General features: G+C 35.6%; 50 protein-coding genes and 1 tRNA gene (1 of these 51 running past the window's edge). 33 read left to right on the forward strand and 18 right to left on the reverse strand.

Annotation, left to right across the window (positions count from 1 at the left end):
* Positions 1-235 precede the first annotated feature (235 nt).
* The 25 genes from I5M32_RS14035 to I5M32_RS14155 all read left to right on the forward strand — a co-directional run bounded on the left by I5M32_RS14035 (position 236) and on the right by I5M32_RS14155 (position 27,574).
* The gene (locus I5M32_RS14035; protein WP_200587463.1) at positions 236-832 is read left to right on the forward strand and encodes a ribonuclease HII; all 597 of its coding nucleotides are present in this window, start codon (positions 236-238) and stop codon (positions 830-832) included.
* A gap of 13 nt (positions 833-845) precedes the next feature.
* Positions 846-2,054: a glycosyltransferase family 4 protein gene (locus I5M32_RS14040; protein WP_200587465.1), complete on the forward strand. Its 1,209-nt coding sequence runs from the start codon at positions 846-848 to the stop codon at positions 2,052-2,054.
* Between the two features lie 94 nt (positions 2,055-2,148).
* Positions 2,149-3,231 carry a glycine cleavage system aminomethyltransferase GcvT gene (gcvT, locus tag I5M32_RS14045; RefSeq protein WP_200587467.1) on the forward strand — a complete coding sequence of 361 codons (1,083 nt, stop codon included), beginning with the start codon at positions 2,149-2,151 and terminating at the stop codon, positions 3,229-3,231.
* 146 nt (positions 3,232-3,377) lie between these two features.
* Positions 3,378-4,091 carry a 2-phosphosulfolactate phosphatase gene (locus I5M32_RS14050; protein WP_200587469.1) on the forward strand — a complete coding sequence of 238 codons (714 nt, stop codon included), beginning with the start codon at positions 3,378-3,380 and terminating at the stop codon, positions 4,089-4,091.
* Positions 4,092-4,421: 330 nt separating this feature from the next.
* A complete protein-coding gene (locus I5M32_RS14055; protein ID WP_200587475.1) occupies positions 4,422-5,696 on the forward strand; it encodes a nucleotide sugar dehydrogenase in 1,275 nt (424 codons plus the stop codon).
* Entirely contained in the window at positions 5,693-6,817 is a 1,125-nt protein-coding gene (locus I5M32_RS14060; RefSeq protein WP_200587476.1) for a DegT/DnrJ/EryC1/StrS family aminotransferase, read from the forward strand. The genes I5M32_RS14055 and I5M32_RS14060 overlap by 4 nt, the downstream gene beginning before the upstream one ends.
* Entirely contained in the window at positions 6,807-7,310 is a 504-nt protein-coding gene (locus tag I5M32_RS14065) for an acyltransferase (protein ID WP_200587477.1), read from the forward strand. Before I5M32_RS14060 ends, I5M32_RS14065 begins: the two co-directional genes overlap by 11 nt.
* A gap of 215 nt (positions 7,311-7,525) precedes the next feature.
* On the forward strand, positions 7,526-8,098 hold the full coding sequence (locus I5M32_RS14070) for a DUF3109 family protein (protein WP_200587558.1): 573 nt from the start codon (positions 7,526-7,528) through the stop codon (positions 8,096-8,098).
* A 52-nt stretch (positions 8,099-8,150) separates the two neighbouring features.
* Positions 8,151-9,023, forward strand: a complete 873-nt coding sequence (gene rfbA, locus I5M32_RS14075; RefSeq protein ID WP_200587478.1) for a glucose-1-phosphate thymidylyltransferase RfbA — start codon at positions 8,151-8,153, stop codon at positions 9,021-9,023.
* Positions 9,024-9,309: 286 nt separating this feature from the next.
* Positions 9,310-10,449: a GDP-mannose 4,6-dehydratase gene (gene gmd, locus I5M32_RS14080; RefSeq protein ID WP_200587479.1), complete on the forward strand. Its 1,140-nt coding sequence runs from the start codon at positions 9,310-9,312 to the stop codon at positions 10,447-10,449.
* 369 nt (positions 10,450-10,818) lie between these two features.
* The gene (locus I5M32_RS14085) at positions 10,819-13,317 is read left to right on the forward strand and encodes an SLBB domain-containing protein (protein ID WP_200587480.1); all 2,499 of its coding nucleotides are present in this window, start codon (positions 10,819-10,821) and stop codon (positions 13,315-13,317) included.
* A gap of 15 nt (positions 13,318-13,332) precedes the next feature.
* On the forward strand, positions 13,333-14,460 hold the full coding sequence (locus tag I5M32_RS14090) for a Wzz/FepE/Etk N-terminal domain-containing protein (RefSeq protein ID WP_200587482.1): 1,128 nt from the start codon (positions 13,333-13,335) through the stop codon (positions 14,458-14,460).
* Between the two features lie 15 nt (positions 14,461-14,475).
* Positions 14,476-15,813: a lipopolysaccharide biosynthesis protein gene (locus tag I5M32_RS14095; protein WP_200587484.1), complete on the forward strand. Its 1,338-nt coding sequence runs from the start codon at positions 14,476-14,478 to the stop codon at positions 15,811-15,813.
* Between the two features lie 23 nt (positions 15,814-15,836).
* Positions 15,837-17,075: a protoporphyrinogen/coproporphyrinogen oxidase gene (locus I5M32_RS14100; RefSeq protein WP_200587486.1), complete on the forward strand. Its 1,239-nt coding sequence runs from the start codon at positions 15,837-15,839 to the stop codon at positions 17,073-17,075.
* Entirely contained in the window at positions 17,075-18,211 is a 1,137-nt protein-coding gene (locus I5M32_RS14105) for a glycosyltransferase family 4 protein (protein WP_200587488.1), read from the forward strand. Before I5M32_RS14100 ends, I5M32_RS14105 begins: the two co-directional genes overlap by 1 nt.
* Positions 18,212-18,237: 26 nt before the next feature.
* Positions 18,238-18,984 carry a glycosyltransferase family 2 protein gene (locus I5M32_RS14110; RefSeq protein ID WP_200587491.1) on the forward strand — a complete coding sequence of 249 codons (747 nt, stop codon included), beginning with the start codon at positions 18,238-18,240 and terminating at the stop codon, positions 18,982-18,984.
* The gene (locus I5M32_RS14115; protein ID WP_200587493.1) at positions 18,985-20,313 is read left to right on the forward strand and encodes an O-antigen polymerase; all 1,329 of its coding nucleotides are present in this window, start codon (positions 18,985-18,987) and stop codon (positions 20,311-20,313) included.
* Positions 20,307-21,146: a glycosyltransferase family 2 protein gene (locus I5M32_RS14120; protein WP_200587495.1), complete on the forward strand. Its 840-nt coding sequence runs from the start codon at positions 20,307-20,309 to the stop codon at positions 21,144-21,146. The genes I5M32_RS14115 and I5M32_RS14120 overlap by 7 nt, the downstream gene beginning before the upstream one ends.
* A gap of 128 nt (positions 21,147-21,274) precedes the next feature.
* Complete coding sequence (locus I5M32_RS14125) at positions 21,275-22,303, forward strand: glycosyltransferase family 9 protein (RefSeq protein ID WP_200587497.1); 1,029 nt, start codon at positions 21,275-21,277, stop codon at positions 22,301-22,303.
* A 97-nt stretch (positions 22,304-22,400) separates the two neighbouring features.
* On the forward strand, positions 22,401-22,901 hold the full coding sequence (locus I5M32_RS14130) for an LbetaH domain-containing protein (protein ID WP_200587498.1): 501 nt from the start codon (positions 22,401-22,403) through the stop codon (positions 22,899-22,901).
* A complete protein-coding gene (locus tag I5M32_RS14135; RefSeq protein ID WP_234461966.1) occupies positions 22,898-24,037 on the forward strand; it encodes an NAD-dependent epimerase/dehydratase family protein in 1,140 nt (379 codons plus the stop codon). The genes I5M32_RS14130 and I5M32_RS14135 overlap by 4 nt, the downstream gene beginning before the upstream one ends.
* 7 nt (positions 24,038-24,044) lie before the next feature.
* Complete coding sequence (locus tag I5M32_RS14140; protein WP_200587499.1) at positions 24,045-25,019, forward strand: bifunctional heptose 7-phosphate kinase/heptose 1-phosphate adenyltransferase; 975 nt, start codon at positions 24,045-24,047, stop codon at positions 25,017-25,019.
* Positions 25,020-25,021: 2 nt separating this feature from the next.
* On the forward strand, positions 25,022-26,017 hold the full coding sequence (rfaD, locus tag I5M32_RS14145) for an ADP-glyceromanno-heptose 6-epimerase (RefSeq protein WP_234461967.1): 996 nt from the start codon (positions 25,022-25,024) through the stop codon (positions 26,015-26,017).
* Positions 26,017-26,583, forward strand: a complete 567-nt coding sequence (locus tag I5M32_RS14150) for a D-sedoheptulose 7-phosphate isomerase (protein WP_200587501.1) — start codon at positions 26,017-26,019, stop codon at positions 26,581-26,583. Before rfaD ends, I5M32_RS14150 begins: the two co-directional genes overlap by 1 nt.
* Positions 26,584-26,872: 289 nt before the next feature.
* Positions 26,873-27,574 (forward strand): hypothetical protein, encoded by a 702-nt coding sequence (locus I5M32_RS14155; RefSeq protein ID WP_200587503.1) that lies wholly within the window; start codon positions 26,873-26,875, stop codon positions 27,572-27,574.
* 269 nt (positions 27,575-27,843) lie between these two features.
* Here the strand turns inward: I5M32_RS14155 and I5M32_RS14160 are convergent, their stop codons facing one another.
* Positions 27,844-29,025, reverse strand: a complete 1,182-nt coding sequence (locus I5M32_RS14160; protein ID WP_200587505.1) for a glycosyltransferase family 4 protein — start codon at positions 29,023-29,025, stop codon at positions 27,844-27,846.
* 86 nt (positions 29,026-29,111) lie between these two features.
* Here I5M32_RS14160 and I5M32_RS14165 point away from each other — a divergent pair, with 86 nt between their 5' ends.
* The 3 genes from I5M32_RS14165 (at position 29,112) to I5M32_RS14175 (ending at position 33,188) form a co-directional block, all read left to right on the forward strand.
* Positions 29,112-30,545: an oligosaccharide flippase family protein gene (locus I5M32_RS14165; protein WP_200587507.1), complete on the forward strand. Its 1,434-nt coding sequence runs from the start codon at positions 29,112-29,114 to the stop codon at positions 30,543-30,545.
* Positions 30,546-30,662: 117 nt separating this feature from the next.
* Positions 30,663-31,754: a Wzz/FepE/Etk N-terminal domain-containing protein gene (locus I5M32_RS14170; RefSeq protein ID WP_200587509.1), complete on the forward strand. Its 1,092-nt coding sequence runs from the start codon at positions 30,663-30,665 to the stop codon at positions 31,752-31,754.
* A gap of 3 nt (positions 31,755-31,757) precedes the next feature.
* Positions 31,758-33,188, forward strand: coding sequence for an O-antigen ligase family protein (locus I5M32_RS14175; RefSeq protein ID WP_200587511.1), 1,431 nt, complete (start codon positions 31,758-31,760; stop codon positions 33,186-33,188).
* Here the strand turns inward: I5M32_RS14175 and I5M32_RS14180 are convergent.
* The 4 genes from I5M32_RS14180 to I5M32_RS14195 all read right to left on the reverse strand — a co-directional run bounded on the left by I5M32_RS14180 (position 33,160) and on the right by I5M32_RS14195 (position 37,896).
* A complete protein-coding gene (locus I5M32_RS14180) occupies positions 33,160-34,410 on the reverse strand; it encodes a PP2C family protein-serine/threonine phosphatase (RefSeq protein ID WP_200587513.1) in 1,251 nt (416 codons plus the stop codon). The two genes, I5M32_RS14175 and I5M32_RS14180, sit on opposite strands and share 29 nt — an antisense overlap.
* Positions 34,411-34,462: 52 nt before the next feature.
* Positions 34,463-35,572 carry an ABC transporter permease gene (locus I5M32_RS14185; RefSeq protein ID WP_200587515.1) on the reverse strand — a complete coding sequence of 370 codons (1,110 nt, stop codon included), beginning with the start codon at positions 35,570-35,572 and terminating at the stop codon, positions 34,463-34,465.
* 235 nt (positions 35,573-35,807) lie between these two features.
* Positions 35,808-36,941 carry a glycosyltransferase family 2 protein gene (locus I5M32_RS14190; RefSeq protein ID WP_234461968.1) on the reverse strand — a complete coding sequence of 378 codons (1,134 nt, stop codon included), beginning with the start codon at positions 36,939-36,941 and terminating at the stop codon, positions 35,808-35,810.
* Positions 36,922-37,896, reverse strand: a complete 975-nt coding sequence (locus I5M32_RS14195) for a lysylphosphatidylglycerol synthase domain-containing protein (protein ID WP_200587524.1) — start codon at positions 37,894-37,896, stop codon at positions 36,922-36,924. The genes I5M32_RS14190 and I5M32_RS14195 overlap by 20 nt, the downstream gene beginning before the upstream one ends.
* A gap of 51 nt (positions 37,897-37,947) precedes the next feature.
* Here I5M32_RS14195 and ruvC point away from each other — a divergent pair, with 51 nt between their 5' ends.
* On the forward strand, positions 37,948-38,514 hold the full coding sequence (gene ruvC, locus I5M32_RS14200; RefSeq protein WP_200587566.1) for a crossover junction endodeoxyribonuclease RuvC: 567 nt from the start codon (positions 37,948-37,950) through the stop codon (positions 38,512-38,514).
* Positions 38,515-38,534: 20 nt separating this feature from the next.
* Here ruvC and obgE read toward each other — a convergent pair whose 3' ends face one another.
* The 3 genes from obgE to I5M32_RS14215 form a co-directional block, all read right to left on the reverse strand.
* Positions 38,535-39,533 (reverse strand): GTPase ObgE, encoded by a 999-nt coding sequence (gene obgE, locus I5M32_RS14205; protein ID WP_200587526.1) that lies wholly within the window; start codon positions 39,531-39,533, stop codon positions 38,535-38,537.
* 81 nt (positions 39,534-39,614) lie between these two features.
* A complete protein-coding gene (locus I5M32_RS14210; RefSeq protein WP_200587528.1) occupies positions 39,615-40,187 on the reverse strand; it encodes an adenylate kinase in 573 nt (190 codons plus the stop codon).
* Between the two features lie 66 nt (positions 40,188-40,253).
* Positions 40,254-40,327, reverse strand: a tRNA-Arg gene (locus I5M32_RS14215).
* A 420-nt stretch (positions 40,328-40,747) separates the two neighbouring features.
* On the opposite strand from I5M32_RS14215, the gene I5M32_RS14220 reads away from it, so the two are divergent.
* Positions 40,748-41,074 (forward strand): BamA/TamA family outer membrane protein, encoded by a 327-nt coding sequence (locus I5M32_RS14220; protein ID WP_317193140.1) that lies wholly within the window; start codon positions 40,748-40,750, stop codon positions 41,072-41,074.
* Positions 41,075-41,348: 274 nt separating this feature from the next.
* On the opposite strand, the gene I5M32_RS14225 is transcribed toward I5M32_RS14220, so the two are convergent.
* Both I5M32_RS14225 and I5M32_RS14230 read right to left on the reverse strand, forming a co-directional pair.
* Entirely contained in the window at positions 41,349-42,656 is a 1,308-nt protein-coding gene (locus tag I5M32_RS14225; RefSeq protein ID WP_200587532.1) for a cryptochrome/photolyase family protein, read from the reverse strand.
* Complete coding sequence (locus tag I5M32_RS14230; protein WP_200587534.1) at positions 42,649-43,554, reverse strand: TIGR01777 family oxidoreductase; 906 nt, start codon at positions 43,552-43,554, stop codon at positions 42,649-42,651. The genes I5M32_RS14225 and I5M32_RS14230 overlap by 8 nt, the downstream gene beginning before the upstream one ends.
* Before the next feature lie 403 nt (positions 43,555-43,957).
* Between I5M32_RS14230 and I5M32_RS14235 the strand changes: the two genes are divergently transcribed.
* The gene (locus tag I5M32_RS14235) at positions 43,958-44,878 is read left to right on the forward strand and encodes a PorP/SprF family type IX secretion system membrane protein (RefSeq protein ID WP_200587536.1); all 921 of its coding nucleotides are present in this window, start codon (positions 43,958-43,960) and stop codon (positions 44,876-44,878) included.
* A gap of 197 nt (positions 44,879-45,075) precedes the next feature.
* On the opposite strand, the gene I5M32_RS14240 is transcribed toward I5M32_RS14235, so the two are convergent.
* Positions 45,076-47,487 (reverse strand): outer membrane beta-barrel family protein, encoded by a 2,412-nt coding sequence (locus I5M32_RS14240; RefSeq protein WP_200587537.1) that lies wholly within the window; start codon positions 47,485-47,487, stop codon positions 45,076-45,078.
* Between the two features lie 61 nt (positions 47,488-47,548).
* Positions 47,549-50,017 carry a TonB-dependent receptor domain-containing protein gene (locus I5M32_RS14245; RefSeq protein WP_200587538.1) on the reverse strand — a complete coding sequence of 823 codons (2,469 nt, stop codon included), beginning with the start codon at positions 50,015-50,017 and terminating at the stop codon, positions 47,549-47,551.
* Positions 50,018-50,114: 97 nt separating this feature from the next.
* On the opposite strand from I5M32_RS14245, the gene I5M32_RS14250 reads away from it, so the two are divergent.
* Positions 50,115-50,711: a thioredoxin family protein gene (locus I5M32_RS14250; RefSeq protein WP_200587539.1), complete on the forward strand. Its 597-nt coding sequence runs from the start codon at positions 50,115-50,117 to the stop codon at positions 50,709-50,711.
* A gap of 149 nt (positions 50,712-50,860) precedes the next feature.
* Here the strand turns inward: I5M32_RS14250 and I5M32_RS14255 are convergent, their stop codons facing one another.
* On the reverse strand, positions 50,861-52,000 hold the full coding sequence (locus tag I5M32_RS14255; RefSeq protein ID WP_234461969.1) for a putative sensor domain DACNV-containing protein: 1,140 nt from the start codon (positions 51,998-52,000) through the stop codon (positions 50,861-50,863).
* A gap of 260 nt (positions 52,001-52,260) precedes the next feature.
* Here I5M32_RS14255 and argH point away from each other — a divergent pair, with 260 nt between their 5' ends.
* Positions 52,261-53,592, forward strand: coding sequence for an argininosuccinate lyase (argH, locus tag I5M32_RS14260; RefSeq protein WP_200587540.1), 1,332 nt, complete (start codon positions 52,261-52,263; stop codon positions 53,590-53,592).
* Positions 53,593-53,787: 195 nt separating this feature from the next.
* On the opposite strand, the gene I5M32_RS14265 is transcribed toward argH, so the two are convergent.
* From I5M32_RS14265 to uvrA, 5 genes are all read right to left on the reverse strand, one after another.
* Positions 53,788-54,228, reverse strand: coding sequence for an RrF2 family transcriptional regulator (locus I5M32_RS14265; RefSeq protein WP_200587541.1), 441 nt, complete (start codon positions 54,226-54,228; stop codon positions 53,788-53,790).
* Between the two features lie 93 nt (positions 54,229-54,321).
* Complete coding sequence (locus tag I5M32_RS14270) at positions 54,322-54,735, reverse strand: OsmC family protein (RefSeq protein WP_200587542.1); 414 nt, start codon at positions 54,733-54,735, stop codon at positions 54,322-54,324.
* A 125-nt stretch (positions 54,736-54,860) separates the two neighbouring features.
* Positions 54,861-56,030: a trans-sulfuration enzyme family protein gene (locus I5M32_RS14275; protein ID WP_200587543.1), complete on the reverse strand. Its 1,170-nt coding sequence runs from the start codon at positions 56,028-56,030 to the stop codon at positions 54,861-54,863.
* 165 nt (positions 56,031-56,195) lie between these two features.
* Complete coding sequence (locus tag I5M32_RS14280; protein ID WP_200587544.1) at positions 56,196-56,573, reverse strand: four helix bundle protein; 378 nt, start codon at positions 56,571-56,573, stop codon at positions 56,196-56,198.
* 459 nt (positions 56,574-57,032) lie between these two features.
* Positions 57,033-57,671: the 3' portion of an excinuclease ABC subunit UvrA gene (gene uvrA / locus I5M32_RS14285; protein ID WP_394370322.1), read on the reverse strand. It continues 2,160 nt past the right edge of the window; 639 of the gene's 2,799 nt are visible here — the last part of the coding sequence; its start codon lies off the right edge, out of view; its stop codon occupies positions 57,033-57,035.

Genomic DNA, 57,671 nt, shown 5'->3' on the forward strand with positions numbered 1-57,671 from the left:
CATCGCCTTTATCAGGCTTAACATATTTGTGAAGATAAACCTGCAGAACTGGCTCGATCGGCCTTTTGAAGAACCCGGCGAGCTGAAAGACAAACAGGTTGTTCAGGGGGTTCTTTTCTGAAATGTCATAATTGCAACCATATAATCATCAACAACACGTATTTTTACTCTATTCCTAAACGTTTAGGACACCATTGGTTTAAAACCTGATCTTAATTTTTATAAATTAGCAATTATGCTACTCCCTTTTTACCAAAACCAGTTGATAGAAGCAGGCTGTGACGAAGCCGGAAGAGGGTGTTTGGCAGGGCCGGTTTTTGCCGCTGCCGTTATTTTACCACAAGACTTTGCGCATCCTTTGTTAAACGACTCTAAGCAGATCAAAGAAAAAGACCGATTTCAATTAAGGAAAGAAATAGAAGAATGTGCGCTTTCTTTTGCCGTGGCGATGGTAGATCATCAAGAAATTGATAAAATAAACATCTTGAACGCTTCTTTTTTGGCCATGCACAGGGCAATAGGGAAATTAAAATTGCAGCCACAGTTTTTAATTATAGATGGTAACCGGTTTAAGGCCTATCCAAATATCGGCCACCAATGTATCATAAAAGGAGATGGGAAATACTTTTCCATTGCTGCGGCATCTATCTTGGCAAAAACCTACCGGGATGATTTTATGGCAAACATTGATCAAGAATATCCCATCTATCAATGGAGAAAGAACAAAGGCTACCCAACCATTCATCATCGTAAAACGGTAATGGAAATCGGGTTTAGCCCTTATCACAGAAAAACATTTAAGGTAACCAATCCACAATTATCTATTTTTTAATTAATTTGCCTTCATGCGTATATTAATGCTCACCAATCGTGTCCCTTTCCCAGCTGATGGTGGTTACGCAATTGTGGTTAGAAACACCATTGAGGCACTTTTAGGGCAAGGTTGTGAGGTTCATCTTTTTAGTTTAAATACCACAAAACATTATATAGATACCCGTGATATAGAAGATCCGATTTTCCAGAAGATAAAATTCCTTCAGTTCAAAGTTGATAACCGGGTAAAAATAAAAGATGCTTTTTTTAATCTTTTTAGCAAGCAATCTTATAATATCAGCAGATTTTATAACCCCGCTTGCGCCAGTAGATTAGTACATCTACTAAAAAACCACCCGTTTGATATTATCCAATTTGAGGGGTTACAGGTTACCCCATATCTGCAAGTTGTAAAAGAGAATTCAGAAGCAAAACTCATCTACAGGGCGCACAATATAGAATATCAAATTTGGAAAAGATTGACCCAGCAAGAAAGCTTTATTGCCCGTAAAATTTATTTGGGGATCTTAAGCAAGCGCTTAAAGCGTTTCGAGTTTAATATCCTAAATGGTTTTGATACCATAGTTGCCATCAGCTTTGTTGATCAGCATTTTTTCGAGAGCTTAAATCACGATGTTCCAGTACAAACCTTGGCCGTAGCCTTAAATTTAGAAAACTATAAAAACGATTATAAGCTTAGCCCCAACAAAAGCGTAGGCTACATAGGCTCTATGGATTGGCGACCGAATATTGAAGGTTTAGATTGGTTTCTGGATAAAGTTTGGCCAAATATCTTGCAGTTGGGGTCGGGCATTACCTTTCATTTGGCGGGTAAAAATATCCCAAAGCAATTTCAGATCATGGGCGATGAATCTTTTATTATGGAAGGCAAGGTTGATAACGCGATAGAGTTCATCAGCAGGCAACACGTTTTAATTGTCCCCCTGCTTTCGGGCAGCGGCATGAGGGTAAAGATTATTGAAGCAATGGCTTTGGGCAAATGTATTATTGCCACATCTATCGCCGCAGAAGGTATAAATTACCATCACGATCGGGATATTTTGATTGCCGATAAATCAGACGATTTTTACCGACAAATTTTAAGGTGCTTTACCGATAAGAACCTGATCAATAGAATTGGCCAAGGAGCTAAGAAATTGGTAGAAAAAAACCACGACCAAAATAAAATGGGTAAAGAATTATTAAAGATCTATGAAGATTTACAAGTAAAGCCCGCTTAAAATATTTCTTATTTTTGTGAATGTCTAAATTAACTTTATATATTTCAATTCTAAAAGCTGTCAAAACTCAAATCCCACTTCTCAGATCTAATCTATGAAATCAACGGCGTTAACAGATAAACATATCTCTTTAGGGGCCAAAATGGTTCCCTTTGCAGGTTTTAATATGCCTGTACAATATGAAGGCATAAACTTAGAGCATGAAACGGTAAGAAACAATGTGGGGGTTTTTGATGTGAGCCACATGGGCGAATTTATTTTAAAAGGCGATAATGCGTTAGCTTTGATCCAAAAGGTTTCTTCTAATGATGCCGCCAAACTATTCGATGGTAAAATTCAATATACTTGTTTACCCAATAAAAACGGTGGGATCGTAGATGATCTATTGGTTTACAAAATGGATGATAAAACCTATATGTTGGTAGTTAATGCCTCAAATATAGAAAAAGACTGGGACTGGATTTCTTCATTTAACACAGAAGGCGTAGAAATGAAAAACATTTCTGATCGTACCTCACTTTTAGCCGTACAAGGGCCAAAAGCGGCAGTAGCACTGCAATCTTTAACCGATGTTGATTTGGGCAATATGGAATATTACACCTTTAAAAGAAGTAAATTTGCAGGTTTCGATAACGTAATCATATCAGCAACAGGCTATACGGGTGCGGGCGGTTTCGAGCTTTATTTTGATAATGCTTACGCCGATGAAATTTGGGACGCTATATTTAAAGCCGGAGAACCTTACGGCATCAAACCGATAGGTTTGGCGGCAAGAGACACCTTGCGTTTAGAAATGGGTTTTTGTTTGTACGGTAACGATATTGACGATAACACTTCTCCGATAGAGGCGGGTTTGGGTTGGGTAACCAAATTTACCAAGCCATTTATCAATTCAGAAGCTTTACAAAACCAAAAACAGCAAGGCGCAACAAAAAAACTAATAGGTTTTGAAATGATAGATAGGGGAATTCCGAGGCATGGTTATGAGATTGTAGATGCAGAAGGGAACAATATCGGTAAAGTAACATCTGGCACACAATCGCCATCTTTACAGAAAGCCATTGGCATGGGATATTTACAAATCAACTTAGCTAAAGAAGGGCAAGAGATTTATATCAACATCAGAGATAAGAAAGTTAAAGCCAAAGTGGTGAAGTTTCCTTTTTATAAGAAGTAGATAAAAGCTTGTCGTATCGACCAGAGGAGACATCTCACTGGCAAGATTGCCAAGCGATAAAAAGTTATTTGAAAGAAAAATCGATAAAACAAAGGAGTCGAATTCGACCCCCTTTTTCATATTCGTATATAAATTGATATAAATTTATGCAAAAAAGAAAACTGGAAGTCTGCTATACACCGGCATTGCTCCCGCTGTACGATATAAAGAATGCCATAGTAGTAGTTATAGATATATTTAGGGCTACAACCTCTATCTGTTATGGCATAGAAAACGGAGCCTTGGGCATTATCCCGGTTGCCAATGTAGAAGAATGTATCAGCTTTGAAAAAGAGGGTTATTTATTGGCGGCAGAAAGAGATGGGAAAGTGGTTGCCGGTTTTGATTTCGGTAATTCCCCTTTTGCCTATACAGAAGATAAAGTAAACGGGAAAACCATCGTATTAACCACTACCAACGGAACCCACGCCATAGATGAATCCAAAAAATCTGCATACCAAGTAATTATTGGTTCTTTTTTAAATTTAGATGCCGTTTGTGCTTATCTAAAAAACCAGGATAAAGACGTGTTTCTTTTATGTGCCGGCTGGAAAAATAAATTTAATTTAGAGGATACTTTATTTGCAGGTGCAGTAGTGGATCAATTAAAAAAGCACAACTATTTTTTAGATGATGCCAGCATTGCAGCGGATGATCTTTACCAAGTAGCGAAGAAAGATTTGGAAGCTTATACCGCCAAAACATCCCATAGCGAGCGGCTAAAGAATTTAGGGATAGAAGAAGATATTAAATTTTGCTTAAACCTAAATACCGTAAAAAGCATCCCTATTTTAAAAGGTGATAAATTGGTTAAGATGTAATTGTTAATAGAATAAATATAGATTTTTGTTATGTATTTAAGGCGTTTTAACACTCCGCAAGCTAAGGTATATATCATTTTGCGGTCATCTTGAGCTTTTGCTGTCATACCGATCATCCTCACTCTGAGCATTGCAACTCCGAGCATCGTCACTCTGAGCATTGTCACTCTGAGCGGAGTCGAAGAGGGAGTCGAAGAGATAACCGAAGAGGGAGTAGAAGGACAGCAAAAAAGCATGAAGCTTAAATAATTAGCATGAAGCATAATACTTAAAATAAATTAAAACTCGATTTAAACCTAACAAAGCGCAACCTTAAACCCCAAAAAATATATGTCCCTATCCTCATCAACAGAAAACAGAATAGCCATTATAGGTTTGGGATATGTGGGTTTGCCCTTAGCTGCGGCCTTTGGTGGCCAATTTAAGACCATCGGCTTCGATATTGATACAGAAAGGGTAAAACAATTAAAAAACGGGTCGGATTTAACCAGGCAGTTAGAGCCTTCAGAACTAAAAGAAAGCCAAAACCTTTCTTTTACAGATAAAATAAACGATGTAGCAAACTGCAATATTTTTATCATCACTGTTCCTACGCCCATCTCACAATACAAATCACCAGATTTAAGCTTGCTTTTAAAGGCAACAGAAATGATTGGTGGTTTGCTCAAGAAAGATGATCTAGTGATTTATGAGTCAACGGTTTATCCCGGCTGTACCGAAGAAGATTGTGTGCCGCTTCTAGAAAAGGTGAGCAGCCTAAAATATAATCGAGATTTTTTTGTGGGTTATTCTCCAGAACGCATCAACCCAGGCGATAAAATAAATACACTAACTACCATTTGCAAGGTTACCTCTGGATCAAATCCAAAAACCGCACAAAAAGTAGATGCGCTTTATAAAACAATCATCAAGGCGGGCACTTATTTATCGCCATCCATAAAGGTTGCCGAAGCTTCAAAAGCCATAGAAAACGCACAAAGGGATGTAAATATTTCTTTTGTAAATGAGTTGGCCTTGATCTGCGATCGATTAAAAATCGACACCAATGATGTATTGGACGCTGCGGCTACCAAATGGAATTTCTTAAAATTTAAACCCGGTTTGGTGGGCGGGCATTGTATTGGCGTAGATCCCTATTATTTGGCACATAAGGCAGAATCTTTAGGTTATCATCCTCAAGTAATCTTATCTGGCCGAAGGGTAAACGATAACATGGGAATGTTTGTGGCTAACAAACTCATTAAATTGATGCTCAAGAAAGAACACAGAATGACACAAAGCAAAGTGCTCATTTTAGGTTTCACTTTTAAAGAAAACTGCCCAGATATTAGAAATACAAGGGTAATTGATATTTATAATGAATTGATCCAATTTGATCTAAGCGTAGATGTTTTTGATCCTTGGGCAGATGCCGCAGAAGTAGAAAACGAGTACCATATAAAGTTGCTCAATAAAATAGATTTGAAGAATTACCAAGCTGTGGTGATCACAGTGGCCCATCAGCAATTTTTAGAGTTAGATTACCAAACCATAAAAAACAACAATGGGGTTATTTTTGATACCAAATCTGTTATCGATAGAAATTTAGTTGACGCAAGGTTATGAGGCATAAAATCCAAATGATAGATTTGGCCGCAGAATATCAGCTTTTGAAGCCAGCGTTACAACCAAAGATCAATAAAGCCTTAGAAAACGGAAATTATATACAAGGTATTGAGGTAAGGGAATTTGAACAAGAGCTGGCAAATTTTCTAAATATAAAACACGTTATTTCTTGTGGCAACGGTACCGATGCTCTGCAAATTGCTTTAATGGCAATAGATATTAAAGTTGGCGATGAAGTGATCATACCCGCATTTTCTTATGTTGCTGTTGCCGAGGTGCTTTGCCTATTGGGCGCAACACCGGTTTTTGTAGATGTGGATCAAAAGTATTTTCAGCTCGATAATGAGCTGGTAAAAAAAGCCATTACCAAAAAAACAAGGGCCATCATTCCCGTTCATCTTTTTGGGCAATGTGGTGATATGGAAACTTTGCTCAACATCGCCGAAAGGCATAAAATTTCTGTGATCGAAGATACCGCACAAGCTTTGGGGGCAAGCTGCCAAATAAGCGGAACTCATAAATATTTGGGAGGTTTGGGTAAAATAGGCTGTACTTCGTTTTTCCCCACAAAAAATCTTTCTTGCTTTGGCGATGGCGGGGCGGTTTTTACCAATGATGATGATTTAGCAAAAAAAATCAGGATGATCGCCAACCACGGACAGGCAGCTAAATACAACCATCAAATAATGGGCATAAACTCTAGGCTAGATACTTTACAGGCCGTGGTATTATCAGAAAAACTAAAGCATTTAAAAGATAATCTCTCTAGCAAAAAAGCCATTGCCAATTGGTATCATCATCAATTAAGAAGTGTATCTCAAATAGAATTACCATTGGTCTTTGAAAATATAAACCATACCTGGCATCAGTTTACCATTAAAATAAAAGAAGGCAAAAGGGATAATTTAAAGTTGTATTTAAAAGAAAAAGGGATAGATGCCATGGTCTATTATCCCATGCCATTGGCAAAACAAAATGCTTATTCCAATTTTAGAACACTTACGCCAATTGCCGATTTTTTATGCAAATCTGTATTGTCGCTGCCTATTCATCCTTTGTTAAAAGAAAAAGAGATCACTTATATTTGCGGTACCATCAAAGAATTTTTTAATGTCAGATAATAATTTTTTTGTCCATACCACTTCAATTTTAGATGATCGGGTAAGCGTGGGCGAAGGCACAAAAATTTGGCATTTCTGCCATGTTTCTGAAGGCGTTACCATTGGGAAAAATTGTTCTTTGGGCCAAAATGTTTTTATAGGGAAAAACGTAAAAATAGGGAACGGGGTAAAGATCCAGAACAACGTTTCCGTTTATGAAGGCGTTGAAATTGGAGACGATGTTTTTATAGGGCCATCGGTAGTTTTTACCAATATTATTAACCCAAGAGCGTTTATTGACCGCAAAACAGAATTTGTAAAAACGATGATAGAAGAAGGGGCAAGCATAGGTGCAAATACTACCATAATTTGTGGAAATAAGATAGGCAAACACGCACTGATAGGGGCAGGAAGCGTAATTACTAAAACCGTAAACAATTTTGAGTTATGGTTTGGAAACCCAGCCATAAAAAAGGGAACGGTTGATAAGGAAGGGAATATCTTAACTATTTAATTCCACTTGCTGAGGCGTTAACGATAGGATCGGCATCCTCACCTGTTTTTCGGGCAGGCTTTTTTTGCGCTTGCCATTTAACAGATGGCAAAAAGAGATATATCCGCCAGTTGGCGAAGTGTTAAAACGCATAAATAAATATTATTAAGCAATTTATAGCTACACCATCTAAATTGTTAATTGTTTAAAGATTACCTACCATGCAAGAAAAAATAATGATAGAAGTTGGGGGCCATTTAGTTTCTGATGAATTAGCGAAAGAAAACTTCATTTGTAATTTAGATAAATGCAAAGGAGCTTGTTGCATTGAAGGGGATTCTGGCGCACCTTTAAATGAAGACGAGCTACAAATTTTAGATGATATATATCCAAAAGTTAAACATCTGATGACAAAAAAGGGTATCGAGGCAATTGAAGCGCAAGGTACTTTTGTAAAAGATTTAGATGGAGATTATACCACAACTTGCGTAGATGGAAATAAAGAATGTGCTTACGTAACTTGGGAAAACGGAATTACGAAATGCGCCATAGAAAAAGCGTATGAACAAGGCTTGGTTGATTGGAAAAAACCCATTTCTTGCCATTTATATCCCATTAGGCTAACACAATACCCAGAATTTGATATGTTACATTACGATAGATGGAGCATTTGTAGCCCGGCCTGTGCTTTTGGCGATGAACATAAAGTAAAGGTTTACCAGTTTTTGAGAGAGCCTTTAATCAGAAAATATGGGGAAGCTTGGTACCAAGAATTAGAGGAGAATATTAATGCTTTAAATCAGACTTAAATTTTTTACATTTGCAAACTATCAAAAAAATTACATTTCTAATACATCATTAGTGAAAGGAATAATTTTAGCAGGAGGCACAGGTTCAAGGTTACATCCTCTTACTTTGGCAGTTAGTAAACAAATGATGCCGGTTTATGATAAACCGATGATCTATTACCCATTGGCCACATTAATGCTGGCGGGGATCAATGAAGTGCTGATCATTTCTACCCCTCACGATCTACCGGGTTTCAAAACATTATTGGGCGATGGAAAAAATATGGGCTGCAAATTTTCTTATGCAGAACAACCTTCGCCAGATGGCCTAGCCCAAGCGTTTATCATAGGTGCCGATTTTATTGGCGATGATGCCGTTGCCTTGGTTTTAGGGGATAATATTTTCTTTGGCGATGGGATGGCGAAACTGATGCAGGCCAATAACAATCCCCAAGGCGGGGTGGTTTTCGCATACCCGGTCCATGATCCAGAAAGATATGGCGTAGTAGAATTTGATGAGAACAAGAAAGCTATTTCTATCGAAGAGAAACCAGAAAACCCTAAATCTAATTACGCAGTTCCCGGTCTTTATTTTTATGATAATGATGTGGTAGAAATCGCAAAAAATATCAAGCCATCGCCAAGAGGAGAGTTAGAGATTACCGATATAAATAAATATTATTTAGAAAAAGGTTTATTAAAAGTGGGGCTTTTGAGCAGGGGAACGGCTTGGTTAGATACCGGTACATTTGAGTCGTTGATGCAAGCCGGAACCTTTGTACAAGTTATAGAAGATAGGCAGGGTTTAAAGATAGGGTGTATTGAAGAAATTGCTTACCGCATGAATTTTATTGACTCCGAGCAATTGAAAAAATTGGGCGAGCCATTAGTGAAAAGCGGTTACGGAAAATATTTAATAGATATTGCAGAAGGAAAGATTTTGTAGGTGTGAGATTTGCAGGATGGCTAGTTTGGAATAATGGAATGATGAAAGATTTGCATAGCTGTGATTTGGGATGATTTGTAGCCTGAAAAAGCTAGGCTATAGAGTGTTTTAATGGAGGCTTAAGGATGAGAATTATAAGTAAAGAATAATGGAATATTTGGCGTAATTCTCCAAAATTTCAGCGTTCCAAAAAAAATTAAAGAAAAAGAATCACATAAGAAAAAAAAGTATTGGTAAGATTGAGGACATTCCAATCCTCCAATATTCCAATAAAAAAGTAGAAGAGATGGCTAAAATTGCTTTAATAACAGGTATCACAGGACAAGATGGCGCATATCTTGCCGAATTTTTATTAAAAAAAGGTTACGAAGTACACGGGTTAAAAAGAAGAACTTCTCTTTTTAATACCGATAGGATTGATCATTTATACCAAGACCCCCATGAATCTGGCATAAAATTGACGCTACATTACGGTGATTTAACCGATTCCACCAATCTAATCCGTTTAGTGCAAGAAATACAACCAGACGAGATTTACAATTTGGCCGCCATGAGCCACGTAAAAGTAAGTTTCGATACGCCAGAATATACCGCTAATGCAGATGGTATCGGAACTTTAAGAATATTGGAAGCGGTTAGGTTGTTAGGCTTAACCAAAAAAACCAGAATTTACCAAGCCTCTACTTCAGAACTTTACGGCTTAGTACAAGCGGTTCCTCAATCAGAAACAACACCTTTTTACCCACGTTCTCCTTACGCAGTTGCCAAAATGTATGCTTATTGGATTACCGTAAACTATCGTGAGGCCTATGATATGTTCGCCTGTAACGGGATTTTATTCAATCATGAAAGCCCTATAAGAGGAGAAACTTTTGTGACCAGAAAAATAACAAGGGCAGCCGCTAAAATTGCGATGGGTTTGCAAAACTGTATTTATTTGGGTAACCTGTCTTCCCAAAGAGATTGGGGCCATGCAAAAGATTATATCGAGGCCATGTGGTTAATCTTACAACAAGAAAAGCCAGAAGATTTCGTTATTGCAACTGGTATAACCACCACGGTTAGGGAATTTGTAAGAATGAGTTTTGAGGAATTGGGGATTACAGTAGAGTTTTCTGGTAAAGATGATAACGAAAAAGGGGTAATTATAGATGTTGATCAAGATAAGGCCAAAGAACTAGGTTTAAATTTAGAAAGTTTGAAACTGGGGCAAACCGTAGTTAAGATAGACCCTAAATACTTCCGCCCTACGGAGGTGGATTTATTGTTGGGCGACCCAACAAAATCAAAAGAAAAATTAGGTTGGAAATTGAAATATGATTTACCGGCTTTAGTAAAAGACATGATTTTATCAGATTTGCACTTGACTAAAAAAGACCAGTATTTAAAAGACGGCGGTTACCAAACCATGAATTATTTTGAATAAAGTTATTTCGACAGGATTATAAATTTGCCATCCTCAGCCATGTCATCCTGAGCGAAGTCATCCTGAGCGAAGTCATCCTGAGCGAAGTCATCCTGAGCGAAGTCGAAGGAGAAGTCGAAGGAGGAGCCGAAGGATGATGAATAGAAGGAATAAATAATAAATTTGGAAACAGGTGTCATCCAGAGCCATGTCATCCTGAGCCATGTCATCCTGAGCGAAGTCGAAGGAGGAGTCGAAGGAGGGGCCGAAGGATGCGCCAAAAGGAAATTAAAACATTAAAAAAATAGATTAACCAGTATCAAAAGTTTTATAAAGATCGTAATCAAAAACAGTATCACACAACACTATATAAAGATCATATCATCATAAATGAATATTAAAAAACATCTTTTTACGCTATTTCTTGCATTAGGTTTATTGCTGTCTTTCCAAACAAAAGCCCAAACCATCAACCAACAAAATTTTTCCAATGTAAGGGTTGATGATCTAAGCGATGATCAAATTCGCCAAATCATCAAACAGATAAAATCTAGTGGCCTGCCCGAATCGCAATTAGAAAACGTTGCCCTTTCTAAAGGTATGCAACCATCTGAAGTACAAAAATTAAAAGCCAGGGTTGAGACAGTAAACGCTAAAAGCTCTGCTACCGGTGCAACTGATGCCACACTTAAAGGAAAAGACGGGACAAGAAGTAGGAGTTTTGAAGGGGAAGCTTCTGAAATAGCGAATTCTGATCAGAAAAAAACAGAAAAAGAAGCTGATGTAGCTTTACAAGCTTTAAAATCAAAAATATTTGGTAAAGAGCTATTTGCAAATTCCGCTACCACTTTTGAACCAAATTTACGTTTGGCAACACCCTTAAATTATGTGATAGGTACTAACGATCAGCTTTTAATAGATATTTACGGCTATTCTGAAGTAAGTTATAATTTAACGGTTAGCCCCGAAGGCACCATAAACCTTCCTTATGTGGGGATTGTACAAGTAGGGGGATTAACTGTTGAAGCCGCCACATCGAGAATAAAAACCAAACTTTCTAAAATTTATAACGGGTTAAATTCTGGCAATACCAAACTTAGCGTTACCATTGGCAACATACGCAGCATAAAAGTTATATTAACTGGCGAGGTAATGAAACCGGGCACCTATACCCTCCCATCACTAGCCACCCTTTTCAATGCCTTATATTCTTCTGGAGGGCCAACCGATAATGGTTCTTTTAGAAATATTGAAGTGATCAGAAACGGCAAAAAAGTGGCATCTTTAGATGTATATGATTTTCTTTTAAGAGGAGATTTAAAAAACAACATCCGCTTGCAAGATCAAGATATCATTAGGGTGCCCGTTTATAAAAAAAGGGTAGAAATTGTTGGGGAAGTAAAACGCCCAGCAATCTTTGAGATGAAAGACAGCGAAAACTTTAACGATTTATTGAATTTTGCCGGAGGTTTTACAGAGAGTGCCTATAAAGCCCGGGTTAAAGTATTGAGAAATACAGATACAGAGAAAAAAATAGTAGATGTTTCTGAAGATGAATTTAATTCTTTTGAGATAAAAAGCGGGGATAAATATTTTGTAAACGAAATATTGGACCGTTTTGAGAATAGGGTAACCATAGAAGGTGCTGTTTTTAGGCCCGGCCAATATCAATTAGAACCAGGGCTAACGCTTAAAACCTTGATCCAAGAAGCAGAGGGCATCAAAGAAGATGCTTTTAAGCCAAGAGCATATATTACCCGTTTAACCGATGATTTAAATACAGAGCTGATCTCATTTGATGTTGCAAAGATCTTGAACGGACAAGCAGAAGACATCCCATTAAAAAGAGAAGATGTAGTTAGTATCTCTTCTATTTTTGATCTTAAGGAAGAATATAAGGTAACCATCAATGGCGAGGTAAGGAGGCCCGGCGATTTCCCCTTTTCAGAAAACATGAGCTTAGAAGAATTGATCATCAAATCTGGAGGTTTTAAAGAATCGGCAACCCCTCAAAGAATAGAAATCTCTAGGAGGGTAAAAAACTCTGATGCTACATCCAAATCTGCAAAAACAGCTGAAGTTTTTCAAATCAATATTGATAAAAACTTAAGCATTGAAGCTGCTAAATTTATATTAAAACCTTATGACATCGTTACCGTGAGGACATCCCCGGGCTACGAAGTACAACAACAAGTACGTATAGATGGAGAAGTGATGTACCCTGGTTATTATACCATTACCAAAAAAGACGAACGCCTCTCTGATCTGATCAAAAGAGCGGGGGGCTTAACTGCCTTGGCCTATGCAGATGGCGCATCCCTAAAAAGGGCAGGGTCTTTTGATACCCAAATCGAAAAAGAGAAAGAAAAGCAAAAATTAGAACAGTTTAAGAAAGTACAAAAAGATGCCAAAGATTCTACTTCTATAACCTTAGAAAATGTGGTAACACGTAATAATTTTGTGGGAATAGAATTGAAAGAAATCTTGACCAAACCCGGCAGCAAAAGCGATTTGTTTTTACAAGATGGCGATATTATCGATGTGCCCACCGAATTGCAGACTGTAAAGGTAAGTGGCGAGGTGTTGTCTCCAAATACCGTGGTATTTAGCAATAGCAAAAGTTTTAGGAGCTATATAGCCAATGCCGGAGGCTTTGGTACCAAGGCTCTAAAACGCAGATCTTATATTATCTATGCAAACGGTGCGGTAAGAAGCACAAAAAAGTTTTTATTTTTCAATAATTATCCCATCGTAAAAACAGGCTCCGAAATTTTTGTGCCTAAAAAAGAGGAGAAAAGAAACCTATCTACCGGAGAGGTAATCAGTATATTTACAGGTATTGCATCTTTTGGGGCGATAATTTTAGGCGTATTAAATACAATCAGATAATTTAATTAATTAAAAATGTCCCAATCAGAGGAACATATCTCAAAACATAGCCAAAAAGTAGAATTTACGGAAACTTTTTCTGATGAAAGGCCAAATGCCCAAGACGAAGAGATTTCTTTAAAAGAACTCATCCTGAAGCTACAAGATTGGTGGAAATACCTATGGAGCAAGTGGCTTACTATTTTAATAGCTGGGCTTATTGGCGGTGCCCTAGGTTTGACCTATGCGTTCATTAAAAAACCGGTTTACACGGCCGAAACCACTTTTGTTTTAGAAGAAGGAGAAAGTGGGGGCGGTTTGGGGCAATATGCAGGTTTGGCCTCTATGGTTGGTATAGATCTGGGTGGTGGCGGCGGAGGAATATTTAAAGGCGATAATATCTTAGAATTGTACAAATCTCGTCGTATGATTCAAGAAACGCTTTTGGCAAAGGATACTTTTAATGGTAAACAACAATCTTTGATAGAAAGGTATATAGAGTTTAACAAACTGAGAGAAGAGTGGGAAGAAAAGCCATTGCTCAAAAACATCAGTTTTGATAACCCCGATAACTTTAACAGAACGCAAGACTCGATCATTGGCAAATTGGTAGAAACCATAAACAATGGGGTTTTAGAAGTTGCCAAACCAGATAAGAAATTATCGATTATAGCCGTAACGGTAAAATCAAAAGATGAACTTTTTGCCAAATCTTTCGCAGATAATATCGTAAATAAGGTAAACAACTTTTACGTGAACACAAAAACCAAAAAATCTAACGAAAACGTAGCGATTCTTCAAAACCAGGCAGATAGCGTAAAAAGGGTTTTAAATGCCAGCATTGGTGGGGTTGCCGCAGCCGTAGATGCCAACCCAAACCTTAACCCCGCATTACAGACGTTAAGAGTGAATTCTCAAAGAAAACAGGTAGATGTACAAGCGAGCGGTGCTATTTATGAGGAGATTGTGAAGAACCTAGAAATGGCAAAAATTACCTTGAGAAACGATAAACCATTGATACAAGTGATTGACGAACCTGTATTTCCTTTGAAAGAGTCTAAACCAAGTTTTATTAAAATCCCTTTAATTTTTTCGCTAATTTTTCTCTTTATTGGTGTCACTTTGCTGTTAATTAGAAAAGGAATACAATCCTTGTTACAATAATTCTTTTATAAATAAATGAATTCTAGCCAAATTAGCTACAATCGAAATATTCAAATAAACACATTATTACTTCTATTATTTAGGGGTGGTGCAATTTTATGTAGCTTTCTTTTAATTCCAATTAGTCTTAACTATTTAGATAAATCTGACTATGGTGTTTGGTTAACGCTAACTTCAATAATCTCATGGTTATCTTTTATGGATGTTGGTTTAGGTAATGGATTAAGAAATAAGCTTGCTGAGGCGATAGAATATAAAGACAAAATGTTAGCTAACCAATACGTATCAACAGCCTATTTTGTTTTTATTGCTTTGATGTTAATTGTCTTTATACTTTTCTCTACAATTAACTCTTTCTTAAATTGGAATATAATTTTAAAATCTAATTTACAAAGATATGATTTATTGGTATTGACATTTATAATAGTCTTTAGCTTTTGTTGTAGATTAGTATTAGATTTATCAGGAATTATTGTAATATCTCTTCAAAAACCATTCATAAAAGCAGTAATCGATTTTCTTTTCAACCTATTTACTTTAATTTCAGTTTATTTATTAACATATACACAAAGTAAATCTCTTCTCACTTTTGGTATTGCTGTTTCTATTATCCCTGTTATAATATTATTAGCATTTAACTTTTATTTATTTAGGAGTAAATCTAGCTACAGTTTTTTAAAACCTTCATTTAATTCATTCAATAAAACTCATTTAAAATCCTTGTTTAGCTTAGGAATGAAGTTTTTTATTATACAAATTGCAGCAATAGTGGTTTTTTCAACAGACAATGTTGTAATTATTCAATTTTTTTCTTCTTCCAGTGTAACCGATTTTAATATTGTTTATAAGTACTTTAGCATAATAAGCGTGGTTTTTGGTATTATACTAATGCCATATTGGTCTTCTTTTACGAGTGCTTACACTGGAGGCCGTTTACAATGGATAAAACAGTCATTCAAAAAATTAATGTTATTATGGATAGGTCAATTAGTAGTTACTATAATTTTAGTCTTAATTGCGCCATTTATATATTCAATCTGGTTAGGACGTGAAATAAAAATTCCTGTTAGATTAAATATTTTAATGGGCTTTTTTGTAATTATATTAAATTGGAATAATCTATTTGTTTACTTTTTAAATGGTATTAGCAAAATTAAAATACAATTATATAGTTCAATTATTATAGCCATATTAAATTTTCCGCTTTCATATCTATTAATTAAATATACATCTTTTGGCGTTTCATCAATTGTTATTTCAAATTGTTTATGTTTGCTAATATGTTCCATATGGGCTCCAATTCAATGCTATAAAATTGTTAAAGGTACTTCAAAAGGATTGTGGAATGAATAATTAAATCAAAACCAAATTAAATTATGAAAACTATTGGTGTATTAGGCGGAGGTATTTCTGGATTAAGTTTTGGTAAACTTGCAAATACCGTTTTTAAAGTGGAAATTCTAGAAAAATCAAATGATTGGGGTGGAATAGCCAAAACTTTACAAATTAACGACTCCACTTATCATCCTATTGGAGGGCATTGCTTTAATTCTAAATATCCTGAAGTTCTTGATTTTGTTTTTAATAAAGTATTAGATAAGGACAAATGGCACATAATTCAAAGAAATGCTGTTATAAAATTACTCGGAAATGAAATAGATTATCCAATTGAATACAGCATTAAACAAATAAATAAACTAAACCATGATTTAGCACTGAATATAACAAAAGACTTTCTATCCGCAAATGATGATGGAAATTACAAAAATTTGGAAGATTGGTTTAGGAAAAAATTCGGAGATACATTGTCCGAATTATATTTCATCCCTTATAATAATAAAATTTGGAATAAACATCCATCAGAAATGAGCCCTGCATGGGTAGAGGGAAAACTTCCATTACCAAATAAAAATTCCTTTTTTCAATCCCTATTGTCTGATGTAAAAGATCAAATGCCTCATGCTAGTTTTTTTTATCCAAATTCAAATAATCAAAAGACTTTCATTGACGCATTAGCAGAGGGATTAAATATTGAATGCAATTATGAGGTTAAAGATATTTTCTTTGATAAGAAGATATCTAAATGGGTTGTAAATGGAGAAAAACTTTATGATATTCTAATAAACACCCTACCCCTCAATCATGTTTGTAAATTAATAAAAGATGCTCCAATTGAAATAATTAATTACTCAAACAATTTAAAGTATAATCAAGTAACAACTATGTTTTGGGAAACTGAAACTACTGATAAAACATGGACATATATTCCCGAAGGAGATAACTTTTTTCACAGATATATACATATAGGTAACTTTTTCTCTCCCAAAAAAAATTACACAATTACTGAAGTTATAGGAAGAAAAACTTATGAGGAAATGGTTGAAAATGGGGAAAAAGACCCTTTTCTTATTAAACCATTAGCATATAATGTATCCGAACATGCTTATGTGGTATTTGATCAGAATTATGATATATCGGTTAATGGTATTAAAAATTATTTAGACTCTATTAGCATAAAAACACTAGGTAGGTTTGGCGAATGGGAATACTACAACATGGATATTTGTATAAAAAAGAGCATGGATTTATTTAATGAAATTAGTAGCATAAATTAATGATTGCACTTTATATAAGAGAGTTGGATATTAAAGGCGGAACTCATAAACAGTTTTACTACCTAGCAGATTTCTTACTAAGAAACAATGTTGATTTTAAAATCATCACTAACTCTGTCGATTTTAAAAAAACTTATGATTCTTTTACGCTATTAGAAAATAAGATATTTTGTATTGAAAGACAAACATCCGAAAATAATTTTCGTAAGATTTATTTTTATTTAAACTATATTTTAAAGTTGAGAAAGGCACTTAATGGTGTGAAAATAATCAATATACACGATCATGGACTTCAACTTATCTTGCCATTTTTATTTAACAAAAAAATAATATGGCAAATAAATGATTTACCTACTGAATTTAAATCAAAACAAAATGAAAGTTTATTTAACAAGCTTAAAAAAATTTATATTAAAATCTCGACTAAATTATTTGTTGATAAAGTAACTGTTAATGTTAAGAAAAATAGTTATCGAGTTAAAAATCTGATGGGTGCTAAAGCACAGGTTTTATATTGTGGTATTGAAAAAGTTAATATAAAAAGAGAGTTGGATTCCACTCTTCTTAGATTCAAAAACAAAAAAATAAATATTCTTACTAGTGGCGTTTTTATGCCCTATAGAAATTATGAAACTGCAGTAAAAGTTGTAGAAAATCTTATAAATAAAGGATTTGACGTAAATCTTCAAATTATTGGCTCCATAGAACTAAATCCTGAATATTCAAACTCAATACTTAATCTAATAATTAATAAAAAATTAGCAAATAATATAAAGGTTTTAGGACAAGTTTCTGAAAAGGAATTTTTAGATCTTCATATGAATGCTGATATATTTATGTTTATTAATATTGATCAAAGTTGGGGTCTTGCGGTATTTGAAGCCATGAGTTGTGGTATTCCTGTTATTCTGAGTGAAAGTGTTGGAGCAACAGAAATTTTAGAAGATAGAAAAGATTGTGTTTTTGTTGATCCAATCAACGATATTCAAATCAGTGATGAAATCATAACTTTAATAAATGATCCTAAAAATTATTCTAAGTATTATTACAATGGGATTGAATTCGCTGAGAATTATACATGGGATAAATCTTATTCCTCCAATGTTTTAAGATTAATAGAAGAATTAGCTAATTAAAAATTGACTTTCACAAAATTTGTTTAATGCCTAGCCTTAGCTCAAAAAAAGTTATAAATCCTAAAATTAGTATAATAATTGCCGTTTATAATGCTGAAGAAGAACTAGAACAAAGTTTAATTAGCATTATTACCCAAAATTATAAAAATTATGAATTAATAATTGTGGATGGCGGATCTACAGATAGTACATTAAATATTATAAAAAAATATTATTCAAATATTAACATCTTAATTTCAGAGCCAGATACCGGAGTATATGACGCAATGAATAAAGGAGTAAAGAAATCTAAAGGTGATTGGATTTTCTTTTTAGGTGCTGGTGATATACTTTTAAATGTATTAGATAGTTTAGTTGCTAATTTTATTAGTGATAATACAATATATTATGGAAACGTTTTCAGAAATGACTTGTTAAAAATCTATAATGGCAAATATCCTTCCTACAAACTTGCAGTGACAAACATTTGTCATCAAGCTATCTTCTATCCAGCAATAGTATTCAAAAATTCAGAATTTAACACTAAATATAAAATACAGGCAGATCATGATTTTAATATGCGTTGCTTTGGCAACAAAAATATTAAATTTAAATATTTGCCCTTTCTTGTAAGTATTTATCAGGGAGGAGGATATTCTGCGAAAAATGCAGACTACAATTTTTTTTCAGACAAGTTGTCCATAATTAAAAAAAATTTCCCATATCACATTTATATTTATACTACTATAAGAACCTTTATAGCGCAAAAAATTATAAAGAAAAACCACTATTAAATGGAATGGTATAGCTTTGGACTATTATTAGCTGATAATATAGCTCTTTTCTTAAAAATATTTGCAGCATCACTCATAATATATACTATCATTTTTAAAAGATTATATATATCGGTGCTCGATCCTATCGTTTTTACGTTACTTTTTTCTGTATTTGGTTTCACGGTTGTGTGGTTTCTGTATTTTACTAAGCAAATTCTCACTTTTTATTTAATTAGTTACTTATTAACACAAATTGCATTTTTTATTGGCTTATTTAGTTTCAAAAGTTTAAGCAAAACCAGCTTATTATCTAAAACAAAAATTATAAAGCTTAAAAATGAAACTTTATTTTTAAACCTGCTTTTTATTATCTCATCTACTCTATATATTTTACTTTGTATAAGTACTTATTTTTTAGTGGGAGTACCACTATTTATGGATTCTCATGTAGATATATATAGTAATAGTGGGGGCCTAGGATTTTTAGGCAGATTTATTGACGTTTTAAAACCTACATCAATTTTTTTATTGATTATTTTATTATTTGACAGCCTAAAATTAAATCTTTTTACGTTATACAAATTTTTCTTTTTAATATGTATTATTATTTTTTCAGTTTTATCTGGAAGTAAATCTGAGTTTATAAAAATTGGACTTATTTTCTTTTGCTTTCTAATACTAAATGCAAATAAGTATCACTCTTATTTCAACAAACTTAGGAAATACGAGATAGGTCTGTTTATTACTGCCTTTCTTATAATTATATCAGTTATTATGGTGCAAGGAAACACAAAAGACACTGTAAGCCTCAATGATTCCTTATTTTCTCTATATTTTAGGATGGTTTCTTCTGGAGACACTTATTTTTTTGCATACCCAAATGGGGCGATAGAATCAATAAATGGTAATAAGCCTTTTTTAATGCTATTTGGAGATTTTTTTGGAGCGTTACGATTTATCCCAAGAGAAAGCCTGCCAGAACCTCTAGGGATTACTTTATTTAATTTATACTTAAAAGCAGATTATGCAGCTGGGCCAAATCCTCGCCATAATGTACTAGGTTACGTATATTTTGGCTTTTATGGAAGTATTGTATTCTCCTTCTGTATAGGGTTTTTACTTAGCTTTTTCAGAAATAAATTATTTTTTACATTACGTAAAAATATATCTGGGCAACTTATATTTGTATTGGTTTACCTAAATCTTGTTGTTTTAGAAACAGATACACCTATGGCTTTATCTGGTATTGGTAATATATTGATTACCCTTCCTATATTATTAGCCATTACATTTCCTGTATTTTTAATATTAACCACATCTGTTAAAAAGCAACATATATTATGTTAAAAATCTGTATATTAATTAGGGTATATGATAGGTTAGACGATTTAAAATATTGTTTACAACTTATTAACGATACTTGGTTAACAAACGATTATTACATTTTAGTTGTTTGCAATGGAGTTTCTAAAGGCTACATCGTTAATCAAGAACTAGAGAAGGAAATTGATTATTTATTAGTGCTGGAGGAAAATGCAGGTCATTTAAAGGGGAATGCCCAACTATTAACAGAGGGGTTAAAGTTTATACCTTATGACACCGCCTATACAATAATCTTAGAAGCCGATACGTGGATTTATACAGATAGTATTATAAACAAATATATAAAGCAATTAGAGGAAACCAAAGCCGTTTGGGCTAGTGCGCAGTGGTACACTACTTATTTTTCTTTAGCAACTGATTTCGCTATTTTAGACCATAATTTCTTGAAGTTGCATCCCTTGGTTTTTAATTATACAGGTTATCCCGAATGTTATGCAGCCAATTACATTAATGATAATGACCTTAAATATGTTTATATCAAAGAAAATATGCCGGTTCATCTTCCAAATTATTTAAAAAAGTATGTTTACGCTCCGGCGGGGCGGTTTAATGTTTTTGTACGGTCTAAAATGGTAACACACCATACAGAGCAATACAAAAATGGTATATCAACAAAAAAGGCGCATTTAAATAGGGTAGCAGGTAAAGCTTATTTTACAGATATCGAAACAGAAAATTATAATCTTCAAAAAAGCTTAATGAGCTTTTTAATTGCATTAGTTAATTTTTTACCCCGTAAAAGTTGGTTTTTAAAAACGCAACAATTTAATACTAAGATTACCCATGCCAACATTTAGTAAAGATAAAATTGAAAAAATACGGGTCTTAGATTCCATACTAAGGAAAATTTTTTTTTTGGAAAAAAACTAAGCCTTTACCCAAGGATAAGAGGGAAGTTAAGGAAATTCTAATTTTAGGTTTCTTTTTGATTGGAGACACAATTCTTTATTCTTCTGCAATAAAGATTTTAAAAGAAAATTTCCCAAACGCTACCCTAACTCTAGTATGTGATAATACGGTCAAGGACCTAATATATAATCAGAAAATAGTTGATGAATTTATTATTCTAAAAGCACCTTGGATGGCAACAAGGCCAGTTGGAATAATTGGATTCATACGCTTTTTTATTTCAGTAAAAAAGAATATTAAAAAGAAGTATGATTTTGCCATAGATTTTAGAGGAGATCTTAGAAATTTTTTAGTTTTAAATATTATTAAAGCGAACCATAAGATTTCCCAGATATTTTTTGGTGGGGAGTATTTATTAACTTTTGCAATTAAGCCCAACAATGATTTAATTCATTTCCACGAAGAGTCTCTTTATTTCTTAGAAAAAATGGGTTGTGAGTATATTGGCGATAATTACCCTAGATTAGACAGGGAAGTAGCAGTAGAACTTTGTTCGAACTTCTTACTAGAAAATAAAATTGACCCATCAAAGACAATTATTGGCGTACACCCCGGCGCAAGCCAAGATGTAAAAAAATGGGACGAGGATAAGTACATACTACTTATAAAATATCTAGACCATAGATTTAAAGGACTACACTTTTTAATATTTCAAGGACCTAGCGAGGAAGAAACAATTGAAAAGATTGAAAAGGGTATTTTCGATATAGATTATACAATTGTTAACCGACCGTTGTCTGAATATGTAAAGTTAATCTCGCTCTGCGAGGCATTGGTTTGTAATGATAGTGGGGCTGGACATATTGCAGCCGCCTATGCTATACCCTTAGTTGTGATTTTCGGAAATGTTAATCCTGATTTTGTCTATCCAAAGGGGTCGGTAGATCTTAGAATTATTTCTAACAATTTGGATTGTAAGCCATGCTTTAGTAGCACCTGTCGTTTTAAAACCAACGAATGCATAAAAGGTGTTGCATTTAAGGTTGTTGCTGAAAAAGCGGCTGATGTAATTAGTAATTTTTATTTTGTCAAAGATGATAAGTAGAAGGAATATTTCTTTTCTTTTTTATTACTTAAAAGGTATAATATTTTACAAGTTTTTTTTTCGGAAGACCTCTGGTTTTTTTCTGATAGTTAAACCTATGCAAATCACACCTAAATTTATAAAGATTGGAAAAGGGGTTGTAATAAGAGAATACGCAAGGGTTGAAGGGATTACAAAATACGCGGGGGAAAATTTTTTTCCTAAGATTGAATTTGGAGAAAATGTAAAAATCCAACAATCGCTGCATTTAACATGCGCTAAGAAAGTATTTGTCGGAAAAGAAACAGCTATAGCGGCTAATGTCACGATCACTGATATAAACCATGGATACGAGATTCTAGATATTCCACCTGAAAGACAAAAAATAAACGTTCAGGAAGTCTATATTGGAATGAATTGCAAAATTTATAACAATGCGGTCATTCTTCCAGGAACTATTCTAGGTAAGCAGGTGATAGTGGGAGCAAATTCAGTGGTTAAAGGTGTTTTCCCCGATTATTGTGTAATAGCGGGGGCGCCAGCAAAAATTATTAAAAGGTATAATTTTACAAATAAGCAATGGGAAAAAACTAATTTTAACGGAGATTTTATATTATGAAAAACATATTAATAACAGGAGGAGCGGGCTTTATAGGTTCTAACCTGTCTTTAAAACTGGTAGAAAAAGGTTATAAGGTAACCGCATTAGACAACTTATCAAAGCAAATACATGGTAACAGTCCTAAAAATGATTCACCACTTTTTAAATCAATTATAGATAAAGTAAATTTTATAGAAGGCAACGTTGTAAATAAAGAAGATTTAGAAAAAGCAATTTCTGGCCAAGATGCCATCATACACCTAGCCGCCGAAACGGGTACAGGCCAGTCAATGTATCAAATTCACCATTATGCTAAAGTAAATATAGATGCTACGGCCATGATGCTAGATATATTGGCGAACACAAAGCAGCATTCTGTTAAGAAAGTGATCATTGCATCTTCAAGATCTATTTACGGGGAAGGAAAGTATTTAAACTCCAGAAACGAGGCAGTTTACCCTAAACATAGGCTTGATAAAAACATGCAATCGGGTAATTTTGAAGTTGACTATCCGGGTGAAACAAAACCTTTACAATTGGTGGCTACAGATGAAGATTCTAAAATTCATCCATCTTCTGTTTATGGGATAACAAAACAAGTACAAGAGCAGTTAATTATGACGGTTTGTCCTACTATTGGCATTGCGCCAGTAGCTTTTAGGTATCAAAATGTATATGGGCCAGGGCAATCGCTAACTAACCCTTATACTGGTATCTTATCTATATTTTCTACTTTAATAAAAAACAATAAAGAGATAAATGTTTTCGAAGACGGTTTAGAGTCGAGAGATTTTGTTTATATAGACGATGTAGTAGATGCCACTATTCTTGGGCTAGAGAAAGAGGAGGCAAATAATCAGATATTCAATGTTGGCACAGGTAAAGCTGTTACGGTGTTGAAGGTAGTTAAGGAACTACAGGAAAACTATAATTCCAATGTAGCTATAAAAATTTCGGGTAATTACCGACTGGGTGATATTAGACATAACTATGCTGATTTAACTAAAATAAAGGAAATATTAGGGTTTAACCCGAAAATTTCGTTTAAAGAAGGGATTAAGCATTTTGCAAACTGGGTAATTACACAAGAAGTGCATGAAGATAATTATGCTGAATCGATAGCGGAGATGAAAGAAAAGGGGATGTTTAAATAGAATTACAATGAATTATACGGCCAAAAATATAGAAGATAAGTTACCTTCATTAAATATTCTTATAATTGGAGATGTGATGATAGATCATTATATCAATGGGAAATGTAGTAGAATATCTCCTGAAGCGCCAGTGCCTGTAGTGTTAACCACTAGTGAAGAATATACCCTAGGAGGCGCTGGAAACGTTTTTCAGAACCTAGTTTCCTTAGGTTGTAGAGTAAATTTACTTTCGGTTTCTGGTGATGATGAAAACGGCAAAAGAATTACGAAGCTGTTAAAGGGAACAGCATCTAGCGAAAGCTACATTATAAGAGATCCAAAAAGATGTACAACAATAAAATCCCGAGTGCTTGTTTCAAACCATCAAATGATACGTATTGATAATGAGGTAACCACGCGAATAGACGAAAGGGTAGAAAAACAAGTTTTTGACCGATTAACTGAAACAATCAGCGACTATAATATGGTTTTGATTTCGGACTATAGCAAGGGTTTTTTGACCGATTGTTTACTAGAGGGTATTTTTAATTTATGTAAGAAAAATAACGTCACAACTATTGTAGATCCCAAAGGGGAAAGCTTTTTAAAGTACAGAGGGGCAGATTTTATAAAACCAAACAAAAAAGAAGCAATTATCGCTTCTGGGATAGAAATTACGGATATAAATTCCGTGGAAGAAGCCTGCTTAAAATTGATAGCCCAAACCAAAGGTGACGGAGTTATAATAACGATGTCGGAAGATGGAATAGCCTCTTATAAAGACAATGATTTAAACGTAAGTCCAACAAAAGTAATAGATGTAGTTGATGTTACTGGTGCAGGCGATACCGTTCTTGCCTCGTTAGGCATAGCCCTCGGGTGTAATTTGCCTTTAATTGAAGCTTGCGATTTTGCAAACCATGTAGCTGCGGTTGTGGTTAGTAAGGTGGGCAGTGAAACGGCGACCTGGAAAGAAATACACGAAAAATATAAAAACAGTTAATTTTGGAAAAAAGTATAATAATTACGGGAGCTGCTGGTTTCATAAGCTCTTGTCTCGTAGAGTATTTTAATGAAAAAGGATATAATAACCTTATCATTGTAGACGACTTTTCTCAAACACGGAAAGATTATAATTATGAAAATAAAAAGTTTGTAATTAAAATTGAACGTAGTGAACTGTTTGAGTGGTTACAGGCGAATGGAGATACCGTAGAGTTTGTGATTCATCTAGGCGCAAAAACAGATACAACAGAGTTTGACTATAATATTCATAACGAATTAAATGTGGAATACTCTAAAAATATATGGGGTTTTTGTGAAGAAAAAAACATCCCTTTAATATATGCTTCGTCTGCTGCTACCTATGGTGGAGGCGAATGGGGTTATGACGACAATCATGAGATTGTAGAAAAACTGCAACCTTTAAATCCTTATGGAGTTAGCAAAAACGAGTTTGATAAATGGGCTTTGAAACAGATTAAATCGCCAAAGTATTGGTCGGGTTTAAAATTCTTTAATGTTTATGGCCCTAATGAGTATCATAAAGGGCGTATGGCAAGTGTGATATGGCATTCGTTTAATCAAATTAAGCAAAATGGAAAAGTAAAGCTTTTTAAAAGCCATCGCAACGATTACCAAGACGGGCAACAACTTAGAGATTTTATTTATGTTATGGATTTAGTAAAGGTGATTTATTGGATGTATAATGAAATGAAATCCGAGCATTGGCAAAAAGAATTTAACGGATTATATAATCTAGGTACAGGACACGCAAGAAGCTTTTATGATTTGGCTAAGAACACTTTCCTTGCAATGAGTTTGGAACCAAATATTGAGTTTATTGATATGCCAATAGATATTAGAGACAAATACCAATATTTTACAGAAGCCAATATGGATAAGCTAAGATTAGCGGGGTACAATGCGGAGTTTTACTCACTAGAGGAGGGTATTACTGATTATGTTAAAAAATATTTGTTGAAAGGAAAAATTTATTGATGATAGAGCAAATTAAAGGTGTTTTTGCAGATCACGCAGAAGTGGTAAGAAAATCAGAAGAAGAGCTTAGCGAGAAGCTTATAGAGGTTTGTAACATTATTAGTAATTGCATTACCGCTGGAAAAAAGGTTTTACTTTTTGGAAATGGGGGTAGCGCATCTGACGCACAACATATTGCCGCCGAGTTTGTAGGTAGGTTTCTTGCGGAGAGAAGGGCATTGCCAGCCATTGCTTTGACAACAGATACGTCAGCATTAACAGCTATAGCAAATGATTACGGTTATGAAATGGTTTTTTCACGACAAGTTGAAGCTTTGGCAAACAAAGATGATGTTGTTATCGGAATATCAACTAGCGGAAATAGCCAGAATGTTTTAGAAGGACTGAAAGCCGCTAGCCAACTAGAATGTAAAGTTATTGGTTTTAGTGGCAATTCTGGAGGAAAAATGAATGATATATGTGAGTTTAACTTAGTAGTACCTTCTAACGTAACGGCTAGGATTCAAGAGGTACACATTTTATTAGGTCATATTATTTGTATGTCAGTAGACAAAAGTCTGATTTAAAATGGGATTCGGGTTTGAGAACAAAAGTATAATTATAATTAGTCCTAAATTTTTTGACTATGAAGTTCAGATTGCTAAGAAGCTGAAAAGTCTAGGAGCCCAAGTTCAATGGTTTGATGATAGACCATCTAATTCTTTCATGTCAAAAGTGCTTATCAGACTAAACAAGAAATTTTTAAAAAAAACAAGTTATACATATTATCAAAATTTAATTAACAAGCTACAAGCCCAGGGAAATAAATTCGATTACGTTCTATTTATTAGCCCAGAGTCAATCTCTAAAAAAAGCGTGAGTGAATTTAAGAAAGCCTTTCCCAACGCAAGGTTTATTCTTTATATGTGGGATTCTTTTAAGAACAAGCAGGCTTTAGATTTGATAGATGAATTTGAGAACATCTATTCTTTTGATCCTAATGATTGCAAAACCTACAACGTAATATTTAGACCTCTTTTTTTTCTTGATATTTATTCTGCCACAACTAGCAAAAATAATGCTTACGATCTACTTTTTATTGGTACCGCACATACTGATAGGTATAAATTTGTAAAGAAAACAGTGAGCCGATTAAGCAAAAAACTGGATATTAAACTATTCTTTTACTTAAGTAGCAAAAGGCTTTATTTAATTAAGAAGATTTTCGAGAAAGATTTTAGGGTAGTAAGATACAAAGATATTTCTTTTAATTCACTTACCCTAAAAGATAACGCACAGCTATTAAAACAAGCAAAATTAGTGTTAGATATTAACCATCCTCAACAAATAGGCTTAACTATGCGCAGTATCGAAACCTTGGGAGCACAAAAAAAATTGATTACTACCAATAAAGATATTTTGAACTATGATTTTTATAATGAGAACAACGTTCTGGTCATCGATAGGGTTAACCCTATTATACCCGAGAGCTTTGTCCAATCTCCTTTTCTGGCTACGGAAAAGGAAATTCTTTATAAATACAGCTTAAATGGTTGGATTGATGAGATTTTCAATTGAAAATAAACACCAAGAAACTTTAAAATCATCAAACTTTAAAACCAATCGCTTCCCTCCAATTACTGCTCAACAAACACCGTTTACCGCTCACTGTTTACCGATTACCTCCAACCAAAAACCGCTTACCGATTACCATTTACCTCACACCGCTCACCGTTTACCTCACACCGCTCACTGTTTACCGATTACCTCCCACCAAACACCGCTCACCATTTACCGATTACCGCTCACCGTTTACCTCCAACCAAAAACCGCTCACTGATTACCGTTCACCGATTACCGTTTACCGAACACCGTTCACCTCCCACCAAACACCAATCATCCTTTATACCAACATTCAATATAGATTCCCATAATAAACCGGCGGTTTTATCCCAGTTGTATTCCTCGGCGATAGCCAAGCCTAAAACGATTTTCTCATGATCTGGGCCATTGCCCGATGCTTGGTTTTCTAAATGTTTTGTTAACTCATCCACATTTTTAGCATCGAATAGAAATGCCGCACCTTTGGCAATTTCTTCCATAGATGTGCCTCTGCTAGTGATAACGGGAGTGCCACAAGCCATTGATTCTATAACCGGCAAGCCAAAGCCCTCAAAAAGCGAGGGGTAAACACTGGCTTTCGCCGATGCTAAGAGTTTAGCGATTTGCTCGTCTTTTAAAAACCCTTTAAAAAGAACATCGTCTTTAAAAGTCATCTCCTTAAAATAATTCTCTACTTCGTTATTCTGCCATCCCATCCTCCCAACAAACAGTAATTGATGGGCATCTTGCGGGTTTCTGATTTTAAATTTTTCAAATGCTTTTAATAGCGTAATGATGTTTTTGCGGGGATGTATGCTTCCCAAACATATAAAATAGGGCTTCCCGCCAATTTCGTTTTTAACGATTTCAAGCTTCTCTTCTTCTTTCATCGGTTTAAAAACCGATGAGACCCCGTTAAACACTACATCAATCTTTTGAGGATTTATTTGATAGGTTTTTATCAAATCGTTCTTTGTGAAACTTGAAACCGTTGCAATTCTGCTCGCTTTTTTGGCAAATCTTGGGAAAAAATATTTGTAATATTTTTGGGTTAGCCAAGGCACAGCGTTTGGGAAATGCTCAAAGGCCAGATCATGGATCACAGAAAGTGTTTTAACATTTGTATCCAAAGGTAAAAAACCATCCATAGACAACAATAGATCAATCTTTTCTCTTTTTAAAACAAAAGGCAAGCACCATTTAAACCAAATGTAATATAAGAACGGGTGCCTTGCCTGTGGCCAAATAACGATAGGTTTTACATTATCGCCATAAATAAATGAAGCATCGAAACCCCTATCAAAACAAAAAATAAACTCAACTTGGGGGTGGTTTATTACCATTCGTTTTAAAGTTTCATCCGTAAAACGACCGATGCCCTCTAACTTGCCTTTTTGTAATAAACGGGTATTGACAGCTATTCGCAAAACTTTAGTTTTAAGCTAAGGTAATTTATTTACATAATGTTTTAAGAAGCCGTTTAGGTTTTATTTCTTTATTTTGGAACTATATAATGGTTGCTAAAAAATTTGCTGCTCAGGTAAGCCTACTTATTGTAGTCAATTTAATTGTTAAACTGGTTTGGATATTTCTTATAGAAAGAAAAATACAGCTACTTGTTGGGTTTCAAAATTACGGGCTTTATTATGGTTTGTTCAATTTTACCCTTATTCTAAGCATCATCAATGATCCTGGGTTAAGCAATTACCTCATCAAATCTGTTGCCTCAAAGCGGCCAAACTCCAAACAGATTGCCGATCTGTTTTCTATCAAGATCATGCTTTCTTGTGCTTACCTTATCCTAAGTTTAGCCCTTAGCTTTTTTATGGGCTATCAAAACGCTCAACTTATTTTCATTTTGGTGGCCTATCAAATATTATGGTCGTTTTTGATTTATTTGAGGGGTTTTTTAAAAGGGCATCAGTTCTTAAATACCGAAGTTCTTTTTTCTATTGTAGATAAATTATTGTTAATTTTTACGTTAATTCCGCTGTTTTATCTCCCAAACCCAATAATCTGGACAATTAATCGCTATGCTTTTTGTCAGTTTTTGGCGGTACTTGTAAGTATTGCCTTGTGTGGCGTTTTCTTGGGCAAAAACAGAATTACGGTTTTAAACCGCATTAACCTAAAACCAGGTTTATCTGTTTTAAAAGAATTATTTCCATTCGCAATTTTTGCTTTTTTGGTATTGGCATACAGCAAAATAGATGTGGTGATGTTGCAAAAATTATTGCCCGATAAAACCCTCGCTATCGGTAATTATGCGGCAGCCTATCGTTTTTTAGATGCCAGTAATATGCTACCCATTTTATTTGCATCACTTTTTTATCCCGTAATTAGCAAACACATCAAAGAAAAGAAATATGTGGGCGCATCCGTAAAACCGAGTTTAGCGTTTTTAATGAGTATGGCACTCGTTATAAGCTTTGCTAGCTGGTTTTTTAAACAAAATTTAATGCAGCTTTTTTATGGCCAAAGCAGTTCAGAAGAGTTGGTGCAAATTTTTGGGGTTTTGATGTTCAGCGGCCCTTTGGTTGTGGTTTATTATTTATACGGTACGGTGCTTACCGCAAATAATAACCTTAAAATCTTAAACATTACATCGGCCTTTGGTTTGGTTATAAACATAGGCTTAAACTTATGGTTGATACCCAATTTTGAAGCTTTGGGAGCTGCGATAAGTACTTTTATCACTTTTCTGATCATCGGGATAGCTGAAATATTCTTTTATTACCGCCTTTTTAAACATCAAAACCACTTTATGATTTGGTTTAAGATCACATTGTTTGCGGTTTTACTTTTGTTTATTGGGAATGGGGTCATTTATCTTTCTAAAAATTGGATCATCAATTTAGGTGCTTTTGTAACTATGTCCATAATTGTAGCCTCGTTATTGAAACTTTTAGATTTAAAAATGATCAAAACGATGATTTACAAAGGATAAAAATTTAGGGAAAAGGGTAAAACACTCAGAACAACGGCATATAATGCCTAGCGAAAAGGCAAAAAGCATCCAACTAAATATCAAATAATTAAGTAAATTCACATCCTAAATTAAAAAATGGCAGATCAAGAAAATGCTTTAAACCTAGTTGCAATAACTAAAGTTGCGATCAAATACCGTAAACATATTTTGTTGATCACTTTAATTGGTGCAATTATTGGGCTTGTCCTAAGTTTTTTGATAAAGCCTAAATACGAGGCATTTACCATCTTTTATACGCCTGCAAATAATTCGATTTCTAAATCGCTTTTAGCAGAGAATAATTTAGAGAATTTTATGCGCTATGGCGATGAAGATCAGATAGACCAAGTTTTGGAAATGCTCAGTTCTGATAATTTAAAGGATAAGGTAATCAGTAAATTTGATCTTACCGCCCATTACGGGATAGATACATTATCAAAGTACCCAAAAACAAAAACCAGGGCCCAGTTTGATAGCAATACCGAGTTTAAACGTACAGATAACCTGGCCATAAAAATCGCGGTAGAAGATACAGACCCGGTTTTGGCCGCAAAAATAGCTAATTTTATTTCGCTTTCGCTCGATAGTATTCGCACCAATATACAACAAGGAAGGGCAAAACAAGCTTATGAGATCATCAAAAACAGGTACCAAAAAAAACAAACAGAGGTCGATTCTATTTTAAGCCAATTAAGTACCATCAGGCAAACCGGCGTTTATGATTATGAAGCACAATCTAAAGTTTTAAGTGAGGCAATTGTAAAAGCCGAAACTTCTGTAGCTGCCGAAGAGGCAAGGGTTAAAGTTTACGAAAATTATGCGACCCAACTGCCCGATACCACCATGATCAAGGCCAAAGGAAGGTTGGCCGCCGCTAAAGCAACTTACCGATCTTTAAAGCCAACGGTAAACAATTTTGGCAAACAAAGCGGCAAATACTTAGAGTTAGTGGCTGTTTATGATAAGGAAAAGGAATCTTTGGCCAATCTTCAAATTAGGCTAGAAAGTGCAGAGGTAGATTATAGATCATCCATTTCGCAACAATTTTTGATAGAAAAAGCAACCGTACCAGAAAAAAGCACCTATCCAAATAAGGCGTTGGTTGTTTTCTTATTTTCTTTATCTGCTTTCATTATTTCGTTTTTGATGGTTTGCTATTTAGAATTTGTTCTTCCTAAATTTAGATAATTGATGGTTGCAAGTGCTGATATTAAGAAATTATATGGCATAAGTATCTTAAGCCTTCTTTTGGCGGCCTTTATTGCATACCGTTTCCCCTCTTATTTTATACTGATATTGCCCCCTATTTTTTTATTAGCAGGCTTGTTTATTTTATCCATCGAGAGCGTTTTTTTCATCGTTGCTTTTTGTTCGCCTTTTTCTATCAAATATTTAATAGGCGGTTCTGGCATTAACCTACCAGACGAGCCTTTGATGATCGTTCTGATGTTTCTTTTCATCATCAAAATGATCGAAGAACCCAGTTTGTTTAAACCTATATTAAAGCAACCCCTAACTTTATTGGTAACCTTAAATTTGGGTTGGATATTGATTACCTCTGTTACCAGCACTTTACCAATGGTATCATTTAAGTTTTTATTCGCCCGTCTTTGGACGGTTACTTTCGGTTATTTCTGGGGGGTTTTAATATTTAAGAACCCAAAAAACATCAAGAAATTTATATTGGCTTTTGGTTTAGGTTTATGTGTGGTGGTAATTTACAGCACCTATAACCATTATGGTTTCGGCTTTTCGCAAAAAAAGGCAATGTTGGTAATGAAACCCTTAATGGATGATCATACCGTTTATAGCGCAGTTTGTAGTATGGTGCTTGCCTTTTGTGTTACCATGCTTTTTCTCAAAAATCTGTTTTATGAAAAATTGTTGTTCTTTGGGATAGCCTTGCTTTCTTTAACAGGCGTTATCCTCTCTTATTCTAGGGCGGCGGCCTTAAGTTTGGTTTTTGTATTGATCTTTAGCTTTTTATTAAAGTTGAAGATCAGGTTTAAAACCTTGTCCATTTGCTTTTTGGTAATCATTTCCGTCGGATTGGTCTTTAGCAATGAAATTTATCAAAGAATAAGGCTTAATCATGTGGCATCGGGCAAAAATTTAATTGGCGATATTAAGTCGATCTCTAACGTAAACAACGATGAATCTAACGTAGAGCGATTGAACAGGTGGGAATCTGGCTTTAGGATGTTTAAAGAGAAACCTTTTTTGGGCTTTGGCCCCGGAACCTACCAATTCCAATATTCTGGTTACCAAAAATCAAATCAAATGACAAGCATCAGCACCACACATGGCGATATGGGGAATGCACATAGCGAATATTTTGGCCCTTTGATAGAGAGTGGCGTAATCGGTTTTTTAATAGTTTTAATGCTTTTTGGCCTATCCATATCCATTTTAATGAAATTATATTATCAGCATGATGATCGCACAATTAGGATGTTTAGCTTGGCTATTTTATTAAGTTTATTAACCTATTATTTTCATGGCATGATGAACGATTTCCTAGATCAGGATAAGGCCGCCGTATTGGTTTGGGCACTTCTGGGAATGGCCACCTCATTAAATTTAAAAAGGGTTTCTAATGGATCTTTAAAGAAAGAATGGTAATATCATCAGAAGCTTCTTCATGGTGGCGAAGCTCTTCTATTTTTTCTATCAGCGCATTGTTTACCTCTTTAATAGATTTGTCCCTGTTCTGGTACAAAAAATGGAGTAGGTTTTCTTCGGTCAAAGATTGCTCTTCATCGCCATCATATTCTACAATCCCGTCTGTATAGTTAAATATGATGGTTTCGGGCATTACATCTATCTCTCCTTCGTTTATGAAAGGAAGCTCGTCAAAGGCACCAATCATGGTGGTACCCGTAGATAAAGTACCGATGTTGTCTTTTTGGATGATAACTGAGGCATTATGCCCTGCGTTGATGTATTTTAAACGCCGGGTTTTATCGTTATATAAACCTATGAAAAGTGTAATAAACCTGTCTCCGTTAGTGTTTTTATAAACGTTTTTGTTTAGCCTTTTAACCAATTCTGGCAAAGTGATATTTAAGGATACCAATGCCCTTAAACTGGCCTGGAAATTTGCCATGATCAATGCCGCCGAAATCCCTTTACCAGAAACATCTGCTACGCACCAAAGAAATTCATCGTTATTAAGTTGTATGAAATCAAAAAAATCTCCACCTATACTTTGGTGGGGTTTATAAACAGATGCAACATCCAAAAATAGGTTGTTGGGTAAATCTTGGGGGATAAGCATGTTTTGAACCTGCCGGGCAAGTTCTACTTCTCTTGTTAAACGTTCCCTATGCAGGCGTTCTTTAAAAAGCTTTTTATTCTCAAAAGCAACTATGATCACATTGATCAATGTTTGTATGTAATCTACGCTATTGTCTAATAGTTTTTCCTCGTTCTTAAACTTGCCTACCAAAACAAAAGCCAATGCCTCATCTTTATGGTGAACGGGTATAAAATAATCGTAAGCGTTAAATAGAGGGTCTTGGTGTTTGGTTATCTTTTGGGCATTCCTTAACGGCAGCAGTTCATCGCCTATCTTTTGTAGATCTTCAAAGTCTTCTAATTCATCGCCAAAATTAGAAACGCAAAAAAATTGATCAATGTTTCTCAACATCAACCTAAATTTTCTCACACGCAAATTGTTACGCATGATCATCTCTAACATTTCTATTAAAGTTTGACTTGGAACATTGCTATTAATTGCCCTTGTTACTTCTAATAGGGCACTTAGCTCTGCCTGTCTCTTTAAAAGAAGCTCTACAATATCAACTTGAGATTCAGATTCTGAAGAAGGATCATACTCCTGCATTTATCGGGTGTGTTTATACGTCTAATGTAATTATATATCTATAAAAACACAACTAAACATTTGTGTTTTGTGATTTTACATCGTACAAATCTCTAAGCCCTATGGTTATCAGGTTAAAAGAATAAACCATCAGCATGATCATTAAGCCTGGTACCACCGCTAAAAATGCGCCATCCATAATAATATAACCATAATGTTCTTTGATCATGCCCCCCCAAGTGGGCATTGGGGGCTGTGCGCCGAAGCCCAAAAAGCTTAAACCTGCTTCTAATAAGATTGCCGATGCAAAATTAGAGGCGGTAACTACCCATATTGGCCCTAAAATATTGGGCAATATATGTTTATAAATAATCCTACCGTTAGGGAAACCCAAAGATTTTGCTGCTTCTATAAATTGAGCGTTTTTTAATGCGATAACCTGCCCCCTAACCAACCTTGCCACTTCTACCCACATAGATAAACCTACGGCAATAAAAACTTGCCAAAACCCTTTCCCCAATGCAAATGAAATGGCAATAACCAATAATAATGCAGGTAATGACCATAAAACATTCATCAACCAACTGATACAAACATCGGCTTTGCCACCAAAATAACCAGCCGTTGCACCTAAAGAAACCCCCAAAAACAAACTGATCATTACCGCCACAAAGCCTACCATTAAAGATACCCTAGATCCAATAATTATCCGGCTCAACATATCTCTGCCATAAACATCTGTGCCTAGCCAATAGGTTCTTTTGATGATGTTTTCTTGTTTTATTTCTGTTATCGATTTATTACCGAAAGCGAGCAATTTCATTTTTTTGGGCTCGCCCTTCTCATTACCGCCAATATATTCGTGATAATAGATGCTGTTATTTCCAAATCTATAATCATAGATGGGTATATAATTGAACCTTGGCTCTTGCCCAAATAGCATTTTGACTAAAAAATTTACCTTTTTAGGCTGGGGGTTTTTTGGGATTTTTAAAAGTGTAGCCGTTTTGCCTGGTTTTTCTATATTTAATTGAAGGTTCATCTGATTGGCCATAGGGCTATCATCTGGGGTGATAAGATAACCCAAAACAGAGAGCAGGCTTACCAAAACAATAAAAAACAACCCAAATAAAGAGAACTTGTTTCTCTTGAATTTTTTCCATGATGATTGATTTTCTTCCAATTTTAAAATTATTATACTGAACTAAATTATTATTTTCAATAATTTTTGGAGTTTTATCTGCTAACTAGTGGATTACACTAAATCTTTTTTGTCCTATTCTTCGACTCCGCTCAGAATGACAAAAAAAAAGCCTGCCCGAATTACTGGCGAGGATGCCGTTTCATCGTTAACGCTATACATTTACGATAAAAATATTTAATCTGTTTTAAAATCAGTTTAGTTAGAAATAAAATTATTAATTAACCATTCTGCCTTTCCAATTGTATTTGCCAGAATTACCCGCAAAACCAATAAAGATCAGATAGATAACATGCAAAAAAGTAAGGATAAACACGTTGTAGGCCAAACTTTTGCGTTTTGCAAAATCTACCAATAAATCTAAAAAGAATAGCTCTGATGCTAACTTGATGATAAATTGGATGGCAACTAGCTTTAAAAACTCTGGATAGAAAAAAGCTAAAATAAAATTGATGAGCAAAGATATGTTAAACAGCCAGACAGCTACGGCAACACCGATCAGTTTCTTGTCTTTATACTTCACGCTTTTGCTTGCCCATCTTTTTCTTTGTTGGATAAACTCTTTAAGGTTCGGTTTGCCATGGGTATAAACAATGGCATCCGGAGATTTACAAAAACCGATGGTGCCAGGATGTGCAAAAGCTACCTTATGCAAAAAAAGTTCATCATCGCCAGAGGCCAGATCATCAATCCCTTTAAAGCCACCAAGCTCAATAAAAACAGATTTTTTGTAGGCCAAGTTCGCACCGTTACAGGTAGAGGGCATTTTATTCCCTATGCCTGCGGCACCCAAGCCTATCAAACACAAAAACTCTAGGGTTTGCAACCGCTCAAAGAAAGATTTTTCTTCAAAATAAACCACCGGAGAGCTAATGAGGTTATAGTTTTTGGTCTCATACATGTTAACTATCGTATTTAACCAATTCTGTTTCATCCGGCAATCTGCATCGGTGGCAACGATCAGTTCTCCGGCAGAAAGTTTTATGGCTTCCGTAATGGCTTTCTTTTTATAAGAATTTAATGGTTCTTTCTCGTTAAGCTTGATCAGTTTTACGCCACGGTTGGCGTAGCTGCGTATAATTTCTGATGTTTTATCGGTACTGTGATCATCAACAATGATAATTTCTAACAGATTTTTGGGGTAATCTTGGGCTAAAAGATCTTCAATGGTTAGGTGTATTTTTTCTTCCTCGTTTCTGGCGGCTATCAAAACAGAAACTTTAGTAATGGGGTTTTTAGCACTTTTTAAAAAATGCGGTATTTTTTGCCAACCACTCCGCAAAAACAAGATTAAAAAAGCGTAAAAAAAAGTAAGTGCCAAAGAGCAGATACTAACTATTATGATGATCAAAGAAGTTGAGTTTAAAAACAAAATAAGACCCTAAAACAGCAGGGATAATCAAATTAACTAACCAAATTAATGCCGCAGCTGCCATTACGGCTATTTCTTGGTGCGTTATAAAACTAAAAAAATAGGTGGCCGTTAAACTTCTTACGCCAACATCCAACAAATCTAAGGAAGGTAAGGCAGATTGTATGAAGAATAGTAAAAAAACCATCAAGGCCGATTCATAATATGGGATGGCAGGTATCAATAAATGGATAACCATTAAATATTGGGAAGTAAAAACGGCAAACCTGGCCAAACTGTAAAGCATCACTTTTGCCAATTCAGATTTGTGGTAATCGCTTAGTACGCTAAAAAAACTTTTAAACCTTCTTAGAAATTTGATGCTGTTTAAAGATTTTTCTAACCAACGGATGTTAAAATAGAATAACAAGAAGAAAAAGCAGAAACCCATTACCAGCACACAAATGGCAATAAACAACCATTGATCTAAGGGTTTAAAATTATAGATAAACCATAATAAGGCCAATGCGCCCAAAACGTTGGTTATTACCATTTGTGCAATCTGCCCTACGCTCATGGCAACCATTCCTTTTATCCTTTTTCTTGATGATAAAAAGAAAATCCTGCCGCCATATTCCCCAATCCTGTTAGGCGTAAAAATGGCCCAGGTTAAACCACAAAAAACAGACTCTACCGCCTTATAAAAGCTGATGATTTCTATCTTGCGTACCAAAAACATCCATTTTGCGCTCTCTAACAACCAATTTGCAAACATCAGCAAAAGTACCAACCCTATCACTGCCCAAACTTTAACGATATTTAACTGATGGATGAGGTTGAGGAAATTCTTAAGGTTGGTGTTATCAGAAAGTTTATGATAAATAAAATAAGCTGCTAAAGCAACTATTATTATCTTAAAACAGTATCCTAGTATTTTTTTCTGATGCTTGGTCAAACCGTTGGTGGATTTGATACAATGTTAAGAATTTACCTTAATATTGCCCTAATGTTGAGAGAAAAATCCAAAGAACGAATTATTTTAGGGATTGATCCCGGAACTGCCGTTATGGGTTACGGGTTGGTAAAGGAAACGGGCAATAAGATTGAACTGATTAGTTTGGGCGTGGTAAAGATGACGCATTTAGACGATCATTTTTTAAAGCTCCAACGTATTTTTGAACGTACTTGTTTATTGATTGAACAGTATAATCCTGATTGTATCGCTTTAGAAGCACCTTTTTATGGCAAAAACATACAAGTAATGTTAAAGCTGGGCAGGGCACAGGGTGTGGCAATGGCCGCCGGTTTGGCAAAAGGCTTACCTATCTTTGAGTACTCGCCAAAAAAAGTAAAACAAGCCATCACCGGAAACGGGAACGCCACAAAAGAACAGGTTGCCGCCATGCTAAAACAACTGTTAAAATTTAACGAAACACCAGAGTTCTTAGATGCTACCGATGGTTTGGGTGTGGCGGTTTGCCATTCTTTCCAAAAAATAGCTAGTGCGGGTAGCGGTAAAACCTATAGCGGTTGGGAAGCTTTTGCCAAAGACAATACCAAAAGGGTAAAATAACAATAAGCCGGTTTATTTTTTTACTGATTGATGGTTTTCCAAAGCATATCTTTCAAATCCATTAAACCTTTATTGGCCAATGAAGAAATAAATATGGATGGAATGTTTTTTGGCAATTGCTTTTTCATCTCTTTTTGAAGCTCGTTGTCTAATAAATCTGTTTTTGTTATAGCGATGATCTTTGGTTTTTGCAACAACTCTGGATTGTAGGCCGTTAGTTCTGATAATAAAATCTCGTATTCTTCTTTTATGGTTCTTGGCGTATCTGCCGGTACCATAAAAAGCAACACCGCATTTCTTTCTATGTGCCTTAAAAACCTAAATCCCAAACCTTTTCCATCAGATGCGCCTTCAATAATCCCAGGAATGTCGGCCATAATAAAAGATTGATGCCCCCGATATGAAACGATACCCAAGTTAGGGACAATGGTAGTAAAAGGATAATCGCCAATTTCTGGTTTTGCGGCTGTAATAACGGATAGCAAAGTAGATTTGCCGGCATTTGGGAAACCCACCAAACCAACATCTGCCAAAACTTTTAATTCTAAAATTTTCCAACCTTCACTGCCAGGTAAACCGGGCTGTGCATATCTTGGCGTTTGGTGGGTTGCCGATTTGAAGTGTGAATTACCCAATCCGCCTTTGCCACCTTTCATGATGATCTGCTCTTCGCCGTCCTCGGTAATCTCAAATAAAACCTCTCCCGTTTCGGCATCTTTGGCAACGGTTCCTAAAGGCACTTCCAAAATCTCATCCCTTCCCATTTTACCGCTTTTCATGGTTGCCCCGCCTGCTCCGCCATCGCCGGCAAAAACGTGTTTTTTAAATTTTAGGTGCAACAGCGTCCATAGTTGTGCGTTACCACGTACAATAACATGCCCTCCTCTTGCCCCATCTCCACCTGCTGGGCCGCCCATACTGGTTTTTTTGTCTCTGTGTAAATATGCAGAACCAGGGCCTCCGTTTCCCGATTTACAGGAAATCTTCACATAATCAACAAAATTGGTTCCTTGAGACATTTCTTTTTATTTTGATATTTTTTTAAAATAAAATAGGATGCCATTAAATGAAACATCCTATTGTATCTTTTGAATATAATTCTAAAGCTGGTTTACAACTTTAACAATACTTGTAAAAATTTCTTCTATGCTACCCGTCCCCTTTACAGCATAAAATTTGTTTTGCGCTTTGTAAAAGTTGGCAACCGGGGCAGTTTTATTGGTATATTCTTGCACTCTTTGTTTTATGATTTCAGGATTTTGATCATCGGCCCTGCCAGAATCTTTGCCTCTCAATAACAATCTTCTTTCTAGCTCAAATTCTTCAACCTCGAGAGCAATCATCCCAGAGATGTTGTCATTTTTTGAAATCAAGAGTTGATCCAAAGCCTCTGCCTGGGCTACGGTACGCGGAAAACCATCAAAAATGAACCCTTTTGCATTGGGGTTGGCATCTAATTTATTGGCGATCATCCCTATAACCACCCCATCAGGCACTAAAAGACCTTGATCCATTAGCTTTTTGGCCTCTAAACCAAGTGGAGTGCTGTTGCTAATTTCTCCTCTTAAAATATCGCCGGTTGATAGATGGATAAGGTTATATTTCGAGATCAAGTTTTGGGATTGTGTGCCTTTACCAGCACCCGGAGGGCCAAATAGTACAATGTTTAGCATGTATGTGGATTAAAATTTAAAAAGCCTTTTTGCTGTTGGCAAAAAGGCTTTACCTTAAATTAATTGTGAACCTGAAGGGATTCGAACCCCTAACCTCCTGATCCGTAGTCAAGTGCTCTATCCAGTTGAGCCACAGGTCCAAAAAATATTGTTCTATACTGATTTAAGTTTAGAAAGATAAAGCCTTCGCTTAAATCGGATTGCAAAAATAGGCAATCATCTTTGTATTGCAAAATAATTTGTCATTTTTGGGAGGCTTTGATGGTTTTGCCAGTTAAAACCGCAGGTAAATGCTCCTTAAATTTTTAATAGATTAAAGGGTTTGTTTATTTTGAGACTTAAAACGGAATATTTTACGCATAAAACATCACTTATTAGTTAACATAATTTATTTGTTGCTGAAAGTTTATACTAACAACACACTTACAGGGTATAGGATACCCCTGATCATAAGATTTAGGAACATATTTAGGAGAGTACAGATAAAGGGTAGAAAATAATTAGGCAATGAGCGCATTAACGATTTTAGCGGATGCCCATATTGGAAGTTTAGGACAAGTATCAACGCTTTAGGTGGCAGACAATCATTGCGTGGCTATCGAGCCAACCGATTTTTGGCTCGTTCAATGTGGTTTACCAACGTAGAATTGAGAGTACGACTAGCAGAAACAAAATTAGGAAAGCAAAGATTTGCATTTGGCGTAGCACCGTTCTTTGATGCAGGAACAGTAAGAGACCGTTGGCAAGACTTAAACTTTAAAAACATTAAAACTTCTTATGGCGGTGGACTTAGAATTGCTTGGAATCAATCCACTATTTTATCGTTTGACTACGGACATTCAAAAGAAGACAGGCTATTTTACTTTGGCATTGGGCAAGCATTTTAGACTTCAAAAAGACTGCCTTAAGCATAAAAAAATTATCTTAGTCGGACGAAAAACAAGAAGACCAGCACCTAACAGCGGTTTAGCATAATGGCGAATTAAGTACTTCTTATAACAGTTTTGTGGTAGGTTTAAACGCAGTTCTTCTATAAAACATTTGTGCTAAAAATCTGCCACTACGCCAAGCCACAAAACGATGGCTCTGCTGTTAAGATAAAAAAATGTGAAAATTGAGGATTTAAACTTTTAATCGAAATATTGTGAATTATGGCGGTTATTATTTTAACGCTTCTTTATAAGTGTCTAAACACCTTTCCCTCGCAAATTTATGATCTACCATCGGTTGCGGATAGGTAAAGGGATCGGCATACTCTGGCACCCATTCTTTGATATATTTATGGTCTTTATCAAATTTTTTGACTTGTTCATAGGGGTTAAATATCCTAAAATATGGGGCGGCATCCACACCGCTACCCGCCGCCCATTGCCAACCACCAACATTGCTTGATAGTTCATAATCCAATAATTTTCTGGCAAAATATCGTTCTCCCCAACGCCAGTCTATCAGTAAATGTTTGGTTAAAAAGCTAGCAACAACCATGCGTATCCTGTTGTGCATAAATCCTGTCTCGTTCAACTGCCTCATGCCGGCATCTACAATTGGGTAACCTGTTTTTCCGTGGCACCAAGCTTCAAATTCTTTTTCATTATTGCGCCATTTAATTTGGTCGTACTCTTTTCTAAAAGAGTCTTTTGCAGAATGTGGAAAATGGTAAATGATAGAAAAATAGAAATCTCGCCATATCAATTCGCTTAGCCAAACATCACTTTTTTCTTTTTGGGCAACCTTTACCAGGTTACGGATGCTTACCGTTCCAAATCTTAAATGTACGCTTAACCTAGAAGTGGCATCTTTTGCGGGATAATCCCTATCTACTCCGTAGTTTTTTAATACATTTTTAAATTCTTTATCGGGGAAGTGTTGGGTGCTTTTCTCAAACCCTAAAGATTTTAGAGTGGGCAGATCAAAAGACTTTACCGGTATAAACTCTGTAAGGTACTTTTCTGTTGGATAGGGTTTGATGTAAAAATCTTTAAGTTTTGCCAACCATTTTTTCTTGTAAGGGGTAAAAACAACATAGGGATCTCCATCATCTTTTACTATTTCGGATTTCTCGAAAATCACTTGATCTTTAAAGGTGTAGAAAGGAATATCTTTTTTACTAAAATATTGGTTTAAAGATTCGTCTCTTTCTGTTGCGTAAGGTTCATAATCATGATTGGTATAAACTGCCCTCACTTCATAATCGGAAAGGATATTTGCCCAAACATCATCTGGTTTACCGTATTTTACCAGTAGAGAAGAGTTGTGTTTTTGGATCTGGGTCTTTAATTTTTCTATTTCTTGGTATATAAATGTGATACGGGCATCATCCTTGTCCTCTAACTTATCCAGTATGTTTTTATCGAATATAAAGATGGGCAAAACCTTAAACCCGCTTTTTAAAGCGTGGTATAAACCAGCGTTATCATTAACGCGTAAATCTCTCCTGAACCAAAAAATCGCTATTTTTTCTTTATCCATAAATATCTTTTAATGCGGGTTTAATTTCTGGGAACTTAAATTTAAAACCAGTTTCTTCTATTTTTTTAACTGCCATTTTTGTACTTCCCAAAACCACCGCTGCCATTTCTCCTAAGGCAAATTTAAGGGCAAATTCTGGCACATTGGGCAACCATAAAGGTTTTTTTAATTGATTTGCTATACTTTTTGTGAGCGAGGCATTTGTGATGGGGTATGGGCTACTCATGTTGTAAGCGCCAGCTAAGGTCTCATCATCAATGCCTTTTAGGTACATTTCTGCAACATCATCTAAATGGATCCAAGAAACCCATTGTTTGCCGTTGCCCAAGGGCGTACCAAAACCATATTTAATAGGTGCCGCTATTTTTTGTAAAGCCCCGCTATCCTTATCTAATATAACGCCTGTTCTAAATTTGGCAATTCTTAAATTAAATTCTTTGCCCTCGTCAACGGCTGCTTCCCAAAATAGGCAGCAATTTGCCAAAAAGTCGTTGGCCGGCAAATCTGCTTCGCTCATTAAATCATCACCTCTATCACTGTAGTAGCCGGCTGCCGATGCAGAAATTATTTCTTTTACCTGATTTTTCTTTTCCCGCATGAGTTTATAGATCAATCTGATGGTTTCTGTACGGCTCTCGATCAATACTTTTTTGCGTTCGTCTGTCCAGCGTTTATCTGCAATGCCCGCACCTGCCAAATGTACTATCGTATCAACACCGTCTAAACAATGCTCATCAATTGTTTGCTTTTTAACGTCCCATTGATATGTTTCTATTTTAGAATTTGGCTTTGCAGAACGGCTTAGATGGACCACTTTATGCCCTTTATCTAGCAATAATTTGGTTAACGCTTTACCAACTGTGCCGCTGGCTCCGGTAATCAATACTTTTTTTCTCATTATTTTAAATTAACCCTTTATGCAGAATTTAGTTTTGATGATTTTATCAATTCTCTATTTAGGTGCAAAGGAAATAAATACTATTTGTGTGGAAAAAAATCCCATAATATCAACGTTTATCAAAATCAATATTTAAGCCAATAATTAAGCGCTTTTTAGCAGGATATTTATTGTGAGGATTAACCGAGGTTAAAAAAATTAATCAAATCAAAAAATTAAAGACCTAAACGATAATATTTTTCTATCGCAAAAAAATAAATATTTAATTTTCAATTATCTGATAATGAGTTATTTAAAATTAAAAAAATATCAATTAAATGTAACCAAAAACTAGCAGAACCCGTAAAAAAAGGCAACTCTCTCAACACCTGTTTTTTATTCATTAAATTAATTAGGGTTAAGCATGAAATGCGTTTTTACAGCTATTTTCATTTTTTTCTGTTTTTTGGCATGTAAGGCACAGCAACAAGCTATGTACACGCAATACATGTTTAATACGCTTGCCATAAACCCTGCTTATTCTTGTTTAGATGAATCTTTGACCATTACTGCGTTAAGCCGCCAACAATGGGTAGGTTTTAAAGGTGCGCCAAAGACCCAAACAGTTTCTATACATACCCCAATTGGGGAAAGCAATACTTTTATAGGTGCAATTTTGGTAAACGATCAAATTGGCGAGGTAATTAGGGAAACCGGGGGCGATTTAAGCCTCTCGCAGCGTGTGCCGGTAGGCTTAGAATCATATTTGGCCATTGGGGTTAATGTTGGATCTAGTAGTTATGGCGCACAATATTCTGATAATTATAAATACAGCCCGGCTTCTGCTACTGACCCTGTTTTTGAAGACCAAAACAGCATTAGGGTTAACTTGGGCTGGGGTGCAATGTTGTTTTCTGATAAATACTACATTGGTATTTCTTCTCCTCATTTTTTTTATAAGGATGTTACCAGCTTAACCAAGGCTGCCTCCAAAACCGCTTATAGGCCTCATTATCTTTTGCAAGCGGGTTATTTATTGCCAATTAATGATGAAGTTAAGTTTAAGCCCAACTTTTTGGTAAAATACGTTAATGGATCGCCAATTCAGTTTGATCTGAATGCCAGCTTTCTTTTGAACGAGAAATTTTGGTTGGGTGCTTCTTACCGAAGTTTAGATTCTTTTGATGCCGTAGCATCGATATTTATTACGCCAGACCTGCAATTGGGTTATTCTTATGATTTTACCAATACAGCATTGGCAAAGGTGCAAAGAGGGTCGCATGAGATCTCTTTGCAGTTTAGGTTGCCCGTTAGAGGGAGAGACCATACTGCCTGTTATTTTTAAGGGACTGTTTAAAATTTATCTAATAAATTTAAGCAGGCTTTAGATGGTTTAAACTTTAATTCTGCGATATTAAAGCGCATTAAGGATATTAATGGAAATCTCCGCCTGTTTTGCGGGTAGGCTTTTTGTTTTTCACAAAAAGATTGTAATATATAGCCCCGACCCCGATTTTTCATCAATGTAATGCCCAATTGCTATTATTTCTTTTTGCCACTATCTTTCTTATCTATTTTGGTAAACCTGTAGCTTAATGATAAAAGAAAATTACGGGTCCTTTGTATAGAATAACTTTCTTGGTAGAAGTTAGGGCCTTCTGTTATGCTGGTAATGTTTTTTTGTGAAAAAGGGTCAACTGCGGTTAGCCTTAAGCCAATTTTGTTTTTAAATAGGTTTTGCTTAAAGCCAAATTGTGTTTCTACGGATCCGTTTGATGTGCCCTGTGCCGCGGTGCTTTTAAAATAATTTATATTGGCTTCAAAAGCGGCAGACTTTTTTATAGAATAATTGATGCCGATGTTTGATCGGATACTGTAACCATTGCGGTTATATCTTGTGTTTAGGGCCGAGCTGTAATCAACCTTGCTTAATGTGAAACCGGCATTAAAAGTTTGTTTTCTTGATGCCCGATAGTTGCCAAAAACAGTAAAAGATAATGCGGAGCTGTTTGCCAAGTTTTTGTAGGTAGTAGCCGATGATCCATCTGCATTTACGGTTTTGATACGCTCAATGATCTTGTTGGAAACTGCATAACTAAACCTTGGCGAAAAAGACCATTTATCGGTAAATATGCTGAAGTTTAATCCGTACTGATTGGTAAAAGAGGGGATTAGAGCTGGGTTTCCGTAACGGATGTTTTGAGGGTCAGAATCGTCTATGATCGGGTTTAAGGCGTTTTCCCTAGGCCTAGAAATACGCCGGCCGTAGTTTAGGCCAATGCTATACTTATTATTGAAAGATCTGTTTATCCCAATACTTGGGAATAAACTTAAATATGGGGCAATGTTTAGATTTGCGGCATTTTCTTGCTTAAAAGAAACCTGGGTAATTTCTGCCCGGTTGCCTAGCCTAAACCCCCAATCTTTGATCTTAAAGCGGTAAGATAAGTACCCAGAATAAACATTTTGGTTAAACTTGAACTTGTTGGTTAAAGCGGGGTTAAAAACATAATCGTTTAAGGTATAATCGTAATTTTTTACGGCTTGGCTTTGATCAGAAAAATTGAAGGACCCTTTTATCCCGGCTTCTAATTTACTGTTCAAAAAGTTGAATCCTTGGTCAAAATCGACATTAACATCTATATTGTCCCCAAAATCTTGGTTATCATTGTATTGAAGGCTAGGATCGTTGGTAATAGGAGAGCCATCTGGGTTTAGCAGATATCTAGAATAGTCTCTGTTACTATTATTAGAATTTTTTTGGTAGTTTAAACCAATGGCATATTGGGCCAGTTTTTTGGTTTTTAGGGTATAATCCAGATCGGCAACCAGATTAAGGTTTTTGCCGTTGCTGAGGTTGTTTTGCCTGCGTAAGGTTTGGGCTATTAAATCTTGGTCTAAATATAAGTTGTTAGAAAGCGACTCATTGTCGCCGTTGTTGTAACCGCCCCTAAATGAAAATTTAAGGTTTTGGGCAGAATCTATCTGATAAGAGGCTCCAAAACGAGAATCAAAGCCATTAGAAATGCGATTGTTATTGTTATCTTGGTTATTGTAGGTGGTATCGTTAAAGATATTGGTTTTGTTAGAACTGCCATCATAATATCTTACCCCGTGTTTAAAGCCTGCATTGGAAGAAAAGGAAAACCTATCGTTTTTTTTGGAGACGAAAAAGCCAGTATTATAATCGCCCATGGTACCCACCCTGGTTGATAAGTTGCCCGTAAGGCCTAATTTTCTGCCTTTTTTCATTACGATATTGATAATACCATCGCCATCGGCATCAAATTTAGAAGAAGGATCTGTAATTACCTCAATGGTTTCGAGGGCATCTGATGGTAAAATGCTCAATAAATCGCCAATGCTACTTGCGTTATAATCAGACGGTTTCCCGTCAATAAAAATCCGGGTATTTCTTTTCCCCGCAATGCTCGGTTTACCGTCTATATCAACGGTTACCATTGGTACGTTCTTTAGAATATCTGTGGCAACGCTACCTTCAGAAAAAATACTTTGGTCTATATTGTAAACAATTTTATCATCCTGCATTTCTATGATAGGCTTTTTATATTCTATCACTACTTCGTTCAACATCTTACTATCAGCATCTAAGGCAATTTCACCTAAGTTGATAGTAAACCTGTTCTCATCAATGATAATTTTTGAGATGGTTTTTGTTTGAAAGCCAACGAAAGAAAACTTGATGTTGTAGCTACCTAAACTTAAATTTTTGATAGAAAAATTTCCGTTTGCATCTGTTTGGAAGGATTTGGCAACTGTACTATCCACACCGCCAAAAAGCGAGATATTTACGAAGGGGATAGATTCATTATGGCTTAGATCCATCACTTTTCCGCTTAGGCTGCCAGGTTTTATTTGGGCTAAGGCAGTATTAAATGCAACAATTAATAAAGTAAGAGCTAAATATCTTAGGTTGGTAAATGTTTTATCCAAAGCAATTAATTATCATAAAAAAGTCTAAAGAAAACATAAGACTTTTAAAAATCAAAATGGTTTAAAAACCCATGTCGTCATCTTGTTGCGCTGGCCGTTTTTGTTGTTTCTTACCATCGGGGTTGCTTTGCCCAAAACGATAGCTGAAGGTAAAACTGAATACCCTACCTATCCTGCTTCTTTCCCATTCTTGTATAAACAGGCCGTTATTGGTTACCAAGCCAAATTTTCTGGTGTTAAATATATCCCTAATATTGAAAGAGATACTCCCTTTGGTTTTTAAAACGTCTTGCTTTATGCCACCATCTACGCTTAGCATTTGCTTTATCTGCCCTTGAGATAGCGTTCTTGGTGCAGAATAGAAAGCACTAACTTGTGTAGAAAGCCCTTTTGTGATGTTATAATTGGTGGTTAAATTGCCGTTATAGTTAAAGCCAGAATTATCGTTAATGCCCAAATCTGCAACTCCTTTAAAATAGGTTTGGAAAAAGTTTAGGTTTCCGGTAAGGTTAAATTTCTTTGTAATATCAGCCCTGCTGATCAATTCTAAGCCAACGGACTGGTTTTTAGAAAGATTATAATACCTAGAGATCGTACCGCCAAGCTCATCGGGGTTATTATCCCTTAAACTTTGTACCACATCATTTACCAAACGGTAATATAACGAGGACGTAAAGGTAACGGCAGGCCAAAATTTAGCATAACTAAACTCAAAAGAATGGATATCTTCTGGTTTTAGGTTGGGGTTACCGATCCTGATGTTATACCTATCAGAGCGATCTGGGAAAGGATTGGTTTGGTAACTTCTGGGCCTATTAACCCTTCTAGAGTAGCTCAATTGTAATTGATTGTTGCCTTTTAATTTTTCTGTTAAAAAAACACTAGGATAAACCCTTAAATAGGATAGTTTACTTGGGATTTTTAAACTTTGCCCATTGGCATCCAATCCGGTTACGGTAGTATTCAAATAGGCTTGCTCTGTTCTTAACCCAAACTGAAAACCAAAGTTTTTTGTGAGTTGGTTTTGATAGTTTGCATAAATAGCATGTACAATATCTTGCAGTTGGAAAAAATTACTTTGTGTATTGTCTTTACTGTAATTGCTCGTATTGTTTATCAATGTATCAGAATATTGATTTTGGTCATCATATTTTAGGGTGCTTCTATAACCAGCCTCAAACTTGCTCTCACCTTTTAAAGGTAAGGTATAATCTAATTGTATATTGTAGCTTTTGGTATCTTCAGCAACATTGTTTCTTCTGTCAGATGATATCCTGTTTTGTGAAACAGCCCCATTGCTATCAAAAAAGTTCTGAACTATTTTTTCGGTTTGATTTTGGTTTCCGTTTCCGTAAGAGAAGTTGCCCGTAATTTCTTCTTTGGGTTTTTTAAATTTATGCGAGAAATCTAAATTAAGGTCGTAGCCAAAATCATTTTCATTTTGATTGTTAAAGCCAGAACCATAATCTAGCAAGGTGTTACTTTGGCTTAAAAAGCGTTGCGTTAAATCGTCTCTATCCAAATCATTACCAAAAGAGAAATTCCCAGAAACAGCAACAGAAGTTTTTTCTGAAAAATACCTTTCTGCACCTACCTTAAAGGTGTTGTTTTGCCCGCTTCTATTAGATATTTGGTTAGAAAAAGAAAACGGGGCAACATTGGTTGCGGGGTTTAAGAATGTGGTATTGGTTTTTCCGGCACCGGGCCTGTTACCGTCCCTAAAACTGTAGTTACCAGAGATGTTCCATTTTTGGTCTCTATAATTTAAACTTCCGTTGGCGTTATAATTATCAAACCTACCAGCAGAAACCGCCACGTTGCCGTTAAATCCTATTTTTTGGTTCTTCTTTAAAACGATATTGATAATACCAGATTGCCCTTCGGCATCATATTTTGAAGATGGATTGGTAATCAATTCTACCCGTTCTATGGCACTTGCGGGTAATGATTGTAAAATGGAAGTGATGTTTCCACCTCCAAACGTGGAAGGTTTACCATCAATTAAAATCCTAACATTGCTGGTGCCTCTTAAACTTACATTCCCGTCTAGATCTACCTGTACAGAAGGAACCGTTGCCAATAGATCTGTTGCAGAACCTCCTTGGCTTACAATGCTTTGGTCGGTATTAAACACTTTTCTATCGATACCCAGTTCTATCACATTTTTTTTGCCGGTAACAACCACTTCATTTAACAGAGCACCTTTTCCTTTCTCTAGTTTTAAAGTCCCTAAATTCAACTGTTTTTGGTCTTTGGTAGCCACAATGCTTTCAGAAAAAGGGGCATAACCCACAAAACTGATTTTTAAAATATAGCCGCCATCATCTACTTTGGTAAAAGAGAAATTACCGTTCAGGTCTGTTTGGCCACCTTTAATCGGTTTATTGGCTAAATCTACCAGGTTTACAGTGGCAAAACCTATCGCAGAACCATCTTTGCCATCAACAACTTTCCCTTTTACGGTAATGTTTTGCGCAAAAGAAAACGTATAGATTAATGATAACAAAAGGGTTAGTATCTTAAATTTCATGATTATTCTAATTCTTAATGATTAGGTTTGGTAACCGCAAATTTGGTACGGTGTTTTATATATTAAAGCATAGTAACCACATTATTACAGATACAAAATGATATATACACCAGAAATTATTGAAAACGCTTTAAGCTATCAACAATATAGAACTTTGATCGATGAGCTTTTATTAGACCATAGGACTACGGGTAACGATGTTGATACCGCTTTTGTGCATTATACCAGATTAAACGTTCAGAGGATGAAGAGGCTGGATAAAACCACAACGATCAATAAAGAAATTGAAAAAAGATTAAAATTGATAGATCAATATTTTACTTTTCTGATTGTGACAGAAGGCTGGTGCGGAGATGCAGCACAAACCATCCCGGTAATCAATAAAATCGCAGAATTATCAAATGGTAAAATTTCTGTTAGGTTGGTTTTAAGGGACAGAAACCTAGACATTATCGATGCTCATCTCACAAATGGCGGTAGGGCAATACCCATCGTCATAATATTAGATAAAGATCGTAAAGAAATAGGTTCATGGGGGCCAAGGCCGGCAATTTTACAGCAAGAGGTTTCTGAATGGGTTAAAGACCTTAGGCTGACTAAAGAAGACAGGATAGAAAAAGTACACGCTTGGTATGCACAAGATAAAACTATGGCCACACAATCTGATTTTTTAGAACTTTTAAAAGCGTTATAGCGAGAATAAAAGCGGTTAGCTACTTTTCTCGCTTAACATATTCTTCAAATAACCTAATGAATGATATTTTTTTGAGGAAAAAGTTTTTTGCTGTTTTCTCTGATAAAACCAAGATTAAGCTTTGGGGCAAGGCTTTTCTCAATTATCCGTTAGATCAATAGCGTATCAATTCGATGTGCCTGTACCTTATTTGCAACCTCAGACCACGAAAAAACAGTAAAATGCCCGTCTTGTGAAGCTACCATTGCCAAAGCATCCCTCTGATCATAAATAAATTGGGCAGCCGATAAATGCCTTGTACCGCCCACCTCACCGGCAAATCTTTCTTTAGCCTCGCCGCCATCAACCGGCTCTATGTATAAAATGGTTTCCAATACTGCACTCGCATCTTTGCGAGAAATTTTTGCGCCAAAAGTATAAACGTTAAAATCCCTGCTAATTACCATTGCGCCATCAACCGCGGTTAAACCGGCAATATTTTCTACCTCGTTGTATAATTTTATGCGCCATTCAATTTGTGCGGTTTCTTCTTTATAGTCTTCCATCAATTTTGCCAAAGAGCCAAAAGAAGGATATACGGGATAAGTTAAAGGGTGCACTATAGATTTTCTCCATTCTGATGAGTTGGGCGGTACTACCAATAAAATCCCACCGTGTTGATGTTTGCGCATAGAAACCGCCAATTGGATCAACACATTTACCCCGTTATTTAAAGAACAGGGAGAGTTTAGATCTAACAGTGCCGTAACTACAGAAGGCGAATCTTTTTCGGAACCAAATTGTTTGTCTATAATTTTAATCTCATCGCCTTTTAAAACGGCAACATTGGTGTATTTCCCAAAACCATACAATCTTCTGTGTTTAATTACCAACAAACCGGCCTCAGAAACATCGCAAACAAAACAATAATCAGGGATGGTTAAGGTAGTCCCCCAGATATAAATGCTGCCATTCTCTTCCCAAACGCCCAAATGCACTCCTGCCCGCTCTATACCAGGTGCTAGTTTTACCAATGTATTGGTATTAAAAGGCAGCCTTACACCAAATAGCAAAGGTTGTTCTGCCTCTTCGGGCGATAAAAACGATATAGAGATCTTGGGCGATCTTCCCTCTTCTTTTCTCAAGCTGGCCCAAAAAGCAACATTTATTATCGCTTCAATATTTTGCTGCTTAGGTATAGAGGCGATTTTTTGCTCTCCTTTTTCTATCGCAACCCTAATCAAATCTTTAAAATGATTTTCTAAAACAACGGATGCGGTTTTGGCTGCTTGATAGGTATTCTGGTTCATGATGCCCAAATTTAACTTTTTGTTTAACGCAACAAGAAAGGAAATGAAAGAGAAAAGTAAATTTTTAAGTAATGTTGTTAAAACGTTCTTAAAATAGTTGTTTAAAAATAAAGGCAGATTCTGCATTAATCTGTGGGTAGTATTAAAGAATAGCTTGTTGTGTAGCTTAAACTTTCCCAAAAGGCAACCTTAACCCGTTTGTTAAAAAAGGGCTTCAACAATATCAAAAAGTTTATATTTGCAGCAAAACAACCCACAGCATGAAACTTTGGCAAAAAGAAACCTCCACAAATAACCAGGTAGAAACATTTACGGTTGGGCAAGATCGTGAAATGGATTTGTTTTTAGCCAAGTTTGACGTTTTAGGTTCTTTGGCGCACACCAAAATGTTAGAGAGCATTGGTTTGTTAGATAAAAGGGATCTGGACGAGATCCAAAAAGAACTCAAAAACATCTATAAAGAGATAAAAGCAGGCAAATTTACTATTGAAGATGGGGTAGAAGATGTCCATTCTCAAGTAGAGATGCTTTTAACCCAGCGTATTGGCGAAGCAGGGAAAAAAATACACAGCGGGCGTTCTCGTAACGATCAAGTTTTGGTGGATTTAAAACTTCTTTTCAGGAACCAAATACAAGAAATGGTTACCTCTGTGCATGAACTTTTTAAAGTGTTGGTTTTACTCGCCGAAGAGCACAAAAACAAACTGATGCCCGGCTATACACATTTGCAGATTGCGATGCCATCATCTTTTGGCTTATGGTTTGGCGCTTACGCAGAAAGTTTGATTGATGATCTAGAGGTTTTATTGGCGAGCTATAAAATCTGCAATAAAAATCCATTAGGTTCTGCGGCCGGTTATGGTTCTTCATTTCCTTTGAACCGCACCATGACCACCCAATTATTAGGTTTCGATAACTTGAATTATAATGTGGTTTATGCACAAATGGGCCGTGGTAAAACAGAGCGCATCTTATCCCAAGCCATGTCTTCTATAGCGGCAACGTTAAACAAAATGGCAATGGATGCTTGTTTGTTTATGAACCAAAACTTCGGTTTCATTTCCTTCCCGGATGAATTAACAACCGGCAGCAGCATTATGCCGCACAAAAAAAACCCCGATGTTTGGGAACTCATCCGTGGCAGAACCAATCAATTACAAGCTTTGCCCAACCAAATCATGATGCTGACCACCAATTTACCTTCAGGTTATCACCGTGATATGCAATTGCAAAAAGAAACTTTGTTCCCAGCTTTCCAAAGCTTAATGGCTTGTTTAGATATGACTAAACTAATGCTTAAGAACATCAGAATAAAAGATAATATCCTCGACGATGCAAAATATAAATACCTTTTCTCGGTAGAAGAAGTTAACAATCTTGTTTTATCCGGAACACCTTTTAGGGAAGCCTATAAAAAAGTTGGGATGGATATAGAAGCTGGGAATTTCAGTGGAAACTATGAGATAAACCATACACATGAAGGCAGCATTGGAAATCTTAATCTGGATGAAGTGAGTAAAATGATGGAAGTTATGATTGCTGAATTTAAGTTTGAAAAGATAGAGAAAGCTTTAGGATATTTGGTTAAGTAAAGGTTTTTGACCATAAAGTTCGCAAATAAATATCCAGAGCCTGCAGGTTTTAGGCATGGTAAATCATTTAATCCAAAAAATGATTGATCGGGCGCTTATAAAGACTTGATCATCTTAATCCTACGGTTGTAGAAAAAACAACCTTCAACTCTGCGTAAATCAGCGAAACATTTATACTCCGCTAAATGCGACAAATCAATTTAAGACATCACCCAAATCTTTTTCCTTAGTAATCAAATCTGCTATGGTAGTTTCTGTAAGGATCTTTAAAGTTGCATCCCTCACGTTTCTAAAAGTATCACGGATGCCACAAGTTTCTTCATCTCTACATTCCTCACATTTTTGGTAAAAGTTTAAGCTCACACAAGGTAATTGCGCAATAGGGCCGCCGGTTAACCTCATAACTTGTACCAAATTAATGTCCTTTGGATCCTTCAATAAAGAATAACCGCCACCAGCACCTTTTTTACTGTATAAAAAACCAGCGTTACGCATCTCCAATAGAATCTGCTCTAAAAACTTTTTCGGGATATTTTCTTTTTGTGAGATGGAAAGAATGTTCATAGCCTCGCCACCAAAGTTTTCACCCAATGCAATCAATGCCCTAATGGCGTATTTTGTCTTTTTAGATAACAATATCTTTTATTTTGGCAAGCTTAAGGCAAAATGCTTAAAGCATTATATAATATAATGCAAATAGCTTTTCGCCTATGGCTTTCGGTTTTTTGCTTAAATAATTTCCAAAGTATAATTCACTTCTACCCCACCTGCAACCAGCATATCATGCACAGAGCAATATTTTTTTACCGCCAATTCTGCTGCTTTTTCTGCTTTAGCTTTATCTATATTTCCCGTTAAACGGAATAAGATATGAATTTTTGTGAAAACCGTTGGGATTTCTTCTCTTCTTTCCCCATCAACCTCCACAGAAAAATCTGTAATTTCTTGTCGTTGTTTCTTTAAAATGCTGATCAAATCCAAAGAACTGCAAGAACCTAATGCCATCAACACCAATTCCATAGGGCGTACGCCCAAACCTTGTCCGCCAATAGCCTCAGAGCCATCAATATGCACTTTTACATTTCCGCTCCCTTTAGCCTCAAAATGTACGGCATCGTTTAATCTATTTAGTTGTATTTTCATTCTATTTAGATATGAGTATTGAGATGTGAGATTTAAGAAATCTTTTTCTCAAAGATGTAGATTTATTAAAAATATCAAAGATTCCCATAGTATTTAACTTTAAGATTTGAATTGTTTCTATTTCCTTATTTAGATTTTTCTAATCCATTGGTTATGTCCCCAATAATATCATCCAAATTTTCTAAACCAATCGAAAGCCTAATTGTTCCCGGAAAAATCCCAATCTTTGCTCTTTCTTCTTCTGTCAATTTAGAATGTGTGGTTGATGCAGGATGGGTGGCTATACTTCTGCTATCTCCTAAATTGGAGGTAATCAATAGCATTTCTAAGGCATCCAAAAATCTTTTTGCCCTATCAAACCCGCCTTTAATAATGAAAGTAACGATCCCACCACCTTGCTTCATTTGCCTTTTAGCCAGTTCATATTGCGGATGTGATTTTAAATGCGGATAGCGTACCAATTCTACCTCTTCATGTTGCTCTAAAACTTCGGCAACAGCCAAAGCACTACTGCAATGCCTATCCATCCTGATAGGTAAAGTCTCTAAACTTTTGCTCAACAACCAAGCATTGAATGCCGACATTGCTGGCCCTGTATGCCGAATAAAGAACATCATATCTTTGATCAGATCTGCCCTGCCGCAAACCAAACCGCCTAAAACCCTGCCTTGCCCATCCATATACTTTGTTGCAGAATGGCTAACGATATCAACACCGTAAGCAATTGGTTTTTGCAAATAAGGCGTAGCAAAACAGTTATCTACGTTGATGATGATATGAGGATATTTCTCCTTGGTTTTACATAACCATTCTAAATCCACCAATTCCAATCCCGGATTTGAAGGGGTTTCTAAAAATATCATTTTGGTATTCGGCAATATCGCTTTTTCTAAACTATCAGGGTCGGCAGCATCCACGTAAGTGTGAGTGATACCCCAGCGAGGAAATAAAGTAGTTAACAATTGATGGGTAGAACCAAAAATAGAACGGAAAGCAACCACATGGTCTCCAGACTTTAACAAACCTGCAAAGGAGGCAAAAACCGCCGCCATACCACTCGCAAAAGCCAAACCAGCTTCTGCACCTTCCATATCACAAACTTTATCAATAAATTCTGTGGTATTTGGGTTAGAATATCGGGAATAGATGATCCCCTCTTCTTCATCCGCAAAAACAGCTCTACCTTGCTCCGCATCATCAAATATAAAACTTGATGTGAGGTACATTGGCGTAGAATGCTCTCTATTGTATGATCTTTTAGTTTGTGTGCGTATAAGTTTTGATTCTTCTTTCATTTTGTTAGTTCATTTAGTTCATTAGTTGAACTAGTCATTAGTATTTGCGCAGTAGCAATTTAGTTCATTAGTTGAACTATTCATTAGTATTTGCTTAGTGTAAGTTCACGGTTTATTAGGCTTTGCAAGTTCAAAAGTTAGGGGTTAAATAGTTCATTAAGCCATTCAAATTTCTTGCCTCTTTTTACCTATATAATTTATATAAGCGTTTAACATTTTATGAATTTGATCCAATTCGTTTAAAAGATTATCCGCCTTTTCAGCGTTCATCAATCCTCTATTTTTGCATTTCTTTATAAATCCCTTGGTTTCTAAAAGTGATCCGCGACTGTAATAACAAAAGTTTTTATTTTCTTTATAATGAAATCGTCCATAACCTTCAGCAATATTAGCATCAATTGAATCTGCAGATCTAACTAATTGTTTCCCAATTGTGTCCCTAACAAAAAAGTCTTTCCAAAGCCCAACTTCATTCCAAACTTCTTCAGATAAAGCAAAAGCCCTTTTATAAACTTCTAAATCTTCAAGTGTATTAAAGCTCATTTTTTTAGCTTATTAATAAGTTCATAGTAGTTATTAGTAAATAAGTTCATTAGGCTTTGCAAGTGTATTAATCATTAGTCAAGCTAAAAGCAGAACCTTTTTAACAAGAATACTTAAATTCTCTCAAAATTTACAATCAATGTATTCACTAATCTTTATATTAGAATTTCCCTAATGAACTAACCTTCCCACCAAGATAAACCCAATGAACCAATGCCTATTGAACTAACCTTCCCACCAAGATAAACCCAATGAACCAATGCCTAATGAACCAACCTTACCACCAAGATAAACCCAATGAACCAATGCCTATTGAACCAACCTTCCCATCAAAATGAGCCCAATGAACCAATGCCCAATGAACTAACCTTCCCACCAAGATAAACCCAATGAACCAATGCCTAATGAACTAACCTTCCCACCAAGATAAACCCAATGAACCAATGCCTAATGAACTAATCAAAACCTCCCTTTCAAATAATCACCCGTAAAACTCCCTTTAAATTTAATCAAATCCTCGGGTGTTCCTTCAAAAACCAAATTTCCACCTTCGTCGCCTCCGCCAGGGCCAATATCGATCACATAATCGGTGCATTTAACCACATCCATATTATGCTCGATCACAATAATGGTATTTCCTTGCTCAATTAAAGCCTCAAAAGATTTCAGTAATTTTTTAATATCATGAAAATGAAGCCCGGTTGTAGGTTCATCAAAAATAAATAATGTGTTATGGCTATTTGTTCCTTTAATTAAGAATGAGGCCAGTTTAATACGTTGTGCTTCACCGCCCGATAAAGTGTTAGAAGACTGCCCCAAGCGCACATAACCCAAGCCAACATCAACCAAAGGTTGCAGTTTATTGGTAATCTTATACTCTTTCACAAAAAAGGCTAGAGCTTCGTCAATGGTCATTTCTAAAACTTCAGAAACATTTTTATCTTGATAAGTAACATCTAAAACATGTTGTTTAAAACGCTTTCCATCACAAGCTTCGCAAGGCAAATAAATATCTGCCATAAACTGCATCTCAATTTTCACTTCTCCCTCGCCTTGGCAAACATCACAGCGGCCACCTTCTACGTTAAAAGAAAAAGC

The sequence above is a fragment of the Pedobacter segetis genome, from assembly GCF_016623585.1.
GTDB classification, from domain to species: Bacteria; Bacteroidota; Bacteroidia; order Sphingobacteriales; family Sphingobacteriaceae; genus Pseudopedobacter; species Pseudopedobacter segetis.

Bases quoted from the DNA above. Each gene is read 5' to 3' on its own strand.
- I5M32_RS14170 (WP_200587509.1), top strand. From the start codon at position 30,663: ATGGCAGATCAAGAAAATGCTTTAAACCTAGTTGCAATAACTAAAGTT.
- gmd (WP_200587479.1), top strand. From the start codon at position 9,310: ATGGCTAAAATTGCTTTAATAACAGGTATCACAGGACAAGATGGCGCA.
- I5M32_RS14140 (WP_200587499.1), top strand. From the start codon at position 24,045: ATGAATTATACGGCCAAAAATATAGAAGATAAGTTACCTTCATTAAAT.
- I5M32_RS14270 (WP_200587542.1), bottom strand. From the start codon at position 54,735: ATGAAAATACAACTAAATAGATTAAACGATGCCGTACATTTTGAGGCT.
- I5M32_RS14235 (WP_200587536.1), top strand. From the start codon at position 43,958: ATGAAATGCGTTTTTACAGCTATTTTCATTTTTTTCTGTTTTTTGGCA.
- obgE (WP_200587526.1), bottom strand. From the start codon at position 39,533: ATGTCTCAAGGAACCAATTTTGTTGATTATGTGAAGATTTCCTGTAAA.
- I5M32_RS14280 (WP_200587544.1), bottom strand. From the start codon at position 56,573: ATGAGCTTTAATACACTTGAAGATTTAGAAGTTTATAAAAGGGCTTTT.
- I5M32_RS14255 (WP_234461969.1), bottom strand. From the start codon at position 52,000: ATGAACCAGAATACCTATCAAGCAGCCAAAACCGCATCCGTTGTTTTA.
- I5M32_RS14150 (WP_200587501.1), top strand. From the start codon at position 26,017: ATGATAGAGCAAATTAAAGGTGTTTTTGCAGATCACGCAGAAGTGGTA.
- I5M32_RS14090 (WP_200587482.1), top strand. From the start codon at position 13,333: ATGTCCCAATCAGAGGAACATATCTCAAAACATAGCCAAAAAGTAGAA.
- I5M32_RS14095 (WP_200587484.1), top strand. From the start codon at position 14,476: ATGAATTCTAGCCAAATTAGCTACAATCGAAATATTCAAATAAACACA.
- I5M32_RS14275 (WP_200587543.1), bottom strand. From the start codon at position 56,030: ATGAAAGAAGAATCAAAACTTATACGCACACAAACTAAAAGATCATAC.
- I5M32_RS14180 (WP_200587513.1), bottom strand. From the start codon at position 34,410: ATGCAGGAGTATGATCCTTCTTCAGAATCTGAATCTCAAGTTGATATT.
- I5M32_RS14225 (WP_200587532.1), bottom strand. From the start codon at position 42,656: ATGGATAAAGAAAAAATAGCGATTTTTTGGTTCAGGAGAGATTTACGC.
- I5M32_RS14050 (WP_200587469.1), top strand. From the start codon at position 3,378: ATGCAAAAAAGAAAACTGGAAGTCTGCTATACACCGGCATTGCTCCCG.
- I5M32_RS14035 (WP_200587463.1), top strand. From the start codon at position 236: ATGCTACTCCCTTTTTACCAAAACCAGTTGATAGAAGCAGGCTGTGAC.
- I5M32_RS14120 (WP_200587495.1), top strand. From the start codon at position 20,307: ATGTTAAAAATCTGTATATTAATTAGGGTATATGATAGGTTAGACGAT.
- I5M32_RS14115 (WP_200587493.1), top strand. From the start codon at position 18,985: ATGGAATGGTATAGCTTTGGACTATTATTAGCTGATAATATAGCTCTT.
- I5M32_RS14100 (WP_200587486.1), top strand. From the start codon at position 15,837: ATGAAAACTATTGGTGTATTAGGCGGAGGTATTTCTGGATTAAGTTTT.
- I5M32_RS14250 (WP_200587539.1), top strand. From the start codon at position 50,115: ATGATATATACACCAGAAATTATTGAAAACGCTTTAAGCTATCAACAA.
- I5M32_RS14210 (WP_200587528.1), bottom strand. From the start codon at position 40,187: ATGCTAAACATTGTACTATTTGGCCCTCCGGGTGCTGGTAAAGGCACA.
- I5M32_RS14230 (WP_200587534.1), bottom strand. From the start codon at position 43,554: ATGAGAAAAAAAGTATTGATTACCGGAGCCAGCGGCACAGTTGGTAAA.
- I5M32_RS14060 (WP_200587476.1), top strand. From the start codon at position 5,693: ATGAGGCATAAAATCCAAATGATAGATTTGGCCGCAGAATATCAGCTT.
- I5M32_RS14175 (WP_200587511.1), top strand. From the start codon at position 31,758: ATGGTTGCAAGTGCTGATATTAAGAAATTATATGGCATAAGTATCTTA.
- I5M32_RS14135 (WP_234461966.1), top strand. From the start codon at position 22,898: ATGAAAAACATATTAATAACAGGAGGAGCGGGCTTTATAGGTTCTAAC.
- I5M32_RS14245 (WP_200587538.1), bottom strand. From the start codon at position 50,017: ATGAAATTTAAGATACTAACCCTTTTGTTATCATTAATCTATACGTTT.
- I5M32_RS14105 (WP_200587488.1), top strand. From the start codon at position 17,075: ATGATTGCACTTTATATAAGAGAGTTGGATATTAAAGGCGGAACTCAT.
- I5M32_RS14055 (WP_200587475.1), top strand. From the start codon at position 4,422: ATGTCCCTATCCTCATCAACAGAAAACAGAATAGCCATTATAGGTTTG.
- I5M32_RS14070 (WP_200587558.1), top strand. From the start codon at position 7,526: ATGATAGAAGTTGGGGGCCATTTAGTTTCTGATGAATTAGCGAAAGAA.
- I5M32_RS14165 (WP_200587507.1), top strand. From the start codon at position 29,112: ATGGTTGCTAAAAAATTTGCTGCTCAGGTAAGCCTACTTATTGTAGTC.
- I5M32_RS14065 (WP_200587477.1), top strand. From the start codon at position 6,807: ATGTCAGATAATAATTTTTTTGTCCATACCACTTCAATTTTAGATGAT.
- ruvC (WP_200587566.1), top strand. From the start codon at position 37,948: ATGTTGAGAGAAAAATCCAAAGAACGAATTATTTTAGGGATTGATCCC.
- I5M32_RS14110 (WP_200587491.1), top strand. From the start codon at position 18,238: ATGCCTAGCCTTAGCTCAAAAAAAGTTATAAATCCTAAAATTAGTATA.
- I5M32_RS14040 (WP_200587465.1), top strand. From the start codon at position 846: ATGCGTATATTAATGCTCACCAATCGTGTCCCTTTCCCAGCTGATGGT.
- I5M32_RS14085 (WP_200587480.1), top strand. From the start codon at position 10,819: ATGAATATTAAAAAACATCTTTTTACGCTATTTCTTGCATTAGGTTTA.
- argH (WP_200587540.1), top strand. From the start codon at position 52,261: ATGAAACTTTGGCAAAAAGAAACCTCCACAAATAACCAGGTAGAAACA.
- gcvT (WP_200587467.1), top strand. From the start codon at position 2,149: ATGAAATCAACGGCGTTAACAGATAAACATATCTCTTTAGGGGCCAAA.
- I5M32_RS14130 (WP_200587498.1), top strand. From the start codon at position 22,401: ATGCAAATCACACCTAAATTTATAAAGATTGGAAAAGGGGTTGTAATA.